The 57671-nt window shown below is 73.3% G+C and carries 51 protein-coding genes (1 of these 51 cut by a window edge); 30 read left to right on the top strand and 21 right to left on the bottom strand.

The window, feature by feature from the left end; genetic code table 11:
- Positions 1-12 precede the first annotated feature (12 nt).
- Positions 13-1242 carry a cytochrome P450 gene (locus tag ACGFML_RS06525; protein WP_393540703.1) on the top strand — a complete coding sequence of 410 codons (1230 nt, stop codon included), beginning with the start codon at positions 13-15 and terminating at the stop codon, positions 1240-1242.
- Positions 1243-1399: 157 nt separating this feature from the next.
- The gene (locus tag ACGFML_RS06520; RefSeq protein ID WP_393540701.1) at positions 1400-1690 is read left to right on the top strand and encodes a hypothetical protein; all 291 of its coding nucleotides are present in this window, start codon (positions 1400-1402) and stop codon (positions 1688-1690) included.
- A gap of 19 nt (positions 1691-1709) precedes the next feature.
- Here the strand turns inward: ACGFML_RS06520 and ACGFML_RS06515 are convergent, their stop codons facing one another.
- Positions 1710-2426, bottom strand: coding sequence for an SDR family oxidoreductase (locus ACGFML_RS06515; protein WP_393540700.1), 717 nt, complete (start codon positions 2424-2426; stop codon positions 1710-1712).
- Positions 2427-2578: 152 nt separating this feature from the next.
- On the opposite strand from ACGFML_RS06515, the gene ACGFML_RS06510 reads away from it, so the two are divergent.
- A complete protein-coding gene (locus tag ACGFML_RS06510) occupies positions 2579-2905 on the top strand; it encodes an ArsR/SmtB family transcription factor (RefSeq protein WP_393540698.1) in 327 nt (108 codons plus the stop codon).
- A 13-nt stretch (positions 2906-2918) separates the two neighbouring features.
- Here the strand turns inward: ACGFML_RS06510 and ACGFML_RS06505 are convergent, their stop codons facing one another.
- Together ACGFML_RS06505 and ACGFML_RS06500 are read right to left on the bottom strand one after the other, a co-directional pair.
- On the bottom strand, positions 2919-4226 hold the full coding sequence (locus ACGFML_RS06505; RefSeq protein ID WP_393540696.1) for a phosphoribosyltransferase family protein: 1308 nt from the start codon (positions 4224-4226) through the stop codon (positions 2919-2921).
- A 296-nt stretch (positions 4227-4522) separates the two neighbouring features.
- Positions 4523-5170, bottom strand: coding sequence for a histone deacetylase (locus ACGFML_RS06500; RefSeq protein WP_393540695.1), 648 nt, complete (start codon positions 5168-5170; stop codon positions 4523-4525).
- Between the two features lie 417 nt (positions 5171-5587).
- Here ACGFML_RS06500 and ACGFML_RS06495 point away from each other — a divergent pair, with 417 nt between their 5' ends.
- Positions 5588-6610, top strand: coding sequence for a hypothetical protein (locus ACGFML_RS06495; RefSeq protein WP_393540693.1), 1023 nt, complete (start codon positions 5588-5590; stop codon positions 6608-6610).
- A 47-nt stretch (positions 6611-6657) separates the two neighbouring features.
- Here ACGFML_RS06495 and ACGFML_RS06490 read toward each other — a convergent pair whose 3' ends face one another.
- Complete coding sequence (locus ACGFML_RS06490; protein ID WP_393540691.1) at positions 6658-7266, bottom strand: TetR/AcrR family transcriptional regulator; 609 nt, start codon at positions 7264-7266, stop codon at positions 6658-6660.
- 192 nt (positions 7267-7458) lie between these two features.
- On the opposite strand from ACGFML_RS06490, the gene ACGFML_RS06485 reads away from it, so the two are divergent.
- From ACGFML_RS06485 to ACGFML_RS06465, 5 genes are all read left to right on the top strand, one after another.
- Positions 7459-9003, top strand: coding sequence for a purine-cytosine permease family protein (locus ACGFML_RS06485; RefSeq protein WP_393540689.1), 1545 nt, complete (start codon positions 7459-7461; stop codon positions 9001-9003).
- Positions 9004-9100: 97 nt separating this feature from the next.
- The gene (locus ACGFML_RS06480) at positions 9101-10768 is read left to right on the top strand and encodes an amidohydrolase (protein WP_393540687.1); all 1668 of its coding nucleotides are present in this window, start codon (positions 9101-9103) and stop codon (positions 10766-10768) included.
- Between the two features lie 192 nt (positions 10769-10960).
- Positions 10961-12508 carry an ATP-dependent DNA ligase gene (locus ACGFML_RS06475; protein WP_393540685.1) on the top strand — a complete coding sequence of 516 codons (1548 nt, stop codon included), beginning with the start codon at positions 10961-10963 and terminating at the stop codon, positions 12506-12508.
- Between the two features lie 4 nt (positions 12509-12512).
- The gene (locus tag ACGFML_RS06470) at positions 12513-12986 is read left to right on the top strand and encodes an NUDIX domain-containing protein (RefSeq protein WP_393540683.1); all 474 of its coding nucleotides are present in this window, start codon (positions 12513-12515) and stop codon (positions 12984-12986) included.
- A 127-nt stretch (positions 12987-13113) separates the two neighbouring features.
- Positions 13114-14133, top strand: a complete 1020-nt coding sequence (locus ACGFML_RS06465) for an ArsR/SmtB family transcription factor (protein WP_393540682.1) — start codon at positions 13114-13116, stop codon at positions 14131-14133.
- A gap of 4 nt (positions 14134-14137) precedes the next feature.
- Here the strand turns inward: ACGFML_RS06465 and ACGFML_RS06460 are convergent, their stop codons facing one another.
- The 5 genes from ACGFML_RS06460 to ACGFML_RS06440 all read right to left on the bottom strand — a co-directional run bounded on the left by ACGFML_RS06460 (position 14138) and on the right by ACGFML_RS06440 (position 19305).
- Positions 14138-15130 carry a zinc-dependent alcohol dehydrogenase family protein gene (locus ACGFML_RS06460; protein WP_393540680.1) on the bottom strand — a complete coding sequence of 331 codons (993 nt, stop codon included), beginning with the start codon at positions 15128-15130 and terminating at the stop codon, positions 14138-14140.
- A complete protein-coding gene (locus ACGFML_RS06455; RefSeq protein WP_393540678.1) occupies positions 15127-16014 on the bottom strand; it encodes a carbohydrate ABC transporter permease in 888 nt (295 codons plus the stop codon). The genes ACGFML_RS06460 and ACGFML_RS06455 overlap by 4 nt, the downstream gene beginning before the upstream one ends.
- Positions 16011-16994 carry a carbohydrate ABC transporter permease gene (locus ACGFML_RS06450; protein WP_393540676.1) on the bottom strand — a complete coding sequence of 328 codons (984 nt, stop codon included), beginning with the start codon at positions 16992-16994 and terminating at the stop codon, positions 16011-16013. The genes ACGFML_RS06455 and ACGFML_RS06450 overlap by 4 nt, the downstream gene beginning before the upstream one ends.
- Positions 16975-18366, bottom strand: coding sequence for an ABC transporter substrate-binding protein (locus tag ACGFML_RS06445; protein WP_393540674.1), 1392 nt, complete (start codon positions 18364-18366; stop codon positions 16975-16977). Before ACGFML_RS06445 ends, ACGFML_RS06450 begins: the two co-directional genes overlap by 20 nt.
- Positions 18367-18543: 177 nt before the next feature.
- Positions 18544-19305: a DeoR/GlpR family DNA-binding transcription regulator gene (locus ACGFML_RS06440; protein WP_393540672.1), complete on the bottom strand. Its 762-nt coding sequence runs from the start codon at positions 19303-19305 to the stop codon at positions 18544-18546.
- A gap of 340 nt (positions 19306-19645) precedes the next feature.
- On the opposite strand from ACGFML_RS06440, the gene ACGFML_RS06435 reads away from it, so the two are divergent.
- A complete protein-coding gene (locus ACGFML_RS06435) occupies positions 19646-20071 on the top strand; it encodes an STAS domain-containing protein (protein ID WP_393540669.1) in 426 nt (141 codons plus the stop codon).
- Positions 20072-20080: 9 nt separating this feature from the next.
- Here the strand turns inward: ACGFML_RS06435 and ACGFML_RS06430 are convergent, their stop codons facing one another.
- Together ACGFML_RS06430 and ACGFML_RS06425 are read right to left on the bottom strand one after the other, a co-directional pair.
- Complete coding sequence (locus tag ACGFML_RS06430; RefSeq protein ID WP_393540667.1) at positions 20081-21301, bottom strand: exo-alpha-sialidase; 1221 nt, start codon at positions 21299-21301, stop codon at positions 20081-20083.
- Between the two features lie 211 nt (positions 21302-21512).
- Entirely contained in the window at positions 21513-22445 is a 933-nt protein-coding gene (locus ACGFML_RS06425; RefSeq protein ID WP_393540665.1) for a LysR family transcriptional regulator, read from the bottom strand.
- Positions 22446-22602: 157 nt separating this feature from the next.
- Here ACGFML_RS06425 and ACGFML_RS06420 point away from each other — a divergent pair, with 157 nt between their 5' ends.
- The 3 genes from ACGFML_RS06420 to ACGFML_RS06410 all read left to right on the top strand — a co-directional run bounded on the left by ACGFML_RS06420 (position 22603) and on the right by ACGFML_RS06410 (position 26994).
- A complete protein-coding gene (locus ACGFML_RS06420; protein WP_393540663.1) occupies positions 22603-23886 on the top strand; it encodes an NAD(P)/FAD-dependent oxidoreductase in 1284 nt (427 codons plus the stop codon).
- Positions 23887-23909: 23 nt separating this feature from the next.
- Positions 23910-25337 (top strand): 2-oxoadipate dioxygenase/decarboxylase family protein, encoded by a 1428-nt coding sequence (locus tag ACGFML_RS06415; protein ID WP_393540661.1) that lies wholly within the window; start codon positions 23910-23912, stop codon positions 25335-25337.
- A 76-nt stretch (positions 25338-25413) separates the two neighbouring features.
- Entirely contained in the window at positions 25414-26994 is a 1581-nt protein-coding gene (locus ACGFML_RS06410; RefSeq protein WP_393540660.1) for an aldehyde dehydrogenase family protein, read from the top strand.
- Here ACGFML_RS06410 and ACGFML_RS06405 read toward each other — a convergent pair.
- Positions 26987-27775 carry a hypothetical protein gene (locus tag ACGFML_RS06405; protein WP_393540658.1) on the bottom strand — a complete coding sequence of 263 codons (789 nt, stop codon included), beginning with the start codon at positions 27773-27775 and terminating at the stop codon, positions 26987-26989. The genes ACGFML_RS06410 and ACGFML_RS06405 overlap by 8 nt on opposite strands.
- A gap of 2 nt (positions 27776-27777) precedes the next feature.
- Positions 27778-28482, bottom strand: a complete 705-nt coding sequence (locus ACGFML_RS06400) for an RNA polymerase sigma factor (protein ID WP_393540657.1) — start codon at positions 28480-28482, stop codon at positions 27778-27780.
- Between the two features lie 328 nt (positions 28483-28810).
- Here ACGFML_RS06400 and ACGFML_RS06395 point away from each other — a divergent pair, with 328 nt between their 5' ends.
- Positions 28811-29632, top strand: coding sequence for an SAM-dependent methyltransferase (locus ACGFML_RS06395; RefSeq protein WP_393540655.1), 822 nt, complete (start codon positions 28811-28813; stop codon positions 29630-29632).
- Between the two features lie 8 nt (positions 29633-29640).
- Here ACGFML_RS06395 and ACGFML_RS06390 read toward each other — a convergent pair whose 3' ends face one another.
- The 3 genes from ACGFML_RS06390 to dhaK all read right to left on the bottom strand — a co-directional run bounded on the left by ACGFML_RS06390 (position 29641) and on the right by dhaK (position 31791).
- Entirely contained in the window at positions 29641-30054 is a 414-nt protein-coding gene (locus tag ACGFML_RS06390; RefSeq protein ID WP_393540653.1) for a PTS-dependent dihydroxyacetone kinase phosphotransferase subunit DhaM, read from the bottom strand.
- Positions 30051-30659 carry a dihydroxyacetone kinase subunit DhaL gene (gene dhaL / locus ACGFML_RS06385; protein ID WP_393540652.1) on the bottom strand — a complete coding sequence of 203 codons (609 nt, stop codon included), beginning with the start codon at positions 30657-30659 and terminating at the stop codon, positions 30051-30053. Before dhaL ends, ACGFML_RS06390 begins: the two co-directional genes overlap by 4 nt.
- A gap of 139 nt (positions 30660-30798) precedes the next feature.
- Positions 30799-31791: a dihydroxyacetone kinase subunit DhaK gene (gene dhaK / locus ACGFML_RS06380; protein WP_393540650.1), complete on the bottom strand. Its 993-nt coding sequence runs from the start codon at positions 31789-31791 to the stop codon at positions 30799-30801.
- 701 nt (positions 31792-32492) lie between these two features.
- Here dhaK and ACGFML_RS06375 point away from each other — a divergent pair.
- The 14 genes from ACGFML_RS06375 (at position 32493) to ACGFML_RS06310 (ending at position 50198) form a co-directional block, all read left to right on the top strand.
- The gene (locus ACGFML_RS06375; RefSeq protein ID WP_393540649.1) at positions 32493-32882 is read left to right on the top strand and encodes a hypothetical protein; all 390 of its coding nucleotides are present in this window, start codon (positions 32493-32495) and stop codon (positions 32880-32882) included.
- Between the two features lie 2 nt (positions 32883-32884).
- Complete coding sequence (locus ACGFML_RS06370) at positions 32885-35365, top strand: DUF4132 domain-containing protein (RefSeq protein ID WP_393540647.1); 2481 nt, start codon at positions 32885-32887, stop codon at positions 35363-35365.
- Positions 35366-35548: 183 nt separating this feature from the next.
- Positions 35549-35815, top strand: coding sequence for a hypothetical protein (locus ACGFML_RS06365; protein ID WP_393540645.1), 267 nt, complete (start codon positions 35549-35551; stop codon positions 35813-35815).
- Positions 35816-36094: 279 nt separating this feature from the next.
- On the top strand, positions 36095-37477 hold the full coding sequence (locus ACGFML_RS06360; RefSeq protein ID WP_393540643.1) for a tol-pal system YbgF family protein: 1383 nt from the start codon (positions 36095-36097) through the stop codon (positions 37475-37477).
- Positions 37478-37615: 138 nt separating this feature from the next.
- A complete protein-coding gene (locus ACGFML_RS06355) occupies positions 37616-38653 on the top strand; it encodes an ACP S-malonyltransferase (RefSeq protein ID WP_393540641.1) in 1038 nt (345 codons plus the stop codon).
- Positions 38625-40490 (top strand): acyl-CoA dehydrogenase, encoded by a 1866-nt coding sequence (locus ACGFML_RS06350; protein WP_393540639.1) that lies wholly within the window; start codon positions 38625-38627, stop codon positions 40488-40490. Before ACGFML_RS06355 ends, ACGFML_RS06350 begins: the two co-directional genes overlap by 29 nt.
- A complete protein-coding gene (locus ACGFML_RS06345) occupies positions 40487-41581 on the top strand; it encodes a 3-oxoacyl-ACP synthase III family protein (protein WP_393540637.1) in 1095 nt (364 codons plus the stop codon). The genes ACGFML_RS06350 and ACGFML_RS06345 overlap by 4 nt, the downstream gene beginning before the upstream one ends.
- Positions 41578-42417 (top strand): SDR family NAD(P)-dependent oxidoreductase, encoded by an 840-nt coding sequence (locus ACGFML_RS06340; protein ID WP_393540635.1) that lies wholly within the window; start codon positions 41578-41580, stop codon positions 42415-42417. Before ACGFML_RS06345 ends, ACGFML_RS06340 begins: the two co-directional genes overlap by 4 nt.
- A 26-nt stretch (positions 42418-42443) precedes the next feature.
- Positions 42444-43535, top strand: a complete 1092-nt coding sequence (locus tag ACGFML_RS06335) for a beta-ketoacyl-ACP synthase III (RefSeq protein ID WP_393540633.1) — start codon at positions 42444-42446, stop codon at positions 43533-43535.
- Positions 43508-43777: an acyl carrier protein gene (locus ACGFML_RS06330; RefSeq protein ID WP_393540631.1), complete on the top strand. Its 270-nt coding sequence runs from the start codon at positions 43508-43510 to the stop codon at positions 43775-43777. The genes ACGFML_RS06335 and ACGFML_RS06330 overlap by 28 nt, the downstream gene beginning before the upstream one ends.
- The gene (locus ACGFML_RS06325; RefSeq protein WP_393540629.1) at positions 43774-45039 is read left to right on the top strand and encodes a beta-ketoacyl-[acyl-carrier-protein] synthase family protein; all 1266 of its coding nucleotides are present in this window, start codon (positions 43774-43776) and stop codon (positions 45037-45039) included. Before ACGFML_RS06330 ends, ACGFML_RS06325 begins: the two co-directional genes overlap by 4 nt.
- A 3-nt stretch (positions 45040-45042) precedes the next feature.
- A complete protein-coding gene (gene gdhA / locus ACGFML_RS06320) occupies positions 45043-46434 on the top strand; it encodes an NADP-specific glutamate dehydrogenase (RefSeq protein ID WP_393540628.1) in 1392 nt (463 codons plus the stop codon).
- A 444-nt stretch (positions 46435-46878) separates the two neighbouring features.
- The gene (locus ACGFML_RS06315) at positions 46879-48480 is read left to right on the top strand and encodes a hypothetical protein (protein WP_393540626.1); all 1602 of its coding nucleotides are present in this window, start codon (positions 46879-46881) and stop codon (positions 48478-48480) included.
- A complete protein-coding gene (locus ACGFML_RS06310) occupies positions 48477-50198 on the top strand; it encodes a PQQ-binding-like beta-propeller repeat protein (RefSeq protein WP_393540625.1) in 1722 nt (573 codons plus the stop codon). The genes ACGFML_RS06315 and ACGFML_RS06310 overlap by 4 nt, the downstream gene beginning before the upstream one ends.
- 124 nt (positions 50199-50322) lie before the next feature.
- Here the strand turns inward: ACGFML_RS06310 and ACGFML_RS06305 are convergent, their stop codons facing one another.
- The 4 genes from ACGFML_RS06305 to ACGFML_RS06290 all read right to left on the bottom strand — a co-directional run bounded on the left by ACGFML_RS06305 (position 50323) and on the right by ACGFML_RS06290 (position 54966).
- Complete coding sequence (locus tag ACGFML_RS06305; RefSeq protein WP_393540623.1) at positions 50323-50544, bottom strand: DUF6458 family protein; 222 nt, start codon at positions 50542-50544, stop codon at positions 50323-50325.
- A 123-nt stretch (positions 50545-50667) separates the two neighbouring features.
- The gene (locus ACGFML_RS06300; protein ID WP_393540621.1) at positions 50668-51624 is read right to left on the bottom strand and encodes a Ku protein; all 957 of its coding nucleotides are present in this window, start codon (positions 51622-51624) and stop codon (positions 50668-50670) included.
- A gap of 518 nt (positions 51625-52142) precedes the next feature.
- On the bottom strand, positions 52143-54575 hold the full coding sequence (locus ACGFML_RS06295) for a phosphoketolase (protein ID WP_393540619.1): 2433 nt from the start codon (positions 54573-54575) through the stop codon (positions 52143-52145).
- A 220-nt stretch (positions 54576-54795) separates the two neighbouring features.
- Complete coding sequence (locus ACGFML_RS06290; RefSeq protein ID WP_393540616.1) at positions 54796-54966, bottom strand: hypothetical protein; 171 nt, start codon at positions 54964-54966, stop codon at positions 54796-54798.
- A 158-nt stretch (positions 54967-55124) separates the two neighbouring features.
- Between ACGFML_RS06290 and ACGFML_RS06285 the strand changes: the two genes are divergently transcribed.
- A complete protein-coding gene (locus tag ACGFML_RS06285) occupies positions 55125-55292 on the top strand; it encodes a hypothetical protein (RefSeq protein ID WP_393540614.1) in 168 nt (55 codons plus the stop codon).
- Positions 55265-55678: a hypothetical protein gene (locus tag ACGFML_RS06280; protein ID WP_393540613.1), complete on the top strand. Its 414-nt coding sequence runs from the start codon at positions 55265-55267 to the stop codon at positions 55676-55678. The genes ACGFML_RS06285 and ACGFML_RS06280 overlap by 28 nt, the downstream gene beginning before the upstream one ends.
- A 37-nt stretch (positions 55679-55715) precedes the next feature.
- On the opposite strand, the gene ACGFML_RS06275 is transcribed toward ACGFML_RS06280, so the two are convergent.
- Positions 55716-57671, bottom strand: the end of a protein-coding gene (locus tag ACGFML_RS06275; RefSeq protein ID WP_393540611.1) for a molybdopterin-dependent oxidoreductase. Its footprint extends 2250 nt past the window's final position; only the last 1956 of its 4206 coding nucleotides appear in the window; its start codon lies off the right edge, out of view; the stop codon is at positions 55716-55718.

Raw genomic sequence — 57671 nt, 5'->3', positions numbered from 1 at the left:
CGAGGACGCGTCGTGACCACCATCCCGCAGCCGCCCGACATCCTCTCCCCGGATTTCGCGGCGGACCCCTACCCCGCGTACCGCGTCCTGCGGGAGCACTACCCGCTCTTCCACGACCCGGGCACCGGGAGCTATCTGATCTCCCGGTACGAGGACGTCCAGCGGGCCTTCCGTGAGCCGGTGTTCACCACCGACAACTACGCGTGGCAGCTGGAACCGGTGCACGGCGGCCGGACCCTGCCGCAGATGAGCGGGCACGAACACGCCGTGCGCCGCGCCCTGGTGGCGCCCGCCTTCCGTGGCCGGGACCTGCGCGAGAGGTTCCTGCCGGTGATCGAGAGCAACGCCCGGGAACTGATCGACGCCTTCCGCGACGCCGACGAGGCCGACCTCGTCGCACAGTTCGCGACCCGCCTCCCGGTCAACGTCATCGTCGACATGCTCGGTCTCGACCGGGCGGATTACGACCGGTTCCACACCTGGTACGGGGCGGTCGTCGCCTTCCTGGCGAACATCTCCCAGGACCCGGACGTCACCGCCGTCGGACTGCGGACCACCGAGGAGCTGGCCGCCCACCTGCTCCCCGTCATCCAAGAGCGCCGCGCCGCGCCCGGCGACGACCTGCTGTCCGGCCTGTGCACCGCCGAGATCGACGGCACCAGGATGAGCGACCGGGACATCACCGCCTTCGTCAGCCTGCTGCTCGCGGCCGGTGGCGAGACCACGGACAAGGCCATCGCGGGCGTGTTCCGCAACCTGCTGGCCCACCCCGACCAGCTCGCCGCCGTACAGGCCGACCGCGGTCTCGTCCCGGCCGCCTTCGCCGAGACCCTCCGCTACACCCCGCCGATCCAGATGATCATGCGTCAGCCCGCGGAGGACGTCACCCTCAGCGGCGGCACCGTGCCGGCGGGCTCCACCGTCACCTGCCTGATCGGTGCCGCCCACCGCGACGAGCGGCGCTACGCCAGGGCCGACACCTTCGACATCTTCCGTACGGAGATCGCGGCGGCGGGTGCCTTCAGCGCCGCCGCCGATCATGTCGCCTTCGGGCTCGGGCGGCACTTCTGCGTGGGCGCGCTGCTGGCCAAGGCCGAGGTGGAGGTCGGGGTGAACCAGTTGCTGGACGCCTTCCCCTTCATGGATTTCGCGGAGGGTGCCGCGCCCGCCGAGGTCGGCGTGTTCACCCGCGGGCCCAGCCGGCTGCGTGTCCGGCTCACGCCCGGCCGCCGCCGCGGCTGACGGGTTCGGTGCCGGGAGCGGGGCGGTGGCCCCGCGCGGACCCTGCCGTTCCGGGCCGCCCGGTCGATGCGCTGCGCCACCGCCCGACCGGTGTCAGACTTGAGGCACCGCACCGGCTGCCGGCGGCCGGTGCCCCCTGCCAGCAAGGGGGAGATTCATGACCTGGGCATCTTGGACCACGATCGGGATCTACGCGCGGCCCGGTGTGGTGCGCACCGTGGAGGCCGGCGTGATCGACGGCGACCTGAGCGTCCACACGACGTGGTCGGAAGGCGAGGCTCATGTGGCGGTGCAGTACACCGGTGCCACCGACTGGTTCACCATGGCGGGCAGCCCGGTCCCCTGCGCGTCGGAGGAGGACAGCCGCAGCTTCCACCAGGCGGTGGTCGAGGCGATGCGCGAAGGCGAGGAGTCCGAGCCCTCGCTGAAAGAACTCTTCAGCCTCTAGTCGTGCTGTCCCGGCACGACTAGAGGGAGCGGGCGGCGCCGCCGTCGATGCGCAGGGAGGCGCCGTTGATGTAGGCGGCGTCGTCGGAGACGAGGAAGCGGGCGAGCTTGCCGATCTCCTCGGTGGTGGCGTAGCGGCCGGCGGGGATCTTCGCCAGGAAGTCGGCGTCCTCGGGCCAGCTGTCGACATAGCCGGGCAGGATGCTGTTCATCCGGATGTTCTTGGCGGCGTACCGGTCGGCGTACAGCTTCGTGAAGCTGCCGAGGGCCGCCCGCAGGCTGGAGTTGACCGGGATGACGCCCAGGGGCTCGAAGGCCGTGTACGACGAGAGGTTGACGAACGCGCCCTTGCCGGCGGCTTCCATGTACGGGGTGACCAGGCGGGCCATGCGGACCACGCTGAGCAGCAGCATGTCCAGGCCGTCGTGCCACTCCTCGTCGGTGACCTCGAGCAGATCGTCGTTCCTGGCGTGGCCCGCGCCGTTGAGGACCGCGTCGATCTGCCCGTAGCGCTCGACGGTGGTGCCCACCAGCCGAGCCAGGTCGTCGGGGGCGGTGAGCGAGCCTACGGTGGCGATGCCGCCCAGCTCGCGGGCGAGGTCCTCGACGGAGTCGCCGATGTCGAGGAGGGAGAGGCGGTAGCCGGCCTTCGCCAGCTCGGTGGCCATGCCCCGGCCGATGCCGGAGCCGGCGGCGGTGACGATGGCGACGGGGGCAGGGGGGGAGGGGGTGCTCATGGGTGGTGCTCCGGTTCCGGGGCGGTTCGGCACGGCGGTGCGGGCCGGCGCCCGGGCAGTGAGGGATCGGTACGTTGGTATGACATTCAACGTACGGTGGTACCGACGGCGGGGCAATCGGAACGGTATGTGATCCCTCGTACAATCGAAGCATGGCGACGTACCACCCCCATCGCGACCAGCTCCTCGTCGAGGACGTCCTGGCGGCCCTCGGCAACTCCGTCCGGCTCGGCATCGTGCGGGAACTCGCCGCGTCCACGGCCGAGCGGACCTGTGGCAGCCTCCCCCTGGAGGTCACCAAGGCCACCGCCACCTTCCACTGGCGGGTCCTGCGGGAGTCCGGGGTCACCCGGGAGCACAAGGTGGGCCGCTACAAGGCCGTGGAGCTGCGTCGCGACGACCTCGACACCCGTTTCCCGGGACTCCTCGACGCCGTCCTCGCCGCCACCCCGCCGCCGGCCCCCGACGGCGCCGCCTGACGACCCGTGGGCGCTACCCGGCCTGTGGGATCAAGTGTCGGGTGAACCAGTCCCGAGCGAGCTCGGCGACCTTGTCCAACGCGCCCGGTTCCTCGAAGAGATGCGTCGCACGGGGCACGACGTCGAGCCGGCTCTCGCAGCGCAGCTCCTCCAGGGCCTGCCGGTTGAGATCGAGGACGAGGGCGTCGCTGCCCCCCACGATCAGCAGGGTCGGCGCGCGCACCTCGGCCAGGTGCGGGCCCGCGAGGTCGGGGCGGCCGCCGCGGGACACCACGGCGCCGACGTCGACGTCAGCGGCCGCGGCGGCCCGTAGCGCGGCCGCGGCCCCGGTGCTCGCACCGAAGTAGCCGATCGGGACGGGCACCCGGCCGTGCAGCCAGTGGGTGGCGTCGATGAGCCTTCCGGCCAGGGTTTCGATGGCGAAGACGTTCGCCCGCTCGGCCTCTTCGGCGGGCATGAGCAGATCGAAGAGAAGGGTGCCCAGGCCCGCCCGGTTCAAGGCCGCGGCCACCCTGCGGTTACGGGGACTGTGGCGGCTGCTCCCCGAGCCATGGGCGAACATCACCACCGCCGCGGCCCCCTCCGGGAGTGCGAGGTCACCGGCGAGCCGTACGCCGCCCGCGGACACCTCCACCGGTTCCTCGACCACGGCCCCCGGGGCCGCGGAAGACCGGCCGGTCACCAGGCCGGCCGCCGCCTCGGCGAGCAGGGCGACGACCTCCTCGTCGGAGGTCTGGGAGAAGTCCTGGTACCACTCGCCGACGGCGGAGAACGACGCCGGAGTGGAGAGGCACACCACCTCGTCCGCCTTGGTGCGCAGCCAGGCGGCCGCATCCGGTGGCGCCACCGGTACGGCCAGCACCACCCGGGCCGCGCCCTGGGCCCGGACGACCTCGCAGGCGGCCGCCGCCGTGGCTCCGGTGGCGATCCCGTCGTCCACCAGGATCGCCGTGCGGTCCTTGAGGGAGAGGCGGGGCCGGCCGTCCCGGAAGCGCCGTGCCTGCCGTGCGAGCTCCGACTCCGCGGTGCGCTCGACGGTCTCCAGGTCGGCCTGCCGGATGCGGCCGCGGCGGACGATGTCCTCGCTGATCACCCGCACCCCGCCCTCGCCGATGGCGCCGAAGGCCAGCTCCCGGTGGTACGGGACGCCGAGCTTGCGGACGACGATCACATCGAGGGGGGCGTGGAGGGCCCGGGCCACTTCGAAGGCCACCGGGACTCCGCCGCGGGGCAGCCCGAGGACGACGGGATCCTCCCCGGCCAGGTGCCGCAGCGCGTCGGCGAGACGGCGTCCCGCATCCGTGCGATCGGTGAGCAGCACAGTCGCGCACCCCCTACCAGGGGAGACAGAAGCCACGTCCACACCTACCTCGAACCAACCGCACCCATCGGTGTCGCGCAAGTCGGGAGCGGCCCGCGCCGCGCCGTGGGGCGCTCCCGGCCACGGTCGGCGCAGGGAGCGGAACGGTGGGACACCGGGGCCCTTCCGCCGGGGCCGGAGCCCGGCGCAGTCGGATCACCGGGGCGCAGGTCAGGACGGGGACGTATCCGCCCGAGACGCACCGGGCGGCCGCCGACACCAGACGCACCGGGCGGCCGCCGACACCCCCGACCACGTCATCGCCCCCTTCGCCGCTCCTCCTGATCTGCTGGAGCCGCCCGATCCGGCGGCGGCCCCGGGTGGCCGGCCTCGGTGGCCAGCTCCTCGATCTCCGCTACCGACCACCGTCCGGCCGCCCCGGGGCACCCCGCCAGATACTCGGCCGTCCGCCGCGCGCTCCAGCCGTGCGCGGCGACGATGCCCGCCGCGATATGGCGCAGATAGGCGGCCGAGGGGGCGTTCGGCGGGACGTCGGCGCAGCGCCACGGCGCCGTGAAGGTGAGGACGGGAATGCCGTCCCGGTGACCGGCGCACACCAGCGTCTCGTACCGGCCGGGGCCCAGCTGTGCCCGACCCCGGCGGAGCGCCTCCGTGATGTCGAGGTCCCGGCCGGGGGCGCGGTGCATCTCCTGGGCCGCGATGTCGGAGAACTGGCCGAGTGTCAGGAGATGGACACGGCAGGGCAGTCGACCGCCCCCGTCCGGGTCGTAGAAGGCACTTCCGCCGGTCCACACCCGGGATTCGGTGGCGAAGTAGAGCAGGCCCGGCAGAGTGGCCGGCTCGCAGCGCCGCGGTGGCCGGGGGTCCCGGCAGCCGGGGTAGCTGCGGCGCCCGCCGGGCGGCCGACCGCCCTCGAGATAGGCGGCCAGCCGGTCGAGGTGCATGTTGGAGCCGTAGGCCGCATACCAGACCCGAGGGGCGTCCGGGGAGCGGGGAGCGGCAGCCGGAAGGGAGGCGCTCCCGTGGCGGAAATGCGGCGCATCGGGACCTGGGCTGCGCGGGGTCCCGTCGTCCCTTCCTGACCCGTCCGCGATGATCACGTCTGCCTTCCTCACCCTTCCCGCATTCTCGGTCTCCGGACTTTCGTCATATCTCCCCGGTAGCCCCCCGGAAGCCCCCGGTGTTCTCCGGCTCTCTTCTCATTCTCTGCATTCTCCGCGTGTGTGCGCACCATTGTCGGCCAACTTGCTGGACGGACGCATGAATCGGCAGGTGTATGCCGCGGATCGGCCGGAGGTTTTGCGGGGTGCGCTGCGGAGAGGCGCGTGGTGCGGGGTGGTGCGACTACGGATGGAGGCGCTGTGGCGAAGGAACCGGGCAGGGCGGACAGGCCGGACGAGCCGGGCGGTGCGAGTCGCCGTGGTGTTCTCGCCGCCACCGCGGCGGCGGGCCTCGGGTTCCTCGCGGCCTGCGGCAAGGCCACCGTGCAGTCCGATCCCGCGAACGGAGCGTCGCCGCCCGACCGGCGGCCGCGGCCGGCCCGTTCCCCGTCCGCGCAGCCGACCGAACGCCGTCGTCGGCGTCGCCGCCCCGAACTCCCGCGTGGTGGACGGGAACTGTTCCCCCGGCACCGCCTGGTGGGGTTCTGCGGACTGCCCGGTGCCGCCGCGCTCGGGCGCCTGGGTATCGGCGACCCCCGCTCCCGTGCCGCCGAGATCGAGAAGGTGGCGCACTCCTACGCCGCGGGACGCGAGCCGCTGCCGGTGCTGGAACTGCTGGCGGTGGTCGCGAACTCCTCGGCCGGGCCCGACGGGAAATATCGTTCGCGAACGCCGGCCGCCACGATCCGCCGCTTTCACGAAATGGCGCGGGAGCGCCGTGCCCTGCTTCTGCTGAATATCCAGCCGGGCCGCGCGGCGCCGCTCGACGAGGTGAAGGCACTTCGTGAGTGGCTCGTTCATCCCGATGTCGGAGTGGCGCTCGACCCGGAATGGCAGATGGCCGCCGGAGAGGTTCCGGGCACCACCTACGGCCACACCAGCGGGCCGGAACTGACCGACGTCGCCCGCCATCTCGCCGGTCTGGTCGAGGAACACGACCTGCCGCAGAAGCCGCTCGTCTTCCACCAGGTCGCGTCCTCCGTGCTGCACGAGGAATCCGCCCTGCGGCCGCAGCCCGGCGTGGCGCTGATCAAGAGCGCCGACGGGATCGGCTCGCCCGGCCTGAAGCGGGGCACCTGGCGAAAGCTCGTCTCCGACATACCCGACGGTGTGCACACCGGCTTCAAGCTGTTCTACGAGGAGGACGCGGAGGGCAGCCGGCTGATGACCCCGAAGGAGGTCCTGGCGCTCACACCGCGCCCCGAGTACGTGATGTACGAGTAGCGGTCCGGCGGTCCATCCGTCCGGTCGTCCAGCCGTCCGGTCGTCGGTCAGGCGCCGGCCCTGGCGATCAGGCGCTCGGCCGCCGAGCGCGCCGTGGCCAGTGCCTGCCCGCGGTCGGTGTCGCGTTGGCCGAGCACGACCCGGGTGCTCAACCCGTCCAGCAGCGCCAGGAGTTCGAAGGCGCGCGCCGGTACGTCCATCGCGGCGAACCGGTCGCGCGCCACACCCCGGGCGAGCAGCGTCTCCAGATCCTGCTGCCAGCTCCGGTCCATCTCTTCCTGTGCCCGGTGCAGCGACTCGTTCGACGGGGAGCGGGCCCAGAGCTCGATCCACAGCATCCAGCGCGCGTCGCGGGGGCCGCGCGGCAGATACAGGTCCAGGAACAGGTCCAGCTTGCGCTCGGCACTCAGTCGGCGGCCCAGTAGCGCGCGCCGGTCCTCCGCCAGGGCGGCCTCGCTCCAGCGCAGCGCCTCCAGCAGGAGCAGATCCTTGCTGCCGAAGTAGTAGAGGATGTGGCCGCCGCTGGTGCCCAGCCGCTCGGCGAGGGCGGACATGGTGAGGGTGGCCAGGCCGTTCTCGGCGATCGCCGCCATGGCCTCTTCGAGCATCCGTTCCTGGGCGATGTGCCCATCGCGCCGTCGTGCTGCCCGTACCACCCTTGTCCCCCTGCTCCTCGCTCGTGTGCGGTGCCTCCGCCGCTTCCGTGCCACGTCCGCAGAGCGTCCGGGCCGCGCTGTTGTCGCGTCGTCGTCCCCGACCTTAGCCGCGAATCCGCGCAGGGGTCTTGACGGGCGGGGGAGCGGTCACACATCTTGAATGCCGTTCTAAAAGTTAGAACGGTATTCAAGGTGTGGACGTGGAAGGGCGGTGCGCGGATGGCGCGGCAACAGTCGGACACAGAGACCCCGGACGCAGAGAACCTCCGGGCGGCGGGCGGCGCGGCCGGTGCCGTCGGGCACGGCACGAGCGCCGATACGACGGCCACGGCCACGACGGCCCCCGCGGCCACCCCGGGCGCTCCGGACAGCGACGAGGTGTTCCGGGTCGAGACCCACGGCATCGATCCGATCCCCGACGAGGAGCGGCACGGCGGCGCCAAGGACCTGTTCTGGCTCTGGTTCGGCTCCAACCTCACCTTCACCTACGTGATCAACGGCGCCCTCGCGGTCGGCTTCGGGCTGTCCTTCTGGCAGGCGACCGCGGTCGTCGTCCTCGGGGGGCTGTCCTTCTTCGCGATCAGTGCCGCGGGCCTGAGCGGTATCCGCACCGGGACCGCCACCCTGGTGATCTCCCGCGCTGCGTTCGGCGTCCGCGGAAACTGGCCCGCCGGACTGCTCAACTGGGTGGTCAGCATCGGCTACACCATCGTGAACACCGTCGTGGGAACCCTCGCACTGGAGGCGTTCTTCACCGACCTGGGCTGGCACGGCGGCACCTTCGCCCGCGCTCTCGCGCTGCTGGTCACCCTCGCCCTCACCTTCGTGGTGGCGATGTGGGGGCATGCCACGGTCCAGTTCGCCGAGCGCTGGATGGCGTACGTCCTGGCCGTCGGTTTCGCCGCCTTGCTGGTCTTCGTCCTGCCCGGGGCCCACACCACCGGCCACGCCGCGGCGCCCGGCGCCGCGGGCTGGAGCCTGGCGTTCGTGGTGATGCTGGCCGGGCCGTTCTCGTATCTGCCGATGCCCGCCGACTACACCCGCTACCTGCCGAGGACGACCACGCTGCGCGCCATCACCTGGACCGGCGCCCTCGGCGGCTTCGTCTCGTCCGTCGCGCTCGGCGTGATCGGTGTGGCAGCCGCGAGCCGCACCGACATGACCGACGCGGTGGCCGGCACGGAGAAGCTGCTGCCGGGGTGGTTCCAGCCGGTCTTCCTCGCCCTCGTCCTGGGCGGTTCGGTCACCAACTCGATCATCACGCTCTACTCGTCCTCGCTGAACCTCCAGGTCCTGGGCATTCCCTGGAGCCGCTCCAAGGCCATCGTCATCAGCGCCACCGTCACCGCCCTCGGCTCGCTCGGCGCGCTCTTCCTCGCCGACTTCACCGAGTCGCTGCTGTCCTTCCTCTCCCTGCTGATCATCGTCTTCGCCCCCTGGGGCGGCGTCTTCCTCGCCGACATGCTGATGCGTCGCTGCCGCTACGACACCGAGGCCCTGCACGCGGGGCGCGCGGGGGCGTACTGGTATCGCTCCGGCTACCATCCGGCGGGCCTCGTCGCCCTGCTGGCCGGGATGCTCTTCTCCGCCCTGACCTGCGACTCCGAGCTGTGGACCGGCCCCTTGGTCGCACCGCTCGGCGGCGCCGACCTCACCCTGCTCGGTTCGGTCGTCTCCGGCCTCGTCCACTGGGTGCTCGCCCGGCGCAGCGTGGCCGCCACGACCCCGGCCGGCTGACGGCCGGCCCCCGGCCCGCACCGCACACGACCGCCCCCGCATCCCTCACCCGCCCACCCACCACCCGCACTCGCACCACCTCAGGAGCACACCCTTCATGTCCGCCACCACCACCGCGCCCACCCCCACCGCGGCCGACCTGGTCCTCACCGGTGCCCGCATCCACACGGTCGACCCGGCCCTGCCCGAGGCGCAGGCGCTGGCCGTGTGCGACGGCCGGATCGCCTGGCTCGGCCCGGACGCCGACGCCGGACGGTGGACCGGCCCGGACACCACGGTGCTCGACGCCGGCGGGCGGCTGGTGCTGCCCGGATTCATCGACGCCCACAACCACGTCCGGCTCGGCTCCGACGACGCCTGCGTCCAACTCGCCGGCGCCCGCAGCCTCGAGACGATCCACGAGCGCATCCGCACCTGGTGCGCGGCCCACCCGGACGCCGAGTGGATCGAGGCCGAGGCCTTCGACTACTCCGCGATACCCGGCGGCCGGATGCCGCGTGCGAGCGACCTCGATCCCGTCACCGGTGACACCCCCGCCTTCGTCCTCAGCTACGACGTCCACACCGCCTGGCTGAACACCGCCGCGATGCGTCGCCTCGGCATCGGCCGGGACCGTACGAGCCTGCCGTTCGGCGAGGCGGAGATCGACCCGGAGACCGGTGAACCCACCGGATTCGTCAAGGAGTTCGCGGTCAAGGGCCTCTCCCGCGACGGGCACCGGGCCCTGAAGGAGCTCGGTGTCCCGTGGGCCTCGGCCGACCGCCAGTACGGGCGCCTGGCCAAGAGCCTCGACGACGCCGTCCGCTTCGGCATCACCACCGTCGTCGAACCGCAGAACTCCCTGGACGACCTCACCCTCTTCGAGCGCGCCCGCGCCGAGGGCCGGCTGCGCTCGCGGATCGTCGCGGCGCTCTTCCACCCACGCGGCACGACCGACGCCGACCTCGACGACTTCGCGGCGGCCGCGCAGCGGCACGACGACGACCGGCTGCGGGTCGGCCCGCTCAAGCTGTACATCGACGACGTCGTCGAGCCGCGGACGGCCGCGCTGCTGGAGCCGTACGCGGGCTGCGGCCACCACCGGGGCGAGACGTTCTACCCGGCGGCGGACTTCGGGGACCTGCTGGTCAAGCTGGACGCCCGCGGCTTCCAGTGCTTCGTGCACGCCACCGGTGACCGCGGTATCCGTACCGTCCTGGACGCCGTCGAGCAGGCCCGCACCGTCAACGGCCCGCGCGACGCCCGTCATCAGGTCGTGCACGTCGAATGCCTGGACCCGCGCGACACCCCGCGCTTCGCCGAGCTGGGTGTGGTGGCCTGTATGCAGCCGCGGCACTGCGCCCCGGAGATCGCCGGGCCGGGCCAGGACTGGGCGGAGAACGTCGGTCCCGACCGTTGGCACAAGGCGTGGCCGATGCGCAGCCTGCACGCCGCGGGAGCCGTCCTGGCCTTCTCCAGCGACTGGAACGTCGCCGAGATGGACCCGATGATCGGCATCTACACCGCGCTCACCCGGCGGCCGTTGGCCGGTGGCGCGGCCTGGCAGCCGACGGAGACGGTCGACGTGGAGACCGCGGTGCACGCCTACACGATGGGCTCCGCCTACGCCAACTTCCTGGAGGAGGAACGCGGTTCGCTGACCGTGGGCAAGCTCGCCGACTTCGTGGTGCTGTCGCGGGACATCCTGCGCGCCGCGCCCGAGGACATCCCCGGCACGACCGCGCGGACGGTCGTCGTCGGCGGTGAGATCGTGCACCAGGTCTGACGGGCGGCGCGAGAGTCGGCAGCGAGGGCGGACGGCCCGAGGGGGACGTCACAGGGCCTCCCGCCCTCGGGTCGACGGGCCCCGTGCCGCGGTCCGGTCGAAGAACAACCTCTTCCACTCCTGCCTCGCCCCGTGAGGGGGCCCCTGCCGGCTGCCCGAGCGGCGCCGCCGCGGCGGGGGCACGATGAGCGTATGTTGCTGGCCGACCTGGCCCAGGTCTCCGCGGACGTCGCCGCGACCTCGGCCCGTACCCGGAAGACCGCTCTGCTGGCCGCGCTGTTCCGCGCCGCCGAGCCGCAGGACGTCCCGGTCGTCATCCCCTACCTGGCCGGACGGCTGCCGCAGGGCCGCATCGGCGTGGGCTGGAGCGTGCTGCGCGAGCCGGTGCCCGCGGCCGAGCGCGCCACGCTCACCGTGCGCCAGGCGGACGCGGCGCTGACCGCGCTCGCCCGGGTCGGCGGCGCCGGAGCGCAGGGGGAGCGCCGGCGGCTGGTCCACGCACTGCTGGCCGCGGCGACCGGACCGGAGCAGCGGTTCCTGGTCGGCCTGCTGACCGGCGAGGTGCGGCAGGGCGCGCTGGACGCGCTCGCCGTCGAAGGGCTGGCGGCGGCGACGGAGGTGCCGGCGGCGGACGTACGGCGGGCCGTGATGCTGGCCGGATCGCTGCCGGACGTCGCCCGCGCACTGCTCGCCGAAGGGCCCCCGGCACTCACCGCGTTCACCCTCACCGTCGGCCGGCCGATCGGCCCGATGCTCGCGCAGAGCGCCGCTTCGGTGGGCGAGGCCATCGACAGACTCGGCCCGTGCGCCGTGGAGCAGAAACTCGACGGCATCCGGGTCCAGGTCCACCGGGACGGCGACGACGTACGGATCTACACCCGCACCCTGGACGAGGTCACCGACCGCCTCCCCGAGGTCGGCGCACTCGCCCTCGGCCTCCCCGCCACCCGTTTCATCCTGGACGGCGAGGTGATCGCCCTGGGTGACGACGGACGGCCGGTGCCGTTCCAGCGCGTCGCGGGCCGGTTCGGCTCGCGGGTGGACGTCACCGCCGCACGCGCCGCGCTGCCCCTGTCGCCCGTCTTCTTCGACGTGCTCTCGCTCGACGGCCGCGACCTGCTGGAACTGCCCGGCGCGGACCGGCACGCCGAGCTGGCCCGGCTGGTGGGACAGGAGCTGCGGGTGCGGCGCCGGACGGTGCCCGACCCGGACGACGCGGCGGGCCGCGCCGCCGCCGCCGACTTCTGGGAACGGACCCTGCGCGAGGGCCACGAGGGCGTCGTCGTCAAGGCCCTCGACGCTCCCTACCGTGCGGGCCGCCGCGGCGCCTCCTGGCTCAAGGTGAAGCCGGTGCACACCCTCGACCTGGTCGTGCTGGCCGCGGAATGGGGACACGGCCGGCGCACCGGCAAGCTCTCCAACCTGCACCTCGGGGCGCGCGGGGCGGACGGCGGGTTCGTGATGCTCGGCAAGACGTTCAAGGGCCTCACCGACGCCACCTTGACCTGGCAGACCGCCCGGTTGCAGGAGCTGGCGGTGGCGGAGCGGGGACACGTGGTCACCGTGCGGCCGGAGCTCGTCGTGGAGGTCGCCTACGACGGCCTCCAGACCTCCACGCGCTATCCGGCGGGCGTGACGCTGCGCTTCGCGCGTGTGGTCCGCTACCGCCAGGACAAGACCGCGGCGGAGGCGGACACGGTGGCGGCCGTGCTGGCCGCACACCCCGGCGGGGAGGGCTAGCGCCGTGGCCGGGAAGCGGAGCGCGGGGCTGCTGCTCCACCGGGAGCGGGACCACGGTGTGGAGGTGCTGCTGGCGCACATGGGCGGGCCGCTCTGGGCGCGGCGGGACGTGGGTGCCTGGTCGGTGCCGAAGGGGGAGTACGTACCGCCGGAGGAGGCCCGGGACGCGGCCCGGCGGGAGTTCACCGAGGAGCTGGGACTGCCGCCCCCGGACGGGCCGTACCTGCCCCTGGGGGAGATCCGTCAGGCCGGCGGCAAGGTGGTGACCGTCTGGGCGGTGGCCGGCGACCTGGACCCGGCCCGCATCGTGCCCGGCACTTTCGAGACGGAGTGGCCCAGGGGGTCGGGTGTGCTCCGCAGCTTCCCGGAGATCGACCGGGTGGCGTGGTTCGCCCCGGCGGATGCGGCGGAGCGGATGGTCGCGGGGCAGCGGGTGTTCCTGGAACGGCTGGCGGAGCGGCTCGCGGGGACCGGCTGACCGCCCCGGATGCCGTCCTTTGGGCACGGCTCGCCCTGGACACCTCCGCCGTCCACCGGGCAGGCTGTCGACGGGGAACAGACGGGGGGCCCTGGGGACGGGGTCATGAGCATGCCGCGGGGGCCGCGTGTTGCGCATCCATTTCGACGAGCGGGACATCGCCCGCGTACAGATGGCGTCCGCACCGGACCCGCTGTGGGAGACGGTGCTGGCGATGCACCAGCTGACGGCACCGGGCAACGGCGCGCCGGTGTACGCCGCCTGGCGGGCCCACGCGCGGGCCGAACTGGCCGAGCGCGGCCTGACCCGGGCCGCCCGGCTGATCCACGCGCTGGCACCGGGCAACGCCCGCTACTTCCCGGACTTCCTGACGCCCGACGCCGGGCGCGACGGCCTGGCCGCGGGGCTCACCGCCCTGCGCGAGACACCCAGGGACCGGCTCACCGGGCAGCTCCGCCGGGCCGGGAGCGCGGCCCGGCTGCCGCGCTGGGTCGGCGCCGTGACCAAGGGCAGCCGGCGACCGCTGGACGAACTCGCCGTCGCCTTCCGGGAGGTGCACCGCACGGTGGTCGCCCCGGACTGGACGGAGGCGACCGCGACGGCCGACCGCGACCGGGCCGCGCGCGCCCGCACGCTGTGCCACGGCGGAGTCGACGGCATGCTCGGCTCCTTCCGCCCACAGCTGCGCTGGGAGCCTCCGGTGCTGCACGTCGACTACCCCCGCGACCGCGATCTGCGGCTGCACGGACGCGGACTGCGGCTGATCCCCTCGCACTTCTGCTGGCGCCGGCCCATCGCGCTCGCCGACCCGGACCTGCCGCCGGTGCTGGTCTATCCCGTCGAGCACTCCACGTCCTGGGCGCCCGCCGCCACCCGGGCCTGCCACCCGCAGGCCCTGTCCACGCTGCTCGGCCGGACCCGGTCCCGGGTCCTCGCCGCCCTGGACGCGCCCGTCACCACGGGTGAACTGGCGCGCAGGCTGCGGGTGTCCGCCCCCTCGGCCAGCGCCCATGTGAGCGCGCTGCGCGAGGCGAACCTCGCGCACAGCCGCCGCGACGGCGGGTGCGTCGTGCACGCCCTCACCCCGCTCGGCGCGGCGCTGCTGCACGGCGAGCTGGCACCCGCACGGCTGCCGGGCCGGCCGTGACCGCTCAGGGCCGCACCTGGATCTTGCGGCCCTGCCCCGCCCGGAAGCGGTCCAGCGCCGACGCGTACCCGTCCAGCGGCAGCCGGTCGCTGATGAACACCTCGGGATCCAGGGCACCGGCGGCGAACAGCTCGGCGGCGCGTTCGTAGCTGTGCAGTACGGCCATCGAGCCGGTGATGGTGATCTCCTGGTTGTAGATGCGGTACGGCTCGATGGTGGCGCGGGCGGCGTAGTCGGCGACGCCGAACTGGAGGAAGGTGCCGCCCTTGCCGACCCGGCCCAGCGCGTCCTGGATGGCGCGTTCGTTGCCGGTGGCGTCGATGACCACGTCCCAGCCGCGTGGGCGGTCGAGCTCGTCGGCGGAGCCGGCCGCGTTGCTGCACCCCAGGGTGCGGGCGGTGGCCAGCCGGTCCGGGTTGATGTCCACGACGTCCACGCCCGCCGCCCCGGTGCGCTTGGCGAGTTCGAGCATCATCAGGCCCATGGTGCCGGAGCCGTAGATCAGCACCTGGGTGCCCAGCTGCTGGGAGCGCAGGATGTCGTAGCCGCGTACCGCGCAGGAGAGCGGCTCGATCAGGGCGGCGTCCTCGGTGCGCACATGATCGGGCAGCTTGACGCAGTTGGCGGCGGGCGCGACGGCGAACTCCGCGGCACCGCCGGCCGTGGTGACCCCGATCGCCGCCCAGCGCTCGCAGAGGTTGTTGCGGCCGGTGCGGCAGTAGCGGCACTCGAAGCAGTAGAGCGACGGGTCGACGGCCACCCGGTCGCCCTCGGTGAGCTCGGTGACCGCGCTGCCGGTGGCGACGACCGTACCGGCGAACTCGTGCCCCGGCACGACCGGCAGGGTGGGGGCGAACTCGCCCTGGAGGATGTGCAGATCGGTGCCGCACAGCCCGCAGGCGGCGACGGAGACCACGACCTCGCGGGGGCCGGGCGCCGGGTCCTCGACGGTGGCGATCTCGACCGAGCCGGGGGCGGTGATCACTGCGGCCTTCATTTCACGGCTCCAAGGGAGAGGCCCTGGACGAGCTTGTCCTGGGCGGCGAATCCGGCGACGAGCACCGGGAGGGAGATGACGGTGGCGGCGGCGCACACCTTGGCCAGGAACAGGCCCTGGCTGGTGACCAGTCCGGTCAGGAACACCGGTGCGGTACCGGCCACGATCCCGGTGAGAACCCGGGCGAACAGCAGCTCGTTCCAGCTGAAGATGAAGGAGATCAGGGCTGTCGCCGCGATCCCCGGCATGGCGACCGGGGCGACGATCCGGGTCAGGGTGGTGGTCAGCCCCGCGCCGTCGATCGAGGCGGCCTCCAGCATCTCCACCGGGACCTCGGCGAGGAACGAGCGCATCATCCACACCGCGATCGGCAGGTTCATCGAGGTGTAGAGGACGACCAGCAGCCAGATGCTGTCGAGCATCCCGGTGTTCTGCGCGACGAGATAGATCGGCAGCAGCCCGGCCACCAGCGGCAGCATCTTCGTGGACAGGAAGAAGAAGAGGACGTCGCTCCATTTGCGTACCGGCCTGATGGCGAGGGCGTAGGCGGCCGGCACCGCCAGCAGCAGCACCAACAGGGTGGCGACGACGGAGGCCGTCAGCGAGTTGACCAGCGGGGGCCAGGGGCTGACCCCGCCGCCCGACGCGCCGAAGAAGTCGCGGTAGCCGTGCAGGCTGAGCCCGGCGCCGACGCTCGGCGGGTTGGTCGCCGCGTCCGTCTCGCTGTGAAAGGACGTCAGCACCATCCAGGCGACGGGCAGGAAGAAGGCGATCCCGCACAGCCAGGCCGCCAGGCCCAGCAGACCGCCGGTGCGCCGCCGGCGCCGTGCGGCGGGGGAGGCGCCGCCGCCGGGGCGGCGCCGGGTCAGGGGTGCGCTGTTCATCGGGTGACCTCCTCGCGCAGCAGGGACGAGACGGTGCGCAGCGCGAAGGTCGCCACCAGCAGCGAGCACAGCACCACGACGACGCCCTGCGCGGACGCCCGTCCGTAGTCATGGGCCTGGTAGAAGGTCTGGTAGACGGTGTACGGAAGGTTGGCCGTGCCCAGGCCGCCGGACGTGATGGTGAACACCGCATCGAAGTTCTGCACGACGTACACCGTGCCCAGCAGTGCGGCCAGTTCCAGGTAGCGGCGCAGATGCGGCAGGGTGAGATACCGGAAGATGTCGACGGCGGAGGCGCCGTCCATCCGGGCCGCCTCGACCGCGTCCGTGGCCCGGCTCTGCAGCCCGGCCAGCAGAATCAGCATCATGAACGGCGTCCACTGCCAGATCAGCGACACCTCCACCGCGGCCAGCGGAGAGTCGGTCATCCAGTCCGGCTGTGGCGGGTCGTCGCCGCCGAACAGTCCCCATATCCACGTCAGCGCGCCGTTGAGCAGCCCGTACGAGGCGTTGTACAGCGCGTGCTTCCACAGCAGCGCGGAGGCGACCGGCACGACGAGGAACGGCGTGATCAGCAGGGTCCGTACGACGCCGCGCCCGCGGAAGCCACGGTCGAGCAGCAGCGCCAGCCCGAGCCCGAGCAGCAGGCTGACCAGCACCACGGTCACCGTCAGCAGCACCGTCGTACCCACCGAGGCGCGCATCGCCGGGTCGGTGAAGACGGCTCGGTAGTTGTCGAGGGCGGCGAAGCCGCGGTGGTCGGGGGCGAGCGCGTTCCAGTGGACGAAGGAGATCACCACGGTTGCCACGAACGGGAGCTGGGTGACGACGACGAGGAACACCAGCGCCGGGAGGAGGGGCGCACGGCGGGCCCAGTTCTTCGCCCGCTCGGTCCGGCGGGCACGGGCGGCCGGGCCGCCGGCGCGCCGCGCGACGGTGGTCTCGGCCCTGGGGGCCGCCTCAGTGGTCGGCGTAGGCATCGGACACCTCCCGCGCCAGTCGCTGGCTCTTCTTCAGGGCCGCGGGCACGCTCTGCTTGCCCGCAATGGCCGAGCTGATCTCCTGGGAGACCTTGGTGCCCAGGTCGGAGAACTCGGGGATGCCGACGAACTGGATTCCGGGAGCCGGGCGTTGCTGTACGCCGGGGTCGCCGGGCCGGGCCGAGCTGATCGCCCGTTCGGTCGGCCCGGCGAACGCCACGGACGCCTCGCTGTAGTCCGGGTCGCGGTAGAGGGAGGCCCGCTTGCCCCCGGGCACCCTCGACCAGCCCAGTTCACGGCCCACCAGCCGCTCGTAGCCCTTGCCGGAGGCCCAGCGGATGAACCGCCACGCCGCGTCCTGGTGCGTGCTGGCCTTCTGCACACCCCACGCCCAGGTGTAGAGCCAGCCCGCGTTCCGGGTCCGTTCCACCGGTGCCGGCGCGTAGCCGACCTTGCCCGCGACCTTGGAATCGGCGCCCTCCAGCGAACCGGCACCGGCCGTCGCGTCGTACCACATGGCGACCTTGCCCTGTTGCATGTCGTTGAGGCACTCGGTGTAGCCAGCCTGCGGGGCGCCCGCCTGGCCGTGCTTGCGGACCAGGTCGACATAGAACCGGGTGGCCTCGGCGAACCGCGGGCTGTCGACCTTCGCCTGCCAGTCCTTGGTGAACCAGGTGCCGCCGAAGGTGTTGACGACGGTGGTCAGCGGGGCCGCCATCTGGCCCCAGCCCGGCTGGCCGCGCAGACAGATGCCCTTCATGCCCTTCCGGGATCCGTCCAACTCGGCGGCGATCGCGGCGACCTGATGCCAGGTGGGCCGCGCGGGCATGGTCAGTCCGGCGGCCTCGAGGAGGTCCTTGCGGTACATCAGGAACGACGACTCGCCGTAGAAGGGCTCCGCGTAGACCTTGCCGTCCGCAGCGGTGAGCGAGGAGCGGACCGGCGCGAGGATGTCGCCCTGGTCGAACCGGCGGTCCTCGGCGGCCCGCTCGCCGAGCGGGGAGAGCCAGCCGTTGCGGGCGTAGATCGGCGTCTCGTAGTTGCTGACGCTGGCCACGTCGTACTGCCCGGCCTGGCTGGAGAAGTCCTGGCTCATCTTGTCGCGCAGATCGTCCTCCGGAAGCACGGTGTAGTTCACCTTGATGCCGGTCTCCTTGGTGAAGTGCTCGGCGGTGAGCCGCTGAAGATCCACCATCTGCGGGTTGTTGACCATCAGGACGTTGAGGGTGCGGGCGTCGTCGTTCCCCACGTCGCCGGCGCCGCGGTAGCAGCCGACGGTGGTCAGCGACAGGGCCAGGACGATCGGGGCCAGCCCTGCGGCGCGGCCTCTGCGGCGCTGTCCGGGGGGTCGCCCGGGGGGTCGTGCTCTCACGGCTCGTACCTTTCTGGGACGTGTGGCGGGTCGGGGACGTGTGGCGGGCCCGGCCGGCGGGGGAATCCGGGCCGCGGGCACGCCGGACGGACCGCCGGCGGCCCGGGGCGGGCCTTCGGCGGTGTGCGGTGGCCGATCTCTGTACGGGGCCGATCGTCCGGGCGGCCCCTGTCCCGGTCAGACCCGGAGCACCTGCGGCCCCAGGAGGGAGTAGCGGTGAGCCTCCGGCGCGGAGAGCCCGGCGTCGGTGACGATCGCGTCGAAGTCGCCCACCGCGGCGAACCGGCAGAAGCTGCTGGCCCCGAACTTGCTGTGCACCCCGACCAGCACCCGGCGCCGCGACGAGCGGACGGCCTGTTCCTTCACCTCGGCGACCGCCGGATCGGGGGTGGTCAGACCGTGTTCGCGGGAGATGCCGTTCGCGCCCATGAACGCCAGATCGATCACGAACCGGGCGAGCATGTCCCGGGCCCAGGAGCCCACCGTCGCCTGCGTCCCGGAGCGGACCCGGCCGCCGGCCAGCAGGACGGTGGTGGAGTCGGACGCGGCGACCAGGGATGCGGTGCGCAGCGAAGCGGTGAGCACGGTCAGCGGCCGGTCGGCGGGCAGCAGCGTGGCGACCAGCTCCGGTGTGTAGCCCTCGTCCACGAACACCGTCTCCGCCTCGCCCACCAGCTGCACCGCGGCCGCCGCGATCCGGCGCTTCTCGGCCACCTGCTGCGTCTCCCGCCGCGCCAGCGTGGTCTCGAAACCGGCGCTCTCGACCGGATACGCCGCGCCGTGCGTGCGCCGGATCAGGCCACGCCGCTCCAGCTCGCTCAGATCGCGCCGTACGGTCTCCCGCGCGACCCCGAACTCCGCGGCGGCGTCGGCGACCTCGACCCGCCCCGACTGCCGGGCGAGCGCGAGGAGGCGGTGCTGACGTTCCTCGGCCCTCATGGTGCTCTCCTGCCGTGGCGGCGTCGCTGTTCGGTTACGGGCCTCTCCGGTGGTCCGGATCGACGGTCCGTTCGGTCACGGGCCTGCCCGTTTCTGCCCGCCTGAGGTTTATAGCAACGCCGGACCACCGGACGTCAGCCCGTCACGCGGAAAAACCTGACCGTTTCCGCCCGCATCGGAACCCCTCCGGCCTGGGCGTATGCCGCCTCGGGCGGCCCGTTCGCGCCCCCGGACGCTCCGTCCGGCTGCCCGTCGCCCCGGACGCGACCCGCGCACGACCCGCGTACTCGGGCGGGCCGTGCCGGTGTTGCGGTCGAAAAGGGCGCTTAGTCTGGACGGCATGAGTGCGGAGATGCGGTCCTTGGCGGTCACGGCGATCGTCCAGGCAGAGGAGTGCGCGGTGCTGCGGGTCAGCGGGGAGCTGGATCTCCGTACCGAGCAGACCTTTCTCGCCGAGGCCCGGACGGTCGTCTCGGCCGGGCACCGCTTCCTCGTGCTCGACCTGACGGCCCTGCGGTTCTGCGACTCGCGGGGGCTCAGCTGTCTGCTCGCCCTGGAGTGGCTGTGCCGGCGGCTGGAGGGGCGGCTGTTCCTGGCCTCGCTCGGCGTGCGGATGCTGCGGCTGCTGATCGGCACGCAGTCCCTGGGCGTCTTCTCCTGCTACCCGACCGTCGGCCACGCACTGGCGGCCGTTCCCGATGCCAGCCGTCCGGCGTGGCCACCGGAGGTGGCGGGGCCGCCGCCGACCGATGACCCGTTCGTGTGAGGCAGTACGTCATCGGGGTGACGGGCCCGACGGCGGCCAGGCGGCCGGACAGCCCGCCCCCAGCCAGGCGCCGTCGAACCGCGCAAAAGTGATCCGCTGGTACGGACCCGACTCGTAGAGCAGCCCGAAGGTGCCGTCCTGGAGCCGGGTGAGGGTGGAGTAGGCCGCCGGGCCCGGGGTGACGACCCGGGAGACGGGCCAGCTCCGCCCGTCGTCGCAGGACAGCCGTACGGTGAGGTTCCGCCGCGCGGCGGCGCTCGCGGTATTGCTGAACAGCAGCCAGTGCGCCGGTGCCCGGCCCGGTTGCGCGGTCGGGTCGTAGCGCAGGATCGACGCGTTGTTGACCGGGTCGACGAGCTCGTCGTCCGCGACCGGCGGGCTGTACGTCAGCCCGCCGTCCCTGGAGCGGGCCACCAGGCGTCTGGTGCCGCTGCCGGTACGGCTGTTGAGCAGGATGTCGCCGTCGGCCAATTCGACGGTCTTGTTCTCGTCCATCAGTGGCCCGACCGGTGTGCCCAGCCGCCAGGTCTCCCCGTGGTCGTCGCTGTACGCACTCGCCGCCCACATGCCGCCGTCGGCCTTGCGGAACGCGTACTGCTGCAGCAGTCGCCCGGTGGAGAGCTGGATGCCGGTTCCGGACGAGGCGAAGAAGCCCAGCCACGAAGGGTCCTTGAGGTCCTGGGTGAGCCGGCGGTGGCGCCAGCTGCGGCCACCGTCGTCGGAGTAGTGGTAGTCGGCGTGCAGGGTCGTGGTGCTGTCGTGGTCGTTGCCCGCGCCCGCGTTGCGGAAGCCGATGCCCTTGGGGCCGTATGCGTGGAAGAGGAAGAGGCGGCCGGTGTGCCGGTCGACGAGCAGACTCGGGTCGCCGGCGCCCGCGCCGCCGTCGTAGTCGGCGACGGCCTGCTGCGGACTCCAGGTCCGGCCGTTGTCGGTGCTGCGCCGGACCATCACATCCACGTTGCCGGGCAGATCGGCGGCGCTGTCGTTACGTCGGTCGTAGGCCGCCACGAGGGTGCCGTCCGGCAGCGTCTCCAGGGCCGGGATGCGGTAGGTGTGCGCCCCCTGGCCGGAGACCGCCACGTCGGTGGACTCGTACAGCGGGGCGGGCGCGTGCGGGGGCGTGGAGGCATGCGGGGGAGGCGGCTCGGCGGCGGCCGGCGGACCGACGCCGGCGGTGAGCAGGAAGGCCAGCGAGAGGGAGCGGGCGGCAATCACCGGACGGGCCTTCACCGGACCTCCAGGGCGGGGCGGGGCGGGACAGGGCGGGTGGGGCGGGTGAGCGTGAGGAGGGGCTGCGTGTGCGGAGAGGGAGCGTGAGGAGGAGGGGCTGCGTATGCGGAGATACTGGACATGGGATGTCCGATGTCCGGTCTCGACGCCAAGGTAATCCCAGCCGGTCCGGACCACGCGCCGGCGGCACCCTTCGCCCGGGCCGGCGCGGTCAGGGCATGTCGTCGGGCACGGCGCCCGCACGCAGCGCGGCGATCAGCGCCTCGACCGACGGCCGCTGCCGCGCGGCAGCGGCGACGGCGACCACGATGTGCCGCTCGACCACCTCGGCCAGCGGCACCGGCGCGATGCCCTCGGAGCGCAGCCGCAGCATCAGCCCGGTGAGCGGCGCGACGCCCAGTCCCGCCCCCACCATCGCCAGCGACGTGGCGGTATCGGTCATCTCGTGCACCACCCGCGGCTCGAACCCGGCCCGGCGGCAGGCGGCCCGCATCGCCCGTCCGTAGTACGAGCCGGGGGCCGGCAGGATCCAGTCGAACCCGGCGGCCGCCGCCAGCCGCAGCGGCCGCCGCCCGGCTGCTCCCGCCGCCGGCCCCTCGGCGGCCAGTCCCGCCGGCACGGCCAGCTCGAAGCGTTCGGAGCGCAGCCGCAGCAGCTCCACCGCGCCGTCCGGCGCGAGCGGCGCGTCCGGGTAGTCCAGGCCGAGGGCCAGATCCACCCGGCCGGCGCAGACCTCCGTGTACGCCTGGTCCACATCCACCTCGCGGCTCGCCACGCACACCCCCGGATGGCGCGCCCGCAGCCGCTCCAGGGCCGGCGGCAGCAGCACGGCCGCCGCCGTGCCGAAGACGCCCAGCCGCAGCCGTGCCGAGACCTCCCGGCGGCCGCGCTCCAGGGCGGCCACCGCCTCGGCCTCCGCGGCCAGGATCCGTTCGGCGTGCGCGGCAAGGGTGTGCCCGGCGTCGGTCAGCTCCACCCGCCGCCCCAGCCGCCGGACCAGCTCCGTTCCGGTGACCCGCTCCAGGGCCGCTATCTGCTGGGACACCGCGCCCGGCGTATAGCCCAGGGCCGCGGCCGCCGCGGTCATCGTGCCGCTGCGGGTCAGCTCCAGCAGGGCCCTGAGCCGGACCCCGACCAATTCCATGCCGGGACCCTACCCAGCGGGCCGGAGGCCCAGAACTCCTGATAGATCACGTCCACCAACTGTGCATGGACGTCGGACATCCCACCCGTCACCATCACAAGTGACCCGCCCGATGACGGGCGGACCCCGTGCGAAGACGAACGGGAAGGCGGCCCCGATGGCTCCCCCTGCGGCTTCTGTCCCCCTCCCCGGCCCGGCCGGCGGCCTCGACCCGGCCGATGGCCCCGGCCCGGCCGGGGGCTCCGAACCGGCCGATGGCTCCGATCCGGCCGGCCTCCCCGAAGCGCCGGCGCTCCCCGCACAGGCCGACGTCGTGATCATCGGCGGCGGCGTCATCGGGGCGAGCGTCGCGTTCCACCTCGCCGAGGCGGGTGTCCGGCGGGTGCTGGTGCTGGAGCGCGACCGGCCCGCCTCCGGCTCGTCCGGCAAGCCCATCGGCGGCGTCCGCGCGCAGTTCTCCGACCCGCTCAACATCCGGCTCGGCCTGCGCAGCCTCGACGCCTGGCGCTCCTTCGCCCGCCGCCCCGGAGCCCGCATCGGACTGGAGTCCGTCGGCTACCTCTTCCTCCTCGGGGACGACCGCGAACTCGCCGCCTTCACCGAGGGCGTGGCGACCCAGAACGCCCTCGGCCTGCCCAGCCGCATCATCACCCCGCGCGCCGCCGCGGAGCTGTGCCCCTATCTCGACCCGAGCGCCATCGTCGCCGCCGCCTACTCGCCCACCGACGGCCACGCCCTGCCCACCGCCGCCGTCACCGGCTACCTCGGCGCGGCCCTGCGGCTCGGCGCGGCCCTGCGCACCCGCTGCCCGGTCACCGCGATCGACACCGCGGACGGCGCCCTCCAGGCCGTGCGCACCCCGTACGGGACGGTGCGTACGCCCACCGTGATCTGCTGCGCGGGCGCCTGGTCCGGTGCGGTCGGCGCCCTGGCCGGCGTCGACCTGCCCGTCACCCCACTGCGCCGGCAGATCGCGTTCACCGGGCCGCTGGACCCGGCCCCGCCCCGCATTCCGTTCACCATCGACTTCGCCTCGACCCTCTACTTCCACAACGACCACGCGGACGGACTCCTGCTGGGCCTGTCCGACCCGAGCCAACAGCCCGGATTCGGGCGGCGGTTCAGCCACGAATGGCTGGCCCCGTTCCGCACCGCGGCAGCCCGTCGGGCGCCCGAACTCGCGCGGCTGCCCGTCACCGGCGGCTGGGCGGGTCTGTACGAGATGACCCCCGACCGCAACGCACTGATCGGCGAGGCCGACCGCCCCCACCGCTTCCTGTACGCCACCGGCTTCTCCGGTCACGGATTCCTCCAGGCCCCCGCCGTCGGCGAGATCGTCCGCGACCTCTGCCTCGGCCGCGAACCGTTCCTGGACATCGCCCCGCTCGCCGCCACCCGCTTCGACGGGCACGCCATCCGCCCCGAGGCCCACATCATCTGACGTCCTACGACCCGGAGCTCCCTATGGTCCCGACCTGGCGGCTGCGCGCCGCGTTCGCCCGTCGGCTGTCCGACATGTACGGCACCGAAGTGCCTGCCTACACCACGCTGTTGGAGGTCACCGGAGAGATCAACGACGAGGTCGCGGGGCGGGACCCGGATGCGGAACGGCTCGGCAGCATCTCCCGGGTCACCGCCGAACGCCACGGCGCCATCCGCGTCGGCACCGAGGAGGAACTGCGCGGGGCCGCCCAGATCTTCGCCGCCCTCGGGATGCACCCGGTGGGCTTCTACGACCTCCGGGACGGCGGACCCGGCGCCGTCCCGGTGGTCTCCACCGCGTTCCGACCCACCGCCACCGAAGAGCTGGACCGCAACCCGTTCCGGGTCTTCACCTCGCTCCTCACCCCGTCCGACCGCCGCTTCTTCGACGCCGGTCTGGAATCCCGCCTCGCCGCCTTCCTCGCCCGCCGCACCCTCTTTCCGCCCGAGCTCCTGCAACTGGCCGAACGGGCGGAGAAGTCGGCGGGCCTCCCGGAACCCGCGGCCGAGCGGTTCCTCACCCTCGCCGTGGCCGCCTTCGAGCTGTCCTCCGAGCCCGTCGACCGTGCCTGGTACGCGGAACTGGAGCGGGTCTCCGCGGTGGCCGCCGACATCGGCGGGGTGGCCGCCACCCACATCAACCACCTCACCCCGCGCGTCCTGGACATCGACGCGCTCCACCGCCGCATGGGCGAGCGCGGCATCACCATGATCGACCGCATCCAGGGGCCCCCGCGCTGGGACGGCCCGGACGTCCTCCTGCGTCAGACGTCCTTCCGCGCCCTGGCCGAACCGCGGCGCTTCCGCGAGCCCGACGGCCGCATCACCGGCGGCTCGCTGCGGGTGCGGTTCGGCGAGGTCGAGGCCCGCGGCATCGCCCTGACCCGCGCCGGGCGGGCCCGCTACGACGAGCTGCTGGCCGAGACGGACCGGTGGGCGGCCCGACACCCGGACGCCGACCGGCAGGAGACGGCCCGCGCGCTCTGGCATCGCACCTTCCCCCACAGCGAGCACCGACTCGCCGCGGACGGGCTGGCGTTCTTCACCTACCACCCGGTGACCGGGCGGCCCCGCGACGGACAGCGCCCGCCCGCCGACCTCGCGGGCCTGCTGGCCGGCGGCTGGCTCACCGCCCGGCCCGTCGTCTACGAGGACTTCCTGCCCCGCTCCGCCGCCGGCATCTTCCGGTCCAACCTCACCGGTGAAGGCGCCCGGGACGATGCGCCGGCCGGTACCCCCTTCGACGCCGACCGTCTCTCGGACGCCGTCGGCCGCCCCGTTCGCGACCCGTTCGCCCTCTACGCCGCCCAGCAGGACCGCTCGCTGCGCGAGGCCCTGCGTGCCCTGGGGGCCGACACGGCGCTCCGCGCCCCGGACGCCGGCGAGGACGCTTCCCCACCCGGCGTCTGACACCCGCAACCCGCAACCCGCAACCCGCACCGCAGCGCACCCCGTATCCGCCCTCCCCCTCCCCGAGGAGCCCGCCATGACCGCCGCCCCGCCCGCCGGACCCCGCTTCCCCTCCGCCGACGCCCTGCGCGCCCGCGCGGCAACGGCGCTGCGGCACTGCGGCGTGGACCTCGACGCCCACGACAGGCCGGCGGCGACCGCCGCCGTCGTCCCCGCCCGGACCCCCCTCACCGGCGCCACCCTCGCCCGGCTCGCCGCCACCACCGACGATCAGGCCACGGACGCCATCGGCGACGCGCACCGCACCTTCCTCCAGTGGCGCACCGTCCCGGCGCCCCGGCGCGGCGCCCTGGTCAAACGGCTCGGTGAACTCCTCACCACCCACAAGGGGGACCTTGCCGACCTGGTCACCCTCGAAGCGGGGAAGATCCGCTCCGAGGCGCTCGGCGAAGTCCAGGAAATGATCGACATCTGCGATTTCGCGGTGGGCCTGTCCCGCCAGCTCTACGGCCGCACGATCGCCGGCGAACGGCCCGGCCACCGCCTCAGCGAGACCTGGCACCCGCTCGGCGTCGTGGGCGTCGTCTCCGCCTTCAACTTCCCCGTCGCCGTCTGGGCCTGGAACACCGCCGTCGCGCTGGTCTGCGGCGACACCGTCGTCTGGAAGCCGTCCGAACTCACCCCGCTCACCGCACTGGCCTGTGACGGCCTGCTCGCCCGGGCCGCCGCCGACGTCGACGCGCCGCCCGGCGTGCATCGGCTGCTGCTCGGGGCGCGCGCCTGCGGGGAACGGCTGGTCGACGACCCACGGGTGGCGCTGGTCAGCGCGACCGGCTCGGTACGGATGGGCCGGCAGGTCGCCCCGCGGGTCGCCGCCCGCTTCGGCCGCTGCCTCCTGGAACTCGGCGGCAACAACGCCGCCGTCGTCACCCCCTCGGCGGATCTCGGTCCGACCGTCCGCGGCGTCGTCTTCTCCGCCGCCGGCACCGCGGGCCAGCGCTGTACGACGCTGCGCCGGCTGATCGTCCACGAGGACATCGTGGACCGCCTCACGGAACGGATCGTGCACGCCTACGGCCAACTGCCGCTCGGCGACCCCTTCGACGCCGCGACGCTCGTCGGGCCGCTCATCACCCCGTCCGCCCACACGGCGATGAGCGAGGCCCTGGCCACCGCGCAGCGCGACGGCGGCACACTGCTGACCGGTGGGGACCGCTGCTTCACGGCCGAGGCCCCGGACGCCGCCTATGTCCGCCCGGCCATCGTCCGGATGCCGGAACAGACCGGGATCGTGCGTACCGAGACGTTCGCCCCGATCCTGTACGTCCTCACCTACCGGTCCTTCGACGAGGCCGTCGCGCTGCACAACGGCGTCCCCCAGGGACTGTCGTCCAGCATCTTCACCCAGGACCAGCGGGAGGCCGAGCGGTTCCTGGCCGCCGACGGCTCCGACTGCGGTATCGCCAACGTCAACATCGGCACGTCGGGCGCGGAGATCGGCGGAGCGTTCGGCGGCGAGAAGGAGACCGGCGGCGGCCGCGAATCCGGTTCCGACGCCTGGCGCGCCTATATGCGCCGGGCCACCAACACGGTGAACCACTCCGCGGAGCCAGCGCTCGCGCAGGGTGTCGACTTCCTCCGAGATGTGGTCAGTTGAGGCGACCGAGGTCCCGCACGAGGGTGGGGGAGGGCCGTGGGATCTCGCCGAAGTCCTCGTCGTCGCCCTCCACCACGAGGCGGTTGATCACGTTCTCCAGTGCGGTCGGCAGGGTCGGGGCGAGCCCGCTGTGCCACTGGACGAGAAGGTTGTGCCGGGCCGCGTCCGGCAGCAGCCGCCTCTCGTCGAGGGCGGGCGCGGCCGGACGCTCCTCGTCCGGCGCGTGCGCCGCCTGCCCGCGCCAGTAGTCGGCGTCGCGGTACTCGCCACTGCGCCGGTGGGAGAGGTACAGGCAGTACGCGGCGGTCCGGCTGCCCGCGCCCGCGCCGAAGTGCCACCAGAAGTGCGCGGCGTCGAAGCGCCCGGTGATGTGCAGCAGACAGGCGAAGACCAGCGCGCCCTCCGGGTCGATGTGGTGGTCGTCGACCAGCCGCTCCAGGCTGGCCGCGGCCGCCGCCGCATTGACCACCAGCGCGCAGGCCAGCTCCAGTTCGTGGGTGGCCTCGTCGCGGGCGCTGGGATAGGCGCTGGGCGCGCCCCGGTCGGCCGGGGCCGGGCGGGCCGCGCCACCGGGCCCGGCCGCCATGGCCGCGGTGCGGCACTCCGCCTGCGCGAACGCGTCGAAGCAGCCCAGCCCGTCGAGCGTGCCCGCGTCGTCGAGGTCGCAGAAGCCGGCGAGTCCGTCGATGCCGGCCACCGCCGCCGCGGCGCTCAACAGCGTTTCGACGGTGTCCCGGCGGCCTGCGCAACCGGCCGGGCCGGCGTGGTCCGCCTGCGTCATGGTCAATTCCCCCCTGCTGATACGTCGTTGTGCTGCCGTGCCGTGGCGCCCTGGTCGATTCCGAGCGCCGCGGCGAGCCTGCGCTTGCCGCGGCTCGCGTAGGAGCGGACGGTCACCTCGTCGATTCCGAGCAGCGCGGCGATCTGTGCGTCGTTGTAGCCGATCACATGCCGCAGCACGATCACATCGCACTGCCGCTCGGGCAGCCGCGCGATCGCCGCGTACAGGCCCAACTGGCTCTCCAACAGGGCGAACCGCTGCTGGCACTCGCGCAACAGGGCGTGGGTGACCACGGCGAAGGCGGCCGTCTCGGTCAGCGCGGTGGGCTGGTGGTGGTCGTACAGCCACTCCACCACGCACTCCTTGAGCACCGACCATGCGAACGCCTCCACCGAGGCCTGCCGCAGCGCGTGCGACCACAGCCGACTCAGCCGCTGGAAGGCGGAGCGGGTCACGTCGTGCGCCGCGGCCTCGCTGCCGGTGTGCAGATAGGCGTACGTCAGCCACTTCCGGGCATGCGTCGCATGGAACGCCTCCAGGGCTATGGAGAGTTGGCGTGCCGCCGAGCCCTCCGGGACCGCCGAGCCCTCCGGGACCGCCGGGTCCGCCGGCCCGGCCGGGAGGCGGTGGGGGAGCGCGGCCAACTCCGCGCGATGCCCGTGCGCCTCCACGCACGCCGGCAGAAGTCGGTCCCGGTTTGCGCCCACGAGCCGTCCTCGTTCCGTTCGCCGTGCACCGCCGGAGCCGCACCGAGGATGCCGGCGGAAGCGGAAGGACTGTCTGCCCTCCCCTCTAATGAACAGGAAAGTGCGCCCGTTTGTGGCACCGGGGCGCAAGAAATCTTCCGGAGCGTATTCATATGACTACGCGTGCCAAAGGCATGTGCGGACATCACATCGGTGCGCCGGGCGTGCGCCGGGGCACAGGGCGCCTCCGGCATGATCCGGCGCGTACGGGGCAGGGCTCCCCCAGCCGGACGGGCGACGGCATCCGGGCCCGTGGGCGTCGGCGGCCGTACCGGGGAGGTAGCGCACGATGAGCGACCGCAAGGAGTCCGTGGTGGACCTACAGCTCGACCGGGCCCATTCCTCGCGCATCTACGACTACTTCCTGGGCGGCAAGACCAACTTCCTGGCCGACCGGATGGCGGCCGGCGGCGTACTGGGGGTCTTCCCCGCAGCGCTGGTCGCCGCGCGCATCAACCGCGAGTTCATGCACCGCGCCACCCGCTTCCTCGCCGCGTCGGGCCTGCGCCAGTTCCTCGACATCGGCACCGGCATCCCCACGCCGCCGAACCTGCACGACGTCGCCCAGGGCATCGCCCCCGACGCCCGCGTGGTCTACACCGACAACGACCCCATCGTCCTCGCGCACGCCGCGGCCCTCCTCCTCAGCGCCCCCGAGGGGCGCACCGCGTACGTACCGGCCGATGTGAACGACCCCGAGGGCCTCCTCACGGCGCCCCAGCTCGTGGAGACCCTCGATCTGAGCCGGCCCGTCGCCCTCAGCCTCAACGCACTGATGCACTTCGTCCCGGACGACGGCCGGCACCGCGCCCACACGGTCGTCGAAACCCTCAAGGCCGCCCTGCCCAGCGGCAGCACCCTCGCGATGACCCATGCGACGCCCGACTTCAACCCCGAGGCGATGCACAAGATCATCGACATCTACCGGGGCGCGGGCACCGCCCTCCAGTTCCGCTCGCGGGAGGAGTTCCTGCGGTTCTTCGACGGCTGGGAGCTGCTGGAGCCGGGCGTGACCCTCTCCCACCAGTGGCGCCCCGACGACCCCGAGGACGCCACGCACGTCACCGACGCCGAGGCGGCGTGCTACGCGGCCATCGCCCGCAAGCCGTAGGGCCGCCGCTACTCCTTCCGGTAGCCGTACGCCTCCCCGGCAGCCGCCGCCACGGCGTCGAGATCCGCGCCCGCCGAGGCCGTGACCACGGCGGCCACCGCACCCTCCAGGAACGGCGCGTCCACCAGCCGTGCCCCCTCGGGGAGTTCGTCCCCCTCGACGACCATGGCCTTGACGGTGAGCACCGCGCTGCCCAGGTCCACGAGGATCGCCACGCCCGCGCCCCGGTCCACCTCCCGCGCCGCCGCGGCGATCCGCTCCGTGCTCGTGCCCAGCCCGCCGTCCGGTGTGCCGCCCGCGGCGGCGACCGGCGCCGTGGCCCCGCCCCCCGCCAGCCCGGCCGCCATCGCCGCCACCGACTCGGCGACCGGTCCGCTGTGCGAGACCAGCACGATTCCCACCCGGCCGGCGCCCGACGTCACTTCGCCACCTCCGCCAGAGCCGCGAACAGCAGGGCCGACGACGTCGCCCCCGGGTCCTGATGCCCGATGCTGCGTTCGCCCAGATAGCTCGCCCGGCCCTTCTTGGCCAGCATCGGTACGGTCGACAGCGCACCCGCCGACGCCGCCTCGGCCGCCGCGGCGAACCCCGCGCCCAGGGCCTCGACGGCCGGGACCAGCGCATCCAGCATCGTCTTGTCCCCGGGCGCCGCACCGCCCAACTGCGCCACCGCGGTCACCCCGGCCTGCAGCGCCGCCTGCAACTCCGCCGGTGTCACCTGCGGTGCGTCCCCCAGCGCCTTCCCGCTGCGCCGCAGCAGCGAGCCGTACAACGGCCCGGACGCCCCGCCGACGGTCGAGATCAGCTGCCGCCCCGCGGCCGCCAGTACCTCCCCGGGTGCGGCCGGAGCGGCGGTCTCCAGCATCTTCGCCACGGCGGCGAATCCCCGCTGCATGTTGCTCCCGTGGTCGGCGTCCCCGATGGCGGAGTCGAGTTCGGTCAGCCGACCGGCCTCCCGCTCCACCGAGGCGGCCGACGCGGTCATCCACCGGACGAAGAACGCGGCATCCATAGCGGTGTCGGACACGTACTACTCCTCTGTTAGTGCACTGGCTGATGCGTGGCGCCCGGCAGCTGCGCGAGGCCCTGCATCGTGGGGGTCTGCCTCATGGGGGTCTGCATCGTGGCGGGCCCGGGCCCGGGTCCCGGTGCGGACGCGGTCGGGCTCATCGCCCCCAGCGCAGCCCCGGGGTCTCCACCGGGGCGTCCCACAGCCGCAGCAGTTCACCGTCGACCTGGCACAGCGACACCGAGCAGCCCGCCATGTCCAGCGACGTCACGTAGTTGCCGACGAGCATGCGGGCGACCGGCACGTTGCGCTCTTCCAGCACCCGCCGCACCTCCGCGTTGAAGCCGTACAGCTCCAGCAGCGGCGTCGCGCCCATGCCGTTGACCAGCACCAGCACCGGCAGCCTGGGCTGCAGATCCTCCAGGATCGCGTCCACCGCGAAATCCGCGATCTCGTGCGACGTCATCATCGCGCGCCGCTCCCGCCCCGGCTCGCCGTGGATGCCGATCCCCAACTCCAGCTCCCCGGAAGGAAGGTCGAAGGTCGGGCTGCCCTTGGCCGGCGTCGTGCAGGCGCTGAGCGCCACCCCGAAACTCCGCGAGGACTCCACGACCCGCCGGGCCAGCGCCTCGACGCGCTCCAGCGGCATGCCCTCCTCCGCCGCCGCCCCGGCGATCTTCTCGACGAAGAGTGTGGCGCCCGTACCGCGCCGTCCGGCCGTGAAGGTCGAGTCGGTCACCGCCACATCGTCGTTGACGAGCACGCTGGCGACCTGCACCCCCTCGTCCTCCGCCAGCTCCGCCGCCATCTGGAAATTGAGCACGTCGCCGGTGTAGTTCTTCACGAGGAAGAGGACGCCGCGCCCGCTGTCGACGGCCGCCGCCGCCCGCACCATCTGATCGGGCACCGGCGAGGTGAACACCTCGCCGGGACACGCGGCATCCAGCATCCCGGGGCCCACGAACCCGCCGTGCAGCGGCTCGTGCCCACTGCCGCCCCCGGACACCAGCGCCACCTTCTCCGCCACCGGAGCGTCCCGCCGCACGATCACCCGGTTCTCCGCGTCCACCACCAGTTCGGGGTGGGCCGCCGCCATTCCCCGCAGCGCGTCCGTCACGACGGTCTCGGCGACGTTGATGAGCATCTTCATGGGTACCTCCAGGCGAGATGAGCAGTCGAACCCCCGACCGGCGAATTCCGGGTCGGGGCAGAGGACGGGGGAGGGGGACATGAGGGTCTTCGGCGGCGGAGGCGGTGGCCGGCGGGGCCGGTGCGGCCGCGGTCGGGTCGTTGCTGATGAGGTATCAGGTGGTGGGCGGGGTGTCCGGGGCGGAAGCGGCGTCCTTCGAGGGCAGTATCTGCGCTCCGGCGCCCAAGGTCACGTGACGCGGAGCGACGGTGTCCCAACGGCGCGAGCCGCGGGCCCGGCGGAGACGCGGCGCCACTGCCGGTCACCGGACGATCCGCGGGACGGCGCGCCGGGGACGCTGCGGGCAGCGCGCACGCCGTCCTGCCCGCCCCGGACGGCGGTGCGCAGGCCGCGCCACCGGAGCCGGGGCGGCCCGCCCCCGAGCGGCCGGTGCCCCGCACGCCCCCGCCGCACCGGCGCCCGCACCGGCGGGGTGCACCACCGCCGTACGCGTGCCACGCGGCGGCCCACGGGTGAGCCGCCAGGGAGCCGAGCGGGTCTGCGGGATCCATCCTTCGATCCTGGCAGACGGCACCGACGGACGACGGGCGGGTGTCGCCGGGGCGCGCCCCTGCCGGGGCCGCGCGATGACGGTCGTGCGCGGGCCGGCGGGCCGACGGTCGGCGGACGGACTGTCAGTGGTGGCGTCTAGTGTCCTGGTCATGACTTTGGTGAGGTGTGTCGACGAGACGGCTGCCGGAGGTCGCGACAGCGGCTGCGCGCTGGAGGTGGCCGAGGAGCGGCTCGCACTGCGCGAGCTGATCCGCCGGCGGGTCGTTCAGGAGGCGGCCGGGGAGCGGACGGGCGGGAAGGCGGGCTTCACCGGGAAGGCGGGCTTCACCGGCACGGGGCGGGCGCCGGGCAGCCCGGAGGAGGGGGAGGGGCCCATGGACCCGGAGGAGCGGACCGCACAGGCGCTGCGCGCCTTCGAGCGCAACGGCTTCGTCGTGCTGGTGGGGGAGCGGCAGGTGACGGATCTGGACGAGCGGATCGACCTCCCGCCGGGCACCGAGGTGACCTTCCTCAAGCTCGTTCCCCTGGTGGGTGGCTGACCGTGGACGTCGAACCCGATCCCGAGGCAACCGAGGCCGCAAGCAGCATGCGCCGGACCGTCGGAGAAGACCCCGCGGCCGTCGTGGAGGGCTTCGTGCGGGTCATCGCCCGGCACCATCGCCACCAACCGGACCTGACCGAAGAGCTCGACGCGTACGACACGCTGCCGGCGGCCGACCAGCGGCGGCTCCTCGCCGCGGTGGCGGCGCGTTACCGCAGCGGGGCGGACCCGGCGACGGTGCGTGAGCGTCTGCTGGTCCTGGCCGCGGAGCTCGGCCGGGAGCCGGGCGAGCAACCCCTGGCCAAGGAGGCGGCGGCACGGCTCGCCGAGGTCGGCCGCAGCAACCACTTCTGGCGCGGCGACGGCTACGGCACCCTCGCACGGGCCGAACTCGCCGCCGGAGGGGCCCTCGACCCGTCGGTCGTCGCGACGTTCCGCAGAACGGTGATCACGATGGGCCACCATGCCGGGGAGGAAATAGCCTCGATGGCGCGGCAGATGACCGAGCCGGTGCTCAACGTCGGTGAGGAATGGGCCGAGCGGGCCATGGCCGACGTCGGGCTGCGGGGCGTGCTGGAGCACGCCCGCACGGCGACGGCCTCGAAGCCCTCCGCCGCTTGGGACGAAGGCGCCCGCACCGTCATCGAGGCGGCGGGCGGCGCCGATGCCGTCCGCGACGCGGTGCTGAGCTGGCTGGCGCTGGTGGGACGGCCGCGTACGCTCCCGCTCGTGCCCTCGCCGTACGGTCCGGACGCCAACAACGCCTTCGACCCCTACAACGCCACCGCACTGCGCGGCCTGGCCTGGCTGCTCTCGCTGCTGCCGGCCCGTCAAGGGACGCCCCGCGCCCTCGCCGCCCTCGTCGAGACCGCCCTGAAGAAGGCACCCGGCCTCGGGCCGCGCAACCCCAAGGTCGCCAACGCGGGTGTCATCGCGCTCTCCCGCATCGACGGCGAGGAGGCCCTGGCCGAGCTCGCCCGGCTCGCCCTGCGGGTCTCCTACAAGGCCACCGGCAAGCTCGTCGACCAGGCCCTGGAGACCCGGGCCGGCGCCCTCGGAATGACCCGCGAGGAGGTCGAGGAGCTCGCCGTCCCGACGTACGGGCTGAGCGAGGTCGGCCGGGCCGAGTACCGCTTCGGGGAAGCCACCGCGCTGTTGGAGGTCCACGCCGGCAGAGCCGTGCTGTCCTGGCGCAACGCGGCCGGCAAACCGGTCAGGAGCGTGCCCGCGGCCGCCCGCCGCGACCACGCGGCGGAGCTCAAGGAACTCAAGGCCGCGGTCAAGGACCTCACCAGGATGCTGGGCGCCCAGGCGGAGCGGCTGGACCGCCAGTTCCTCGCCGGCCGCGGATGGCCGTACGCCCGGTGGCGCGCGCACTACCTCGACCACCCCCTGGTCGGCACGCTCGCCCGCCGCCTGATCTGGACCGTCGACGGGTGCTCGGTGGCCTTCGACGGGACGGCCCTGAGCACCCTCGGGGGCGATGCCTGCGCCCCGGCCGCGGACGCCGAGGTCCGGCTCTGGCACCCCGTCGGGCGGGACGCCGCCGAGATCTCCGGCTGGCGGTCCCGCCTCGAAGACCTCGGCGTCACCCAGCCGTTCAAGCAGGCCCACCGGGAGGTGTACCCCCTCACCGCCGCCGAGCGGACGACCGGTACGTACTCGAACCGCTTCGCCGCGCACATCCTGCGCCAGCACCAGTTCCACTCGCTCGCCGCGGTCCGCGGCTGGCGCAACGCACTGCGCCTGGGCGTGGACGACGTGTGCCCGCCCGCGGTCCGTGAACTGCCCAGGTGGGGACTGCGCGCCGAGTACTGGATCGAGGGCGACGGCGGCGACGACTGGGACGCGGACATGACGGAGACCGGCGTCTACCTGCGGCTGCGCACCGATCAGGTCCGCTTCTACCCGATCGACGCACCGTCCAACACGGCGCACTGCAGCGGCGGCGGGTACGACATGTGGCTGCGTGACGGCCAGGACCCCGTCGAACCGCTGCCGCTGACGGAGATTCCGGAGCTCGTGCTGAGCGAGGTGCTGCGGGACGTGGATCTCTTCGTCGGCGTCGCCAGCGTCGGCAACGACCCGACCTGGGCGGACGGCGGGCCGGGCGGCCGGTTCCGGGAGTACTGGACCTCCTACGGCTTCGGTGAGCTCAACCAGAGCGCCACCACCCGGCGCGACGTGCTGGCGCGGCTCGTGCCACGGCTGGCCGTCGCCGACCGCTGCACGCTCCAGGGCCGCTTCCTCCACGTCCGGGGCGATCTGCGCGGTTACCGGATCCACCTGGGGTCGGGCAACATCCTGATGGAGCCCGACGACCAGTACCTCTGCATCGTCCCCACGGGCGCCGGCCCGGATCCCGGCTACCTCCCCTTCGAAGGGGACCGGATGCTCGCCGTGATCCTCTCCAAGGCCCTGCTGCTGGCGAACGACACCGCGATCACGGATCCGGCCATCACCAGCCAGCTCCGCCGGTAGGGGGTGCCGTGCGGATCAGGTCGGGCGCGGCGGGCAGCTCCCGTCGCGTCCCGCCCGCCGGCCGCCGCTGCGCGCTCCGTCCGCCTCGTGCGGCGCAGGCGGGCCTCGTGCTTCCGGGTGAAGCGGACGGAAAGTGGGCGCGCTGAAGGCGGGAAGCCGGCGCAGCCCCGCACCTATGGAGCTGTGACCGACCCTTTTGTTGTGGCGATGGTGCTGCTCGCCCGCTCGGAGCCACCGTCCGGCCAGGGGCATGACGGGACAGCCACGGAACCGGTGGGCCCGCGGCGGCAATCCGCGGAACCCGGCGCCGAGGCGTTGACTTTCAACACGTTCACGCATCTCACCCCGGGCGGGCGTTCCCTCTCGACGCCATTCATGGTTCCGTTAGGGATGGACCTGGGTCATGCCACCCATGACGACCGGGCGCTTTTCCGGCCATTGGCCGAATGACGCGCACGGGATTCGCCCAGGCCCGCTCCGCCCGTGATTCACCATGCACAACAGCAGCATCAGGCGCGGTACATGGCATCTCGAAAGCTCCTCTGGCAGCCGCCCACCTCTTCCCGGCCCTTCGCCCGTGACCGGCCCGTGGAGGAAGCGCGGAAAAGTCGGAATCCCGCGGCCCCCGCGGCCGGGCCCCCGGCCCGGGGCAGACCGCGACGCGGCGGAATGCCACGGGCCGCCCACGGCGATCCACCGCCGCTCGCACCTTCCCGTCAGGAGCCGTGAGTGTCGCCGCCCCGTCGCCGCAACGAAAAATTACGGGCCCTGCTGGCGGAGGCCCGATGGACGCAAGCCGCGCTGGCGCGGTCGGTCAATGTACTGGCCGCGGAAATCGACCTGGACCTGAATTACGACCGAACGGCCGTCGCCCATTGGCTGAGCGGAACACAGCCGTTGCCGCCGGTTCCCGAACTCATAGCCGAGGCCCTGACCCGTAGGCTCGGCCGTTCCATTTCCCCGGTGGCCGCCGGTCTCGCCCACGAAACGTCCGTGCCGGCCGACGGACGGCTTTCCGAAAACGGCTCCCCGGGTGAAATGGCCCTTACGCATCTGTGCGGCATGGAGAGCGACCCCGCCCGCCGGGTGTCCGCACGGCTCCAGCCCTATCGGGAAGCGGACCTCGCGCAGGTGAGCGCCGATCCCCGAGCCTGGGCGGCGCACGCCGTACCACCGGCGCGAACTGCGGAAGGGCACCATGAGGGTGCCGGCGAACTGACCGTCGTCCGGCTCGCCGTGCGGTTCTACGCGGCCTCCTTCAACGCCTACGGCGGCCGGCGGGCCCGCTCCTCCCTGGCCACGTATCTCGCCGACGACATCGCTCCCCGGCTGCGGGAATCGGGGGACCAGGACCTCCACCGCGGCTTTCTGGTCGAGGCGTCACGGCTGTCCTTTCTGCTCGCACGGATGCATCAGGACGCCTCCGTCCACGGCCTGGCCCAGCGCCACTTCACCACCGCCCTGCAACTCGCCGCCGAGTCCGGGGACGCCACGGCCTGGGCCGTCGTCCTGCGCGGGTTGAGCGCCCAGGGCCTGGAGCTGGGGCACCGGCAGATCGCCCTGCACGCCGCCGAGGCCGCCGCAAAGTCCGCCCGCGCGCCGGACGGCGCCACCCTGGCGTTCCTCCTGTCCCAGCTCGCCGTCGCCCAGGCGGCCTGCGGTCTGCGTCGGGAAGCGGTCGCCTCCCTCGGCCGCGCCGAGCATGCCGTCGAGGCGGGGGAGCGCGAGGCGGCCAGGACCGGCCCCTTCGACGCCTATTCGCGCGCCGCATTCGAATTCCAGAGCGCCGAGGTGCTCAGGCATCTGGGAAATGTGCCGGCCGCCCGCACCGCTCTGCACCGCTCGCTGACGCGACGGCCGGACGACGACCATCGCGGGCTGGCACTCAGTCATGCGCAGTACGCGGAAATGCTCGTGGGCCTCGGCCATGTGGAAGAGGCCTGCAGCGCCTGGAACTCATTTCTCGACCACTATGTCCATCTGCGGTCGGGCGCGGCCGATCTCGCGGTGAACCGGCTGCGCCAGCTCCTCTCCCCCTTTCGCCAACTTCCTTTGGCGTACGCCATTCTGCACCGTACCTCCGCACTGACCTCCGCAGTTCCCCGGCACTGAACCGCTGCGACCGACGGACTTTCACACCGTTCAACAATTCCGCACACCGCTGACGGTCCCACCGGCTCGGCAGACGTTGTTCAATCGACAACGGAAGCCACCGGCAGGAAAGGAGCGGTGGAAATGCATACTGCTTCCGTGAATACCGCCGTGCCGTCTCCCGGAGACCGCACACCGGCAACCCGACCGGTCGTTCATCTCTTTCCGGGCCAGGGCGATTTTGCCGTCAGTCCGCTCGTACGGGCGGCCCGCGCGCACCCCTGTGTACGTTCCGCCGTCGCCGAGGTATTCGACCAGGCGGCGCGGGCGGGCACCGAGTTCGGTATCGCACCGATGGGGGAGGCCCTGCTGAGCGATACGCCGCCCAGCGGCCGCGACCTCGCCGCCGGGCCGGTGGGCACACCCCAACTGGCCCTCTTCTGCTCCTCGGTGGCGATCCATCGCGCGCTGTGCGAGGCCGGGCAGACACCCGAGGCGGTGCTCGGGGTGAGCTTCGGGGAGATCGCGGCGCTCACCGCGGCGGGGGTCTTCGACGTCGCCGACGGCGCGCGCATCGCCTGCCTGCTGGCACGCCAACTGACCCGCTGTGCAGGCGGGATGACGCTGCTCGGCGCGGGCGAGAACCGGGCCCGGGCGCTGCTGCGCGAGGCCCACGCACCGGATCTCGCCCTCGCCTGCGTGAACGACACCGGCGAGACCGTCCTCAGCGGCCCCTGCCCGGACCTGCGGGCCGTCGAGCAACTGGCCGGGCGCCAGGGCCTGCCCACCTCCCGGTTGCGGCTGCCGTTCTCGGCCCACCACCCGTCGTTGACCGGGCCGGCCCGGGCGTTCGAGGCGGCGATCCGGCCCCTCGCCGCCCGCCCCGCCCGAATCCCCGTCGTCTCCGTCGTCCACGGCGGCCCCTACGGGCCCGACGACGATGTCCACCGCGGTCTGGCGAACTGCCTGATCCACCCCGCACGCCTGCCGGAGGTCCTGCACCGGCTGACCGCCCGGCGCCCCGCACTGCTCCTCGAGGCGGGGACCGGCCGGGCGTTGACCCGCAACGCGCGCCACACCCTGCCGCCGGCCGCGGCCGACGCCCACGCCCCCCTGGCCGAACCCGGATACCCCTGGCCGCCCGCGACCGCCACCTGGAGCCGTCTCGATGACCACACACCCCTCGCCCCCCGCTGAACTGAACGAACTCCTCAACGGAACGCGCCCCGACGCCCTGCACAGCCGGCTGGCCGCCGCCCTGACGGCCGAAGCCGCACCCACGGCCACCTGTTCGCCAGAGGGCGCCCACCGCATCCACCGTCGGCTGCGCAGGCTCGCCGAAGTCCTGCCACCGCCCGTCGAGTTGTTCCGGGACCCGCGAAGGCTCACCCTGCTCAGCGAATGCGTCGCGGTCGCCGACCCGCCGCTGTACATGGCCGTCCTGTCCCACTACGCGCTCTGCCTGGGATCGGTCATCTCCCTGACGGACGACCCGGCCCGGCTCGGCCGGCAGTGGGAGGCGCTGGCGAGCGCCCGCTCCAAGGGCGTGTTCCTGGTGACGGAGATCGGCGACGCCAGCAGCCACCTGGGCATCCGTACCACCGCGGAATTCGACCCGGAAACCCGCGCATTCCGGCTCCGCACCCCCGACGCGGGCGCGGCGAAGTTCTCCGGCGTCGGATCCTCCCGGATGCCGCAGACGGCCGTGGTCTGCGCCCGCCTGCTGGTCGGCGGGGCGGACCGCGGGGTGTTCTCCTTCGTGGTGGACCTCACCGATGACCGCGGCCCGCTGCCGGGCGTGGAGATCTCCGCCGCCATCGGGGTGCCCGACCTGCCGCTGGACTACGCGCTGGTGCGCTTCCACGGCGTACGGCTCCACCACGACCAGTGGCTCGACGACGGTGCCCGGATCGACGGCGCTGGGGCGTTCCACGATCCGCTCGGCTCCCCGGACGCCCGCCTGTCGCGGACCCTGTGCGTCGGGCAGGCCCTCTGGGCGACGTTGCCCGCGGCGATGGCCGCCATGGCACGCGAGTCCTCGCTCCGGGCCCTGCGCTTCGCCGCACACCGACGGGCCCACGGCCGGCTCGCCCCCGGGGCGAAGGTGCTGGCCTACCGCAACCAGCAGCACGCGCTGCTCGGTTGCCTGGCCGAGTCGTTCGCCCTCACCTGCGCCGGACGCACCGCCCGGGAGATCTGGACCCGCTCCCGCGCCGCAGCCGGCGGCCGCCCCCCGGCGGCGGGCCGCACGGACGGGATGACCTTCGCCCCCTGGACCGCGGTCGACCGTCCCCTCGCGGTGCTGAAGGCCCTCACGGTCCGCGGCACCGCCCGGGTGGCGCGCGAGTGCCAGCACCGGTGCGGCGTCGCGGGCTTCCTGCACCCCAACCTGCTGGCGGGATACCACGGCTGCGCCCACGCCTTCGACAGCGCCGGCGGCGACAGCCAGCTGATCCTGCTGGACACCGGCCGGGCCCTCGTCCAGGAGCCCGAGCCCGCCGCCGGCCGGGCCGCGCTGCCACCCGACGTCCCCGTGGACCACTCCGCGTGGTGGCCCGCGGTGGCCAGGGCCCAGGAGACCTGGCTGACCCACGAGCTGCGCCGCACCCTGGAGGAGCGCACCCAGGCCGGGCACACCGGCCTGGACCTGTGGAACCCGCTGCTGGACGCGGCGCGCGAACTCGGCGAGGCGTACGGCAGCCGGCTCCTCGCGGAGAGCCTGGCCGGCGCCGTCGACGCGGTCGGCGACCCCGAACTCCTCGCCGCCCTGCGCCCCCTGGCGGCGCTGTACGGCGCGGCCGAGGCCCGCCGGCTCGCCGGCCGCCTCCTGGCCACGGGTGTACTCGACCCCGCCACCGTACGCGCACTGCCCGCGGTGACGGATCGCCTGTGCGACCGCCTGCTGCCGCACCTCCCGCTGCTGGACGAGGCCATGAGCGCGCCCCGCGGCGCGCCCCCCGTCCCGCTGGGTGCCGACGACTACGCCGCGGCACTGACCGACTTCCTCACCCGGCAACCGGAAAGGCCGTCATGACCCCCGATTCCCCCACCGCATCCATCGGAGTACTGGGCATGGGCACCTACCTCCCGCCCGGCACCCGCTCCAACCAGGACATCGCCGAGGCGGCGGGCGTCACGCCGCAGTGGATCACCGAGCGCACCGGTGTGCACACCCGCCACGTGGCCGATCCGGCGGAAGCCGCCTCCGACCTGGCGGCGGCGGCCGTACGGGCCGCGTTGGCCGCCGCGGGCATCGACAGCGACCAGCTCGACGTCCTGATCGTGGCCACCTCCACCCCCGACGAACTGGGCCCCTCCACCGCCTGCCGGGTCCAGGCGCTGACCGGCGCCCACCATGCCGTGGCCCTGGACGTCAGCGCGGCCTGCGCCGGCTGGCTGTTCGCCGCCAAGGTCGCCCACGACTGGCTCCGCGAGGGCCACGGCGCGCGGTACGCGGTCGTCGTCGGCGTCGAGGCGTACTCCAAGTTCATCGACCCCGCGGACCGGGGCACCGCGGTCCTCTTCGCCGACGGCGCGGCCGCCGCGGTGCTCGGGCCCGTGCCGGACGGCCGCGGATTCGCCGACTTCCGGCTCGGCTCCGACGGCACCGGCGCCCACCACGTCCTCATCCCCGCCGGCGGCAGCCGCGCCCCCGCGAGCCCCGCCACGCTGGGCGCCCACCGGCACCACATCCACATGGACGGCCGTGCGGTGCGCGACTTCATCACCCGGATCTTTCCCCAGCTCGTCAGCGAGAGCCTGACCCGCAACCGGCTCCGGACCGAGGACATCGACGCCTTCATCACCCACCAGCCCAACCCCGTCCTGCTGCGCGACCTCGGCGGACGCATCGGCATTCCGCCGGAGCGGCTCGTCATCGTCGGGGACGAGGTGGGCAACATCGGCGCCGCCAGCGCCCCGTACGCCCTGGCCACCGCCGCCGCACGCGGGCTGCTGCCCCGCGACGGCCGCGTGCTGCTCGCCGTCTTCGGCGCGGGCGTGACCTGGGGCAGCGCCCTGCTGACCTGGACCGGGGCATCCACCATCCGGATCGCGCCCGCCCGGCCCGCGCACACCGCCCGGCCGCCCGCCCACACCCCCGCCACGCAACGGAGTTCCTCATGACCGCACTCGCCTCGTTCCGGCTGGACGGCGCGCGGGCCCTGGTGACCGGCGCCTCCCGCGGCATCGGCAAGGCCGTCGCCGTGGCACTCGCCCAGGCCGGCGCCGATCTGGCGCTGTCCGCGCGCAGCCCGGCCGCCCTGGAGGAGACCGCCGAGCTGGTGGCGGCGGAAGGGCGCACCGCGCACCTGGTACCGGGCGACTTCACCGAGCCCGGGGCCCCGGAGAGCGTGGTGGACGGCGCGGCGTCGGCGCTCGGCGGCCTCGACGTCGTCGTGCACAACGCGGGAGTACTTCCCTCCCTGCCCGACGGCAGCCCCGTCATGACCCCGCTCCAGGACTCCGCCCAGGAGGACTGGAACCAGGTACTGGCGGTCAACCTCAACGCCACCGCCGCCCTGTGCCGGCAGGCGCACCGGCACCTCACCGCCTCGTCCCGGGCCGCCGTGGTCCTGATGTCGTCCCTCGCCGGAGTGTCCGGAACGCCCAGGATGGAGGCGTACGCGGCGTCCAAGGCCGCGCAGATCTCCCTCGCCCGCAGTCTCGCGGTCGGCTGGGCGCGCGAGGGCGTCCGGGTCAACGCCCTGTGCCCGGGGTGGACCCGGACGGACATGACCGCGTTCGCCTACTCCACCGGACCGCTGTCCGACTGGCTGATGGCCCACGTCCCCCTGGGCCGCTGGGCCGAACCGCACGAGGTCGCCTGCGCCGCGCTCTATCTGGCGTCCCCCGCCGCGTCCTTCCTCACCGGCCATGCGCTGGTCCTCGACGGCGGCGCCTCCGTTCCCGACGGCGGGCTCGCCGGCATCCCCAAGCCGCCCTCCCCGTTCGCCGCCTGACCCCCGAGAGCCGAGGACTGCCCACCATGAACAGGGAGAACCCCACCGCCGTGATCCGCGGCATCGGCACCTGCCTGCCGCCGCGCGTCCTGTCCAACGAGGACGTCAAGAGCCGCGGCGTACTGGACACCACCGACGAGTGGATCCGCGCCCGCACCGGCATCGCCCGGCGCCGGCAGGCCGAGGACGGCATCAGCACCGGCGACCTCGCGGTGGCCGCGGGCCACGCCGCACAGACCTCCGCGCGTGCCCGGGCGGACCTGGTGCTGGTCGCTACCACCACCCCCGACCGCCGCTGCCCGGCCACCGCCCCCGAGGTCGCCCACCGGCTGGACCTGGGCACGGTGCCCGCCTTCGACCTCGCGGCGGTGTGCTCCGGTTTCGTCTACGGCGTCACCGTCGCCACCGCGCTGGTCCGGGCCGGGGTCTGCGCCCGCCCGCTGGTGATCGGCGCCGAGAAGTACTCCAGCATCATCGATCCGCTGGACCGGGACACCGCGGTGATCTTCGGCGACGGTGCCGGTGCCGTCCTGCTGGGCCCCGGGGACCGCGACGAACCGGGGGCGGTCGGCGCCGTCGACTGGGGAGCCGACGGCGCCGGCAGCGACCTCATCGCCGTCACCGCCGGCGGCTCCCGCCGGCCCGACACCTCCCGCCATCTGTGCCGCGAGGACCGCTACTTCCGGATGAGCGGCCGCGAGGTGTACGGGCACGCCGTGCGCCGGATGACCGACTCCTCACTGGCCGTGCTCGAACAGGCGGGGTGGCCGCCGGAGAGCGTCGGCGCCTTCATCGGCCACCAGGCCAACCAGCGCATCCTCGACTCGGTCGCCGACCGGGTGGGCATCGCACCGCACCATCGCCACGGCAACATCCGCGACGTCGGCAACACCGCCGCCGCCTCCATCCCCCTGGCCCTGGCCGACACGGCGCGCCGCGCCGTCGTGCGCCCCGGCACCCGCACCCTGCTCACCGCCTTCGGCGGCGGGCTGACCTGGGGGTCGGTGGCGCTGAACTGGCCCACCGCCGTGCCCTGCACCCACGAACCCCAACCCCGCAGCACCGCACCCACACATCGGAGGAAGCAACCGTGGAAACTGTCTACGACCACCTGGTGACCGTACTGACCGAGAAGTTCGAGGTGGACGCCGAGGAGATCGGCCCCGATGTCTCCCCGGCCGCACTCGAACTCGACTCGCTGGCCGTCGTCGAGCTCTACGTCACCCTCCAGGAGTACTGGCAGGTGCCGCTCGAAGAGGACGAATCCGCCGCCGAACTGACGCTGCGGCAGATCGCCCGGAGCGTGGCGGCCCAGCTGCCCGGCGACCGGGCCCCGTCCGAGCACGGGACCCCTCGGTGACCGGCCCCGGCCGGCCGGGGGACATCGCCGTCACCGGCCTCGGGCTCGTCACACCGGCCGGCACCGGCACCGCCGGTACCTGGGCGGGGGTGTGCGAGGGCAGCGGCACCGCCGCCGCGGACCCCGCGCTGGCCGGACTTCCGGTCGCCCTCTCCTGCCGGGTCCCCGGTTTCGATCCGCGCACGCACGTCCCCGGCCCCCGGCCCTGGCGGCACGACCGGTTCACCCAGTTCGCACTGGCGGCCGCCCACGAGGCCGTCGCCGATGCCGGACTGGACCCGACCTCCTGGGACGGCACCCGGGTCGCCGTCGTCCTGGGGTCAGCGGCCGGGGGAGTGGACACCTACGAGGACCAGTTCCGCAAGCTCCTCGACAGCGGCCCCCGGTCGGTCTCCCCGCTCACCCTCCCCGCCTTCCTGCCGAACATGGCCGCCGGAGCGCTGGCGATCGCGCTGCGCGCCAACGGCGCCGTGCTGCACACCGCCACCGCCTGCGCCTCGGGAGCCACCGCCGTCGCCCTCGCGGCGCTGCTGCTGGACGCCGGCGCCTGCGACATCGCCGTCGCGGGCGGGGCCGACGCCATGATCACGCCGCTGTGCGCCACGGCCTTCGCGAAAATGGGCGCGCTCTCCCGCCGCCGACACTCCCCGGCCGCCGCCTCCCGGCCCTTCGACGCCGCCCGCGACGGCTTCGTCCTCGCCGAGGGGGCGGGCGTACTCGTGCTGGAGCGGGACACGGATGCGGCCGCCCGGCGCGCTCCGGTCCACGCCGTCCTCGCCGGCTACGGGGTCTCTGCCGACGCCCACCATCCGGTGGCCCCCGACCCCGCCGGGCGCGGCCTGCGCCGCGCCATGGAGCAGGCCCTGCGCACCGCCGGTGCGGACCCCGGGGACGTCGGCCACATCAACGCCCACGGGACGAGCACACCGCTCAACGACCGCACCGAAGCCGCCGTCCTGCACCGGATGTTCGGCGCCGGAGCCCCGTCGGTGACCGCCGTCAAGGGCGTCACCGGCCACACCATGGGAGCGGCCGGGGCCATCGAGGCCGCGCTCACCGTCCTGACGGTCGAGCACCGGCTGGTCCCGCCCACCGCCAACTTCCAGCGGCCCGAACCGGATGCCGAACCGATGAACCTGGTCACCGGCACGGCCCACGCCCAGGAGATCCCCCTCGCGCTCAGCAATTCCGCGGGCTTCGGCGGCCACAACACCGTGCTCGCCTTCCGGCCCGCCGCGGCCCCGCGCCCCACGGAAGGATGAAGCATGCCGCCCCCTGCCCCCCTCGCACCGGCCGTCGGCGACCGGCTCCGGCAGCGGCTCGACGGCCTCTGTGCCGACATCCGGCGCCGCAATCCGGCGGAGCCGGAATTCCACCAGGCCGTGCGGGAAGTCCTCGGCTCCCTCGCCCCGGTCCTCGCCCGGCACCCGGAGTTCGCCGAACCCGGGCTGCTCGAACGCGTCGCCGAGCCCGAACGGCAGGTGATCTTCCGGGTCCCGTGGCAGGACGACACGGGCGCCGTCCGCGTCAACCGGGGCTTCCGGGTGGAATTCAACAGCGCCCTCGGCCCGTACAAGGGCGGGTTGCGCTTCCACCCCTCGGTGAACCTGGGCATCGTGAAATTCCTGGCCTTCGAGCAGGTCTTCAAGAACGCGCTCACCGGGCTCGGCCTCGGCGGCGGAAAAGGCGGGAGCGACTTCGACCCGCGAGGCCGCTCCGACGCCGAAGTGATGCGCTTTTGCCAGTCCTTCATGACGGAACTCCACCGCCATGTGGGCGAGCACACCGACATCCCGGCCGGCGACATCGGCGTGGGCGGCCGCGAGATCGGCTATCTCTTCGGCCAGTACCGGCGCATCACCAATCGCTGGGCGCCCGGCGTACTGACCGGAAAGGGCCGCGAATGGGGCGGATCGGCGCTGCGCACCCAGTCCACCGGATACGGAAACGTCCTGTTCGTCGAGCATTTGCTCGCGACGCGCGGCGAAGAACTCGAAGGCCGGCGGGTCGTCGTGTCCGGCTCGGGAAATGTCGCGATCCACTCCCTCGCCAAAGCGCAGGAACTGGGGGCCCATGCGATCACCGCCTCCGACTCCGGCGGCTACGTGGTGGACGAAAAGGGCATCGACATCGAACTCCTGCGCCGGATCAAGGAGGTCGAACGCGGCCGTATCAGCACCTACGCACCACGCCGCGGCCCGTCCGCCCGCTATGTTCCGCACGGTTGCGGCGGCCGGATCTGGGACGTCCCGGCCGATGTCGTCCTCCCGTCGGCCACCCAGAACGAACTGGACGCCACCGCCGCATCAATTCTGGTGCGCAACGGCACAAAAGCGGTGTCCGAGGGAGCGAACATGCCCGCCACACCCGAAGCCGTCCGGATTCTCCGGAGTGCCGGCGTCGCCTTCGGCCCGGGAAAGGCCGCCAACGCCGGAGGCGTGGCCACCAGCGCATTCGAGATGCAGCAGAACGCCCAGCGCGACAGCTGGAGTTCCGCGCGGGTGGCCGAGAAACTCGCCGCCGTCATGCGCCACATCCACGACACCTGCCAGGAGAGTGCCGAGCGCTACGGCGCCCCCGGAAACCTCGTGGTCGGCGCCAACACCGCGGGCTTTGAACGTCTCGCCGCGGGGATGCTCGCGCAGGGAATCGTGTAAATGCGGAAGAACCGCCGCCCGGTGCCCGCCGCCGCCCCTGCCCGACGAGTCAAGAGGCGCGGGAGGGGAACCTCCCCTCGCCCGAGCGCGCCGGCGCCGGCGCAACCCGGATGCTTTTCGCACCACCTCACAACGCCGCCCCAATACCTCATACGGCCGATATCAACCGTGGAGTGGCCCACGGCCGACAGGGACTTACCGCACTTGTAAAGTACGCGTCAGCAGTAACGGGGAAGTGGCCAGGACCCGCCGTGACGGGGCCTGGCCAACGGCGTTCCGGCGGCATTCGGAAGTGGCAGCCATCGCCTGCGCCGGCCGCCACCGGTCATCAACTCCCGTACGACACCCGGCCCGGCCGCGGAGGCGTGCGTGGGACGTCTCCGGTTCTGCCGCGAGCGCAGCAGTTGGGCGCCGCGCCACCGAATCGTGTCCGAAAGGAAGCACATGTCGTACCCTCCGCAGCCGGGAGGGCCGGGCGGCAGCAACGCGTACGGACAGGCGCCCCTGCCTTCCCAGCCGGCCGGCCCACCACCGGCAGCCCCAGGTCCCGTCCCCTCCGCGCCGTACGCTCCCCCCGGCCAGGGGCCGGCTCCCCAGGGCGGCCCCTACCCGGCCCAGCCCTGGCCGCCGCAGGCCGGCGGCCCGCCGTCACCGCCCCCGCCGCCGTCCGGCGGCGAGGGCAAGGGCCTGAAGCGGGCGGTCATCGGCGTGGTCGTCCTCGCCGTGCTGGCGGTCCTGGGCATCGGTGGAGTGGCGATCGTCAAGGGCATGGGCGGCAACGACCTGCCCGGGGGCGCCGGCGGCGACGCGACCGGGGAACAACTGCTCAGTGAGGCCGACATATCCGGTCTGCTCCAGGGCCGGACCCAGGCCCTCAAGAGCGGCGACGAGGACACCTTCCTCGCACCGTTCTCGGGTGACGCACGGACACACCAGAAGAAGATCTACCAGAATCTGCGCAAGGTACCGTTCGCGCAGGCCGACTACCGTGTCCTGAAGCAGACCGGTACCGGCAGCGACGACTACGGGGACGGCGCGACCGTCGCGCTCGACGTGGCGTTCGTCCACAAGATCCGGAACGTCGATGTCCAGCCGGTCGCCGAGTGGTACCGCTGGGTGGTCAAGCGGGCTTCCAAGAGCGACAAGCCGTCCATCACGAAGGTGGGCGGATCGCCTTCCGCCTACGGGGCGAAGGGATACGTCTACTACCCCGCGCCCTGGGACGTCTACGACGACATGTTCGTCGAGAAGCAGCCGCATTCGCTCGTCATCGCCGACAAGAAGAACGCCGCGAAGGTGAGCCGGTTCGCTCCGCACATCGAGAAGGCCGCGGCGGACGACGTCGCCTTCTGGGCTTCGAACGCGCCGACCGACGCACCCACCTCCAAGTCGTTCGTCGTGACCGTGGAGCCGGACCGGAAGGTCTACTCGACGCTCTACACGAGCTCGGAGAAGGACGTCGGCTGGGACGCGGGCATGAGCGTGGGCATGCCCGCGTTCTCCGAGACCTATGAGGACGTGCAGAACAAGCCGCAGTTCGGCGGCGCCCGGATCAAGCTGGACGCCACCGCCGGCTATTTCTCCGGCGATCAGTGGCAGCGCGGTGTGGAGCAGATCTCCCACCACGAGATCGCGCACTCCATCGTGCAGCCGCTGGACAAGGGCGACTACGGCCTCCTCGCCATGGACGGTGGCGCGCGCTCGTGGGTGGTCGAGGGATTCGCCGAGTACATCGCCTTCCACTTCGATCCCCAGCAGGGCTCGATGAAGATGCGGTCCGGCTTCGCGAAGGGCTCCTTCGACGGCAAGCTGCCCGACAGCGAACTCGGCTCGTATCCGCACAGCGTCGGCATGGACTACTCCCTGGCCTATCTCGCCATCAAGTACATCGAGAAGAAGAGCGGCCAGGCCGCGGCGCTGAAGTTCGTCGCGGACCACTACCAGAACCCGAAGAAGCTCGACCAGCAGCTGCAGACGGCCGTGGGCCAGAACACCGCCGACTTCCAGGCCGGCTGGGCCAAGTACGTGAGGAGCGTGGCCCCATGACGGACACCGGCACCCCGGGCGCGGCGGGCCCGCCCCCCGGACAACCACAGAACCCGCCCCCGGCCCCCGGCGCGATGTCGTGGCAGAAGGGCGCGCAGCAGCAGCAACCGCCGCAGCCTCCGCTCCAGCAACAGCAGGCACCTCAGTACCCGCAGGCACCTCAGCACCAGCAGGTGCCGCAGCAGCCGCAGCAGGGCTACGGCTACCCGCAGCAGGCGCCCGCCCCTCCCCAGGGGTACGCGCCCGCGCCGCCCGTGCAGCAGGCGTACGGCAACCAGCAGCCCCCGCCCCCGCCCGGGCCCCAGGCTCCCTACCCGAGCCAGGCCCAGGCACCGTACGGCGCCCCGGCCGCGCCCCCCGCGAAGAAGGGCAAGGCCGGCCTCATCGTGCTGCTGGTCGTGGCACTGGTGGTGCTGGGCGGAGCCGGTACCGGCGCCTGGTTCCTGCTGTCCGGGTCGTCCGCGGACGAAGCGGTGCTGTGGTCGCAGCCCTCCTACGAGGGCAAGCTCCCCCCTGGCGAGATGGCCGCCGAGGTGCAGGGCACCTGGTTCGCCGGCAAGACCGTGGTCCAGACCCTGCCCGACGGTGTGAAGGCGTACAACGTCGACAGCGGCAAGCGCGTCTGGGCGTCGCCGCTCCCCGGCGACACCAACACCGCCTGCGCGGCGCCCCCCGGGTCGGACGGCGGCATCGGCCTCGTCGCCTACGGTGACGCCAAGGCGTGCGACCATCTCGTCGCGTTCGACCTCAGCAACGGCAAGCAGCTGTGGACGAAGAAGTTCTCCAAGCCCAAGGCCAAGCCGAAGGACCCGGACAAGCTGTTCGACCCGGACGCCGGGGGTCCGCCCGACACCTCGGGCGGCAGCTTTGTCCGGTCCGGCGATGTCGTGATCACCAGTGTCTGGGGCGTCACCCGGGCGCTGAAGGTCTCCGACGGTTCCCCGGCGTGGACTCCGGGGCGCACCGGGAAGTGCGACGGCACTGGCTCGTACACCGGAGGCAAGGCGCTGATCCGTGTCCGCACCTGCGACACCAAGCCGTTGGGCGGCGTGGCGTACGACGAGGTCTCGAAGATCGACGTGGCGACCGGCAAGCCGAAGTGGACCTACACGTTCCACCCGGAGAAGGGCGAATTCGACGCCGGGATGGCCGTGGGCGGTAAGGTCATCAGCACGGACCCGGTGGTGCTCTACCCGGGCCGCACCGACATGGGCCTGATGGCGCTGGACAGCGAGACGGGCAAGCTCCGCAGCACCTTCTCGCCCAAGGAGCCGGCCAAGTACGTGCAGTCGCACGATCCCGAGGGCGCCCCGTGGACGCAGGCCGGGGCCTTCGGCAACACCTTCGTCATCGCGGTGTCGGAGGGCAACCCCGGCAACCTGCTGGTCGCCTACGACCTCGACAGCGGCAAACTGCTGTGGAAGACGAAGGTGGCGCAGTACACGGACTACTTCCCGCTGCCCGGTGCGAACGGCGACAAGCTCGACGTCTTCGTGCGCAACAACGACCCGGACAAGGGGCCGGAACTCGTCGAGTACGACCCCAAGTCCGGCAAGCCGCACACCGCCGTCGAGTACCCCGACGAGGTCGACGAGGGACTCGACAGCTCGGCCAGGCCCTACTGGCGCGACGGCCGGCTGTATATGACCGCCATCGGCAAGGAAGTGATGATGGAGTCGAAGTCGTACTCCATCATCGGGCTCAAGCTGAAGCAGTAGCCCCGGCCCAAGGCGCCCTACGCCGCCCCGCCGCCCCGTCGGGCAGGCGGGGCGGCGTCGTCGTCCCCGCCCGACCACAGGAAAGGGCCGGCCGGCACCGCGTCCGGATGCCGGGGAAGGGACCTCAGCGGCGGTGGTCCTCGACGTCGATCACCGGCGCGCCGGGGGAGGGCGGCTGGGTACGCCGCCGCTTGAGGATGGTCACGTACGTCGCCAGGCCGATGATGCCGACGACCATCAAGATGATGCCGACGAGGTCGACGTTGATGCCGGCCATGTGCCAGTCGACCGCGAAGGTGAGGATCGCCCCCACCGCGAGCAGCGCAATGCACCCGCCGATACCCATGGTTCCCGCCTCCGTAACTGCCGGGAGTGAACGCAAGGACTCCTCACGGGCGGATACCCGGCGACCGGGTGCTCATGTCCACAAGGGTGCGGGACACGGCGTTCGGCCGACCGGTCGCGGGCGTCATCCGGCGCGGCGCCGCGCCTTGGCCGCGGGCTTCCCGGCCGCGGACTTCTTCGCCGCGGTCTTCTTCGCGCCGGTGGCCTTCTTCCCGGCCCCCGAACCGGTGGCCCGCCCGGCCGACGCCCGTCCGTCCGCCCGCCCGGCGGACTTCCGCTCCGCGCCGCCCGCATCCTCCCCGCGCGACTCCTTCGCGGCCCGAACGCTGTCCTGCAAGGCCGCCATCAGGTCCATCACCTGACCGGCGGGCTCTTCGCGGGGCGTCTCGAAGGACGGCTCGCGGTGCGCCAGCTTCGCCTCCACGATCTCTTCGAGCGCCTCGCGGTAGTGATCGTGGACGTCGTCCTTCGACAGCTCCCCGTAGGAGTCCATCAGGCTCTCGGCGGCCGCCACCTCCTTGGCGGCGAGATCCACCTCGCCGTCGGGCAGCACGCCCTCCATCGGGCGGATCTGGTGCGGCCACAGCAGGACCTGCATCACCAGCGCGTCCTCCATCGGACGGATCATGGCCAGCGTCTCCCGGCCGTGCAGCGCGACCTTGCCGAGCCCGACCCGCTGGTGGCGCTCCATGGCCTGCCGCAGCAGGACGTACGGCTTCGCCGCGGCGGCGCCGTCGGCGCTCAGGTAGTAGCCCTTGCCCATCTGGAGGGGGTCGATGTCGCCACCGGCGACGAACGCCAGGATCGTCAGCGTCTTCGCCGTCGGCAGCGGCAGCGCCTCCAGGTCCTCGTCGCTCAGCGGTACGACCGTGTCCCCGTCGGCCTGATAGCCCCGGCCGATCTCGTCCGGCGGGACCTCGACTCCTTCGACGGAGCACACCGGCTGGTTGCGTACCCGGCCGCCGTCCGCCGTGTGGATCCGCACGAAGCTGACCGACGCGGTCGAGTCCGTGGCGGCGTAGGCGGCCACCGGGATCGTGACCAGGCCGAAGCTGATGGAGAACTTCGCCGTGGGACGCATAGGGGCCGCTTTCCTCGGTGCCGCTCGGCGTGCCTGCGGATCGCCGTGCCGGCGCTGAGAGCCATGCTAGGCGGGCCGGCCGAGGTGTACATCCCGGCCGCCGGCGGCGGTGTGCGGGGCGGGGCGCGGACCGGGCGCCGGGCCGGGGGAGGGTCCCGGTGTCGGGGGTGCGGGGTTCGGGGGGACCGGGTCCGGTTCCGGGCCCGGGGGTGCGGGAGGCACCGGGTCGGGGCCGGGCGCGGGAAGGGGACCGGGAGCCGGGCCCGGCTGCGGACCGGGGGGTCCGGGGCCGGGCCCGGGGGTGGGCGGCACCGGATCCGGGTGCGTGGGCCCCGGGGGCTGCGGTGTGGCCATGTCGTCCTCCGTAACCGGGTGGGGCGGCGTACCGTGCCGATCCGTCGGGGCCGGCCAAGGTGCCGCTCCCCGACGACGGGCTGACCACGGCCGAGCACGCCGGCGCACAGACCGCCGCCGCGCCCTGGTCGCGGCCACCGTTCCCGTCCGCTCGCCGCGTCCGCTCACCCCGTCCACGTCCAGTCCGCCACCTCCGGCAGATCCGTACCGTGCTCGCGGATCCAGGCGTGGTGGCGGGTACGGACGTCCGCCATCGCCTGGCGCAGGGCGACGGCCCGCACGCCGAGGCCGGGCACGCGATCCACGACGTCCATGACCAGCCGGTAGCGGTCGAGGTCGTTGCGGACGACCATGTCGAAGGGGGTCGTTGTGGTGCCCTCCTCCTTGTAGCCGCGGACGTGCAGATTGTCGTGGCCGGTGCGGCGGTAGGTGAGGCGGTGGATCAGCCAGGGGTAGCCGTGGTAGGCGAAGACGACCGGCCGGTCGGGGGTGAAGAGGGCGTCGTACTCGGAGTCCGGCATGCCGTGGGGGTGTTCGCCCGGGGTCAGCAGCCGCGCCATGTCCACGACGTTGACGACCCGAACGGCCAGTTCCGGCAGGTGGCGGCGGAGCAGACCGGCCGCGGCCAGCGTCTCCTGGGTGGGGACGTCGCCGGCGCAGGCCAGTACGACGTCCGGGGACGGGGAAGGGGTCTCCGCTGCGCGAGCGGCGCCGAGAGCTTGGGGACGGTTGCCGTCCTCGGTGCCCGCCCAGGCCCACACGCCGGCGCCGCGGGCACAGTGCGCGCGGGCCTCCTCGAGGGTGAGCCAGTCGAAGCTCGGCTGCTTGCCGGCCACGATCACGTTGACGTAGTCGCGGCTGCGCAGCGCATGGTCGGCGACCGCGAGCAGGGTGTTGGCGTCCGGCGGCAGATAGACGCGGACGACCTCGGGGCTCTTGTTGAGGATGTGGTCGACGAAGCCGGGGTCCTGGTGGGAGAAGCCGTTGTGGTCCTGGCGCCAGACGTGCGACGTGAGGAGGTAGTTGAGGGAGGCGATGGGCCGGCGCCAGGGAATCCGGCGCGCGGTGCGCAACCATTTGATGTGCTGGTTGACCATCGAATCCACGATGTGGGCGAACGCCTCGTAGCTCGAGAAGAGGCCGTGCCGTCCGGTCAGGAGGTAGCCCTCCAGCCAGCCCTGACACAGGTGCTCGGAGAGCACCTCCATGACCCGGCCGTCGCGCGCGAGATGCTCGTCGGTGCCGACCGTTTCGGCCTGCCAGGCCTTGCCGGTGGCCTCGTACAGCCCGTCCAGACGGTTGGAGGCGGTCTCGTCGGCGCCCACGACGCGGAAGTCACGCCGCTCGGCGGTGGCCGCCATGACCTCCCGCAGCAGGCCGCCGAGCACCCGGGTCGGCTCGTGCAGCACGGTGCCGGGCCGGTCGACGTCCACCGCGTGCCGCTCCAGCGGCGGCAGCGGCAGATCGCGCAGGAGCAGCCCGCCGTTGGTATGCGGGGAGGCGCCCAGCCGCCGGGGGCCCGCCGGCACACACGCGAGCACCTTCGGACGGGGCGCACCCGACGCGTCGAACAACTCCTCGGGCCGGTACGACCGCAGCCACGACTCCAGCTGACGCCGGTGGTCGGCATGATCGCGTACGCCGGACAGCGGCACCTGATGCGCCCGCCAGGTGCCCTCCACCGGCACCCCGTCGACCTCGTGCGGCCCGGTCCAGCCCTTGGGCGTGCGGAGCACGATCACCGGCCAGTGCGGGCGCTCCGTCCCGCCCTCGGAACGGGCCCGGCGCTGGATGTCACCGATCCGGTCCAGCGCCCGGTCCAGGACGGCGGCCAGCTCGTCGTGCACCGTCGCGGGGTCGTTGGCGACGACGTACAGCGGGTCGTGGCCGTAGCCGCGCAGCAGGGCGTCCAGCTCGTCGTGCGGGATCCGGGCGAGCACCGTCGGGTTGGCGATCTTGTAGCCGTTCAGGTGCAGGATCGGCAGGACGGCCCCGTCGTGCACCGGGCTGAGGAACTTGGTGGCGTGCCAGGACGCGGCGAGCGGGCCCGTCTCCGCCTCCCCGTCCCCGACCACGCACGCGACCACCAGCTCCGGGTTGTCGAACGCCGCCCCGTAGGCATGGGTGAGGGAGTAGCCGAGCTCGCCGCCCTCGTGGAGGGAACCGGGCGTCTCCGGCGCGACATGGCTGGGAATGCCGCCCGGGAAGGAGAACTGCCGGAACAGCAGCTCCATGCCCGCGCGGTCCCGGCTCACATCGGGGTAGGTCTCGCTGTACGTCCCGTCGAGCCATGAGTTGGCCACGACGGCGGGACCGCCGTGCCCCGGGCCCCACACGCACAGCGCGTCCAGGTCGCGGGCCTTGATCACACGGTTGAGGTGGGTGTGCACCAGGTTCAGGCCCGGTGAGGTGCCCCAGTGGCCGAGCAGCCGCGGCTTGATGTGCTCGGGGCGCAGCGGCTCGGTCAGCAGGGGATTGGCCATCAGGTAGATCTGGCCCACCGCCAGGTAGTTGGCCGCCCGCCAGTGGGCGTCGAGGGTCTCCCGTTCGGCGGGGTCGAGGTGGTTCGGCGCGGGCGTCGTCGTGGCGTCGCGCATGCTCATCTCCTCGCGTGACAGCTCTCGGCCGCGGCGGCCGTCCCGCGGACGGCGCGGCGGCCCGTCGGAACGCACAGGACGCGGGCGTCCTCCCGCGGCCCGTCCCTCCAGCACGCCCCGGAAGCCGGAACTCCCACCCTGCGTCCGTCACCCTGGGTACGCAAACGCAGGTGCACGGCGGGGGCGGGCGGGGCTGCGGCCGGCCGGGCGTCGATGCCGGCTAGTCGGGCGGCTCGGGGGCCGGATCCTCGCCCGGTCCGGTGCCCGGCGGCTCCTGCGGGTCGTGATCCGGCTGCTCCGGCTCCGGCTCGGCCGGGCGGGGGTCGCGCGGTACGGGGTCCGGCTTGCTCGGCACAGGCCCCGGCCCGTCGGGAATCGGCTCAGTGGTCATGATGCCCCTCCTTCTTCTCCATGGTGCGCGCGCGGCTCCCGGTGTGCACGGTACGTATCCGGCTAACCGGCTGCCGGGGGCCACAAACGCGCGGCAGTCCTTATCCCTTCCCGTGCGAAACGCATCACCGCGGCCCGGGCGGCTGCTACGTTCACCGCGTGGACGAACGCACGCTCGACGGCAGTGCCGGGGATGTGGACTACGGCTCGGTGGGCGACGGCTACGGCCACTACCGCCGCCCCGACAAACACATCGCGGCCGCCGTCGCGCAGGCGCTCGGCTGCGCGAGATGCGGCGGGTGGCACGCGGCCCGGTCGTGGTGCTGACCTGCGACCCGGACCTGGTCCGGGACTTCTGGCTGTACGACTACGCACCCGAGGTCCTGGACACCGAGGCGCGGCGCTACCCGCCGGTCGCCGGCCTGGCCGACGCACGGGGCGGCCGCACCACCGTCCAGCCGGTACCGATCCCTCTCGACTGCTCGGACGGATTCCACGAGGCGTACTACGGCCGCCCCGAACGCCTCCTGGAGCCCGGCGCCCGGCAGGCGTGTTCGGCGTGGAGCTTCGTGGACGACGAGGTGCGGGCACGGTCCGCCGCGCACCTGCGCCGCGAACTGGCGAACGGCGAGTGGGACCGCCGCCACGGTGCGCTGCGCCGACAGCCTTCCTACGACGGGTCGTTGGTGATCGTCCGGTCGGTGCCGGACTGACCCCGCAGCCCCGCGGGCCGCTCCCTACACACCCCGCTCAGTACACATCCCGCACGTACCGCTTGTCCGACGCGAGCTGCTTGACGTACGCGGCCGCCGCCTCCTCGGCCAGCCCGCCGTGCGCGACCGCGATCTCGCGCAGCGCCCGGTCGACGTCCTTCGCCATCCGGGACGCATCGCCGCACACATAGAAGTGCGCCCCCTCCTGGAGCCAGGACCACAGCTGCGCCCCGTGCTCGCGCATCCGGTCCTGGACGTAGACCTTGGCGCGCTGGTCACGGGAGAAGGCGGTGTCCAGGCGCGTGAGCAGCCCCGCGCGGCGCATCCCGTCGAGTTCGTCCTCGTAGTAGAAGTCGGTGGCGCGCCGCTGCTCACCGAAGAACAGCCAGTTCGGGGCGCGGTGCCCGAGCGCCCGGCGCTCCTGAAGGAACCCCAGGAACGGGGCGACCCCGGTACCGGGACCCACCATCACCATCGCGGTGGTGGGATCCGCGGGCGGCCGGAAGTGCGCGGCACGCTGGACGAACACCGGCACCCGGCTGCCGGGTTCGGCGTCCGCGAGGAAGGTGGACGCGACACCCTTGCGGGGGCGCCCGTGGTGGTTGTCGTAGCGGACGACGGAGACCGTCAGGCTGATGAGGTGCGGGTCGGTCGCGGGGCTGGACGATATGGAGTACAGGCGGGGCTGCAGGCGGGGCAGGACACCGGCCCACTCCGCCGCTCCGGCCCGTACCGGGTGTTCGGCGAGGACGTCGACGGCCTGCCGACCCCAGGCCCATCGGGCCAGCTCGCCCTTGTTGTCCGGGCGCAGCAGCTTCCTGAGGACGCGGTCGTGGCTGTGTTCCGCGACGAGCCGCAGCAGACCGGGGGTGATCCGGGCGATGTCCAGATGACCGTGCAGCGCCTCCCCGAGGGGTACCCGCCCCGGCCCCGCGAGCTCCACCGGGGAGGCGGGGTCGAGACCGGTGACCGACAGCCATTCCGCCACCAGCTCGGGGCAGTTGGCAGGCTGCACACCGAGCGCGTCGCCCGCCTCGTAGGCGAGCGGAGTGCCCTCGCCGTCACGGGTGTCGAAGGTGAATCGGCGGACCTCCTTCGTGGCCCCGGGAAGGCTGAGCAGCCGGTTGCCGGTCAGCCGCGCGGTGGCCGGCGCGGCCTTCGACGGGCGGGCGGGCGCCGGCGCCGGCGCCGCGGCCGGGGCCGGGGCGGGCACGGCGGAGCGGCCGGTGACCGTCGGTCCCGCCGGCTCGTCCAGCGCCAGGAGCACCCGCTCCAGCCACTGCCCGGCCGGCTCCTCGTAGTCCGGCTCGCAGTCGGTACGCGGCAGCAGCCGCACCGCCCCCAACTCGTCGAGGCGCTGATCGAGGCGGCGGCCGTGGCCGCAGAAGTCGTCGTACGAGGAGTCGCCCAGCGCCAGAACGCAGTACCGCACACCGTCCAGCCGGCCGGTGTCCGGCGCGCTGAGGGTCTCCCAGAACCCCGAACCGTTGTCGGGGGCGTCACCGTCACCGAACGTGCTGGTGACGACGAGCAGATCCGCGGTGGGCGGCAGGGCGGCCGGGGTGCTCTCGGCCATGCTCAGCAGCGTCGCCCGGCGCCCCGCGTCGGCCAGCCGGCGAGCCGCGCCGGCCGCCACCTCCTCGGCGTTCCCGGTCTGCGAGGCCCACAGGACGAAGACCGAGCGGCCGGCCGCGCCGTCGGCGGCGGGCTCGCCCCCGGCGACGCCGGCCCCGGCCTCCCCGGCGCGGGAGAACATCCCGGCCAGCAGGCCGTTGACCCACACCGCGCTCTCGGCGTCCAGCGGGGCGTCATCCGGCAGCACCGGAGTCCCCGCCGCCGCCCCGCCGCTGCCGAGCCCCGTCAGGAAGCCCGCCAGATAGCGGCGTTCGAGGCCGGCCAGCACCGGCGGGGCCACCTCGGCGACGCCCAGCAGGCCGGCGAGCTCCGCAACCGGCGCGGCCCCGGCTCCGGCCCCGGACCCGGCCGACGTCTC

It is taken from the genome of Streptomyces sp. NPDC048650, from assembly GCF_043199095.1.
In the GTDB taxonomy this organism is placed as follows: Bacteria; Actinomycetota; Actinomycetes; order Streptomycetales; family Streptomycetaceae; genus Streptomyces.
Note: the sequence above shows the minus strand (reverse complement) of the source record. Positions and strands in the feature narration are given on the sequence as shown.

Coding starts and splice junctions, on each gene's coding strand:
- ACGFML_RS06305 (WP_393540623.1), bottom strand. CDS start 50,544: ATGGGTATCGGCGGGTGCATTGCGCTGCTCGCGGTGGGGGCGATCCTC.
- ACGFML_RS06450 (WP_393540676.1), bottom strand. CDS start 16,994: ATGCCTACGCCGACCACTGAGGCGGCCCCCAGGGCCGAGACCACCGTC.
- ACGFML_RS06340 (WP_393540635.1), top strand. CDS start 41,578: ATGACCGCACTCGCCTCGTTCCGGCTGGACGGCGCGCGGGCCCTGGTG.
- dhaK (WP_393540650.1), bottom strand. CDS start 31,791: ATGAAGATGCTCATCAACGTCGCCGAGACCGTCGTGACGGACGCGCTG.
- ACGFML_RS06415 (WP_393540661.1), top strand. CDS start 23,910: ATGGTCCCGACCTGGCGGCTGCGCGCCGCGTTCGCCCGTCGGCTGTCC.
- ACGFML_RS06480 (WP_393540687.1), top strand. CDS start 9,101: ATGTCCGCCACCACCACCGCGCCCACCCCCACCGCGGCCGACCTGGTC.
- ACGFML_RS06405 (WP_393540658.1), bottom strand. CDS start 27,775: ATGACGCAGGCGGACCACGCCGGCCCGGCCGGTTGCGCAGGCCGCCGG.
- ACGFML_RS06395 (WP_393540655.1), top strand. CDS start 28,811: ATGAGCGACCGCAAGGAGTCCGTGGTGGACCTACAGCTCGACCGGGCC.
- ACGFML_RS06310 (WP_393540625.1), top strand. CDS start 48,477: ATGACGGACACCGGCACCCCGGGCGCGGCGGGCCCGCCCCCCGGACAA.
- ACGFML_RS06440 (WP_393540672.1), bottom strand. CDS start 19,305: ATGAGGGCCGAGGAACGTCAGCACCGCCTCCTCGCGCTCGCCCGGCAG.
- ACGFML_RS06290 (WP_393540616.1), bottom strand. CDS start 54,966: ATGACCACTGAGCCGATTCCCGACGGGCCGGGGCCTGTGCCGAGCAAG.
- ACGFML_RS06315 (WP_393540626.1), top strand. CDS start 46,879: ATGTCGTACCCTCCGCAGCCGGGAGGGCCGGGCGGCAGCAACGCGTAC.
- ACGFML_RS06460 (WP_393540680.1), bottom strand. CDS start 15,130: ATGAAGGCCGCAGTGATCACCGCCCCCGGCTCGGTCGAGATCGCCACC.
- ACGFML_RS06345 (WP_393540637.1), top strand. CDS start 40,487: ATGACCCCCGATTCCCCCACCGCATCCATCGGAGTACTGGGCATGGGC.
- ACGFML_RS06375 (WP_393540649.1), top strand. CDS start 32,493: ATGACTTTGGTGAGGTGTGTCGACGAGACGGCTGCCGGAGGTCGCGAC.
- ACGFML_RS06475 (WP_393540685.1), top strand. CDS start 10,961: ATGTTGCTGGCCGACCTGGCCCAGGTCTCCGCGGACGTCGCCGCGACC.
- ACGFML_RS06350 (WP_393540639.1), top strand. CDS start 38,625: ATGACCACACACCCCTCGCCCCCCGCTGAACTGAACGAACTCCTCAAC.
- ACGFML_RS06435 (WP_393540669.1), top strand. CDS start 19,646: ATGAGTGCGGAGATGCGGTCCTTGGCGGTCACGGCGATCGTCCAGGCA.
- ACGFML_RS06410 (WP_393540660.1), top strand. CDS start 25,414: ATGACCGCCGCCCCGCCCGCCGGACCCCGCTTCCCCTCCGCCGACGCC.
- ACGFML_RS06295 (WP_393540619.1), bottom strand. CDS start 54,575: ATGCGCGACGCCACGACGACGCCCGCGCCGAACCACCTCGACCCCGCC.
- ACGFML_RS06335 (WP_393540633.1), top strand. CDS start 42,444: ATGAACAGGGAGAACCCCACCGCCGTGATCCGCGGCATCGGCACCTGC.
- ACGFML_RS06425 (WP_393540665.1), bottom strand. CDS start 22,445: ATGGAATTGGTCGGGGTCCGGCTCAGGGCCCTGCTGGAGCTGACCCGC.
- ACGFML_RS06510 (WP_393540698.1), top strand. CDS start 2,579: ATGGCGACGTACCACCCCCATCGCGACCAGCTCCTCGTCGAGGACGTC.
- ACGFML_RS06515 (WP_393540700.1), bottom strand. CDS start 2,426: ATGAGCACCCCCTCCCCCCCTGCCCCCGTCGCCATCGTCACCGCCGCC.
- ACGFML_RS06300 (WP_393540621.1), bottom strand. CDS start 51,624: ATGCGTCCCACGGCGAAGTTCTCCATCAGCTTCGGCCTGGTCACGATC.
- ACGFML_RS06520 (WP_393540701.1), top strand. CDS start 1,400: ATGACCTGGGCATCTTGGACCACGATCGGGATCTACGCGCGGCCCGGT.
- ACGFML_RS06420 (WP_393540663.1), top strand. CDS start 22,603: ATGGCTCCCCCTGCGGCTTCTGTCCCCCTCCCCGGCCCGGCCGGCGGC.
- ACGFML_RS06455 (WP_393540678.1), bottom strand. CDS start 16,014: ATGAACAGCGCACCCCTGACCCGGCGCCGCCCCGGCGGCGGCGCCTCC.
- ACGFML_RS06500 (WP_393540695.1), bottom strand. CDS start 5,170: ATGCACCTCGACCGGCTGGCCGCCTATCTCGAGGGCGGTCGGCCGCCC.
- gdhA (WP_393540628.1), top strand. CDS start 45,043: ATGCCGCCCCCTGCCCCCCTCGCACCGGCCGTCGGCGACCGGCTCCGG.